This is a genomic window from Kitasatospora sp. NPDC059646 (assembly GCF_042734615.1).
GTDB lineage: Bacteria > Actinomycetota > Actinomycetes > Streptomycetales > Streptomycetaceae > Kitasatospora.
In genome coordinates this window covers 1-55,159 of sequence record NZ_JBHWDS010000039.1, presented here as the reverse complement: position 1 = coordinate 55,159, position 55,159 = coordinate 1, and the positions used below count along the sequence as shown (strand labels likewise).

Sequence of the window (55,159 nt, the reverse complement as noted above, 5' to 3'; positions counted from 1 at the left end):
CCAGCAGGCCCTTGTCGAAGATCTGCTGGAGCGACCACCACACCGACTCGATGTACGACGGGTCCATGGTGCGGTAGGCCTGGTCGAGGTCGACCCAGTAGCCCATCCGCTCGGTCAGCTCGGCGAACGCGTCGGTGTGCCGGGTCACCGACTCGCGGCACTTGGCGTTGAACTCGGCGATGCCGTACTTCTCGATGTCCGGCTTGCCGGAGAAGCCCAGCTCCTTCTCCACCGCGAGCTCCACCGGCAGGCCGTGGCAGTCCCAGCCGGCCTTGCGGGCCACGTGGTAGCCCTTCATGGTGCGGAACCGCGGGAAGACGTCCTTGAAGACGCGGGCCTCGATGTGGTGCGCGCCGGGCATGCCGTTGGCGGTGGGCGGGCCCTCGTAGAACACCCACTCGGGGCGGCCCTCGGACTGCTCCAGGCTGCGCTGGAAGATCTTCTGGTCCTGCCAGAAGGAGAGGATCTGGTGCTCCAGGGCAGGCAGGTCGACCTGCGGCGGAACGAGGTTGTAGGTGGGCGACATGGGGTGCGTCTACCTCCGGCGGATGCGTGGACTGGCTCCGACGGAGGGACGAGACGGCGAGCCGCCCCGCGGTACCACCCTCCTTGACCGCGCGCGCTGCGGCCCTCTCTTTGGGTTTGCTGCCGGGTCTAGTAGGCCCTGGCCGGGCCGTTCTTCCGGCGGCTCCGGGGTGATCTTCCCGCCGCGCACACCCCCGGGCTCGCACCGTCCCCGGGTCGCTCGTGGCTGCGTACGTCGGTACTCGTCCCATCTGCGCCTTGCACGGCCCAGTGTATCGGCCCCCGCAAGCCGTTTCGCGCACCCGCGAGCCGGGGCCCGGGTGGTTAGCCCCGGGCGATCTGGGCACAACTTGTGCAGCGCCGGCACCGACGGCGGCTGGCCGGGTGGGATCGGAGAAACGCTTCGGTATGTCCCGTTGTAGGGGGATTCGATGGGGTTTATCGTTCCGGGACCGGCAAGATCGTCGGGAACCGACGCTTCTGATCATTCGTGAATGAGGTCGAAAGCCATGGCTGAGAAGGCGACAGGAACCGTGACCGCCAGGTCGCGCAAGGCCGTGGCGGGCGACCCAGGGGAGGGGACCGTGAGTACTGCGCGGCGAAAGACCGGCACCACCGGACACACCGCGGCCAGCAGCCGCAACCACGTGCCGGCCGGCTCCGGCGCGCGCGGCGGCGCCGAGGCGGTCGACCCGGCCGACCTGCCGGTCCGCCCCGGCGAAGAGCCGTGGACGGCCGCCGAGGTCGCCGAACTCCACGACGAACTGGCCGCCGACCTGGTCCGGCTGCGCTCCGAGATCGAGGCCTCCGAGGCCGCCATCGCCGGCCTGATGCGGGACTCCAACGACGGCGCGGGCGACGACCAGGTCGACGCCGGCACCAAGAACATCAACCGGGAGAGCGAGCTCTCGCTCGCCAACAACGCCCGCGACAGCCTCGCCCAGACCGAACGCGCCCTGGCCCGCCTCGAAGGCACCGGCTTCGGCATCTGCGAGTCCTGCGGCCAGCCCGTCGGCAAGGCCCGCCTGCAGGCCTTCCCGCGCGCCACCCTGTGCGTCAGCTGCAAGGCCAAGCAGGAGCGCCGCTGACCCCGGTCCGCACCCCGGCCGCCCCGTACCCCGCGCATTGTCGTACGGGGCGGCCGACGGGCCCACGGGTGTCGTACTCTCGTCCCCGTAACGACGACCGGCTTTTCCCACGGCAGCGGAGCGGATCATCAGCACGCCAGGTTCCCACCAGACCCAGGACGACGCCGTCCCCAGCGCCCCCTCCACCGAGGCGGGTGACCGGGTGAGCCCCGCCGCGCCCGAGGAACGCCCGGCCCAGGGCGGCGCCACCGCCGCGGACGGCGCCCGCGCGGTGGTCCGCCGCCGCCGGATCAGCGTCCTGCTGGTCGTCGCGCTGCTCGCCTACCTGATCGACCTCGGCTCCAAGCTGCTGGTCGTCGCCGACCTGGAGAACCGCACCGCGCCGATCCGGGTGATCGGCGACTGGATGACCCTCCAGGTGATCCGCAACGGCGGCGCCGCGTTCGGCATGGGCCAGGCGATGACCATCCTGTTCACCGCCATCGCCACCGGCGTCATCGTGGTGATCTGGCGGATCGCCCGCCGCCTGTACAGCCTGCCCTGGGCGATCGCCCTCGGCCTGCTGCTCGGCGGCGCCCTCGGCAACCTCACCGACCGGCTGTTCCGCTCCCCCTCCGCGTTCCGCGGCCACGTGGTCGACTTCATCTCGGTCCAGCACTTCGCCGTCTTCAACCTGGCCGACTCGGCGATCGTCTGCGGCGGCATCCTGGTCGTCCTGCTGTCCTTCCGCGGCTCCAACCCGGACGGCACCGTCCACGGGGCGCCGGCCGCCAAGGCCGAGGAGAAGCCCGCCGCCGACGGCGGGGACGGGCAGCCCAAGGCCTGACCGGCCCGCTGGCGTGAAGGGGGCGGGTACGGGTCGGGCATACTCGGGTGGGTGAGTATCGCAGCGCAGACCCGTAGCCTCCCCGTACCCGACGGCCTGGAGGGTGAGCGGCTGGACGCCGCCCTGGCCCGGATGTTCGGGTTCTCCCGCACCAAGGCCGCCGAGCTCGCCGCCGAGGGCAAGGTCACCCTGGACGGCGCGGTCGCCGGGAAGTCGGACCGGGTCACCGCCGGATCCTGGCTGGAGGTCGAGATCCCCGCCCCCGCCGCCCCGGTGCAGATCGTGGCCGAGGCCGTCGAAGGCATGCGGATCATCCACGACGACGACCACGTGGTCGTCATCGACAAGCCCGTCGGCGTCGCAGCGCACCCCAGCCCCGGCTGGACCGGCCCCACCGTCATCGGCGGCCTCGCCGCCGCCGGCTACCGGATCTCCACCTCCGGCGCCGCCGAGCGCCAGGGCGTCGTGCACCGCCTCGACGTCGGCACCTCCGGCATCATGGTGGTCGCCAAGTCCGAGCGCGCCTACACCGACCTGAAGCGGCAGTTCCACGACCGGGTCACCGAGAAGAAGTACAACGCGCTGGTCCAGGGCCACCCCGACCCGCTCTCCGGCACCGTCGACGCGCCGATCGGCCGCCACCCCAGCAGCGACTGGAAGTGGGCGGTCACCCGTGACGGGAAGCCCTCGGTGACGCACTACGACCTGATCGAGGCGTACCGCGCGGCGTCGCTGCTCGACATCAAGCTGGAGACCGGCCGCACCCACCAGATCCGGGTGCACATGTCCGCGCTGCGCCACCCCTGCGTCGGCGACCTCACCTACGGCGCCGACCCGACGCTGGCCAAGCGGCTCGGCCTGACCCGGCAGTGGCTGCACGCCGTCTCGCTCGGCTTCGAACACCCCGAGGACGGGCGCTGGGTGGAGTTCACCTCCGCCTACCCCGACGACCTGCAGCACGCGCTCGACGTCATCGCGGCGGAGAGCTGAGATGGCCGCGACCATCCGGCTCGCCGAGAGTGAGGACGACCTCGCCCGGGTCTGGGCGGTGCGGCGCGCGGTGTTCGTCGAGGAGCAGGAGATCCCCGCCGAGCTGGAGTACGACGAGTACGACCCGACCTCGGCGCACCTGCTCGCCGTCGGCGAGGACGGCGCCCCGCTTGGCACCGCCCGGCTGATCTCCGGCCCGCAGGCCCTCGCCCTCACCGGCGGCGTCGCGGACCGGGTGCTGCTCGGCCGGCTCGCCGTCGTCCCCGCCGCCCGCGGCACCGGCCTGGGCGCCCGACTGGTGCGGGCCGTCGAGGACCTCGGGCGCGAGCGCGGGGCGAAGGAGCTCGAACTGCACGCGCAGGTCCACGCCCTGGGCTTCTACGAGCGGCTCGGGTACGCGGCCGAGGGGCCCGAGTACGAGGACGCGGGGATCCCGCACCGGACGATGACGCGGGTGCTGTAGCCGTTCCGCACGGGAGGGCGCGGGCCGACGGGGTGTCGGCCCGCGCCCTCTGCGTCGGGCGGTGAGCCGGTCGGCGCGTCGGCGGGTGAGTCTGCCGGTGCGTCAGTCGGTGCGGACCCGGGGGAGGGACTCGGGGTGACGGTCCCTCAGATAGGCGACCAGGTGTTCCCGGGCGGCCAGTTTGAGGGCGGCGGCGTCGTCCGGGTTGCGGGCCGTCATCAGGGCGCGGACCACGATGGTGGAGGGCGTCGTGTCGGTGACGGTCAGGGACCACTCCTCGCCGTCCCACAGGTCGGTGGCGGCGAGGAAGCGCTCCAGCTCCGCGCGCAGGGCCCCGACCGGAGTGCGGTGGTCGACGTGGAGCAGCACCCAGCCGAGCAGGCCCGGGTCACGGCGGGTCCAGTTCTCGAACGGCCTGGAGACGAAGTACGACACCGGGACGACCAGGCGGCGGTAGTCCCACAGGCGCAGCACCAGGTAGGAGAGGGTGATCTCCTCGACCGTCCCCTGCTGCCCCTCCAGCACGACGGTGTCGCCGATCCGGACCGTGTCGGAGAACGCGATCTGCAGGCCCGCGAAGAAGTTGCCGAGGGTGGACTGCGCGGCGATGCCCGCGACGATGCCGATCAGGCCCGCGGAGGCGAGCAGGCTGGCGCCGACGGTGCGCATCGCGCCGAACGTCAGCAGCATCGCGCCGACCGTCACCACCCACACCAGGGCCGAACCGACCCGGCGGACCAGACCGAGCTGGGTCCGGACCCGGCCGACCCGGGAGGCGTCCTCGGTGACCGTCTCGTAGCGGGCGAGGACCGCTTCCAGCGTGGCGGCCAGGACTCTGACGGTGAGCCAGCCGAGCGAGGCGATCAGCGCGAGGAGCACCGCGTGGCGGACGGCCGCGTCGTCGTGGTGCGGGAAGAAGCGGCGGGTGGGGTGGAAGAGCAGCAGCAGCGCGGTGAGCAGCGCCAGCTGGAACGGGATCCGGCAGCGGCGCAGCGGCTCCCAGAGCGGGGAGTCGGGGCGGCGGGCGGCGAGCCGTTGAAGGATCTGGTCGAGCAGCCAGCCGGCGAAGAAGGTCGCGAAGATCGCGGAGAGCAGGCTGGCGAGCGGCCACAGCACGGAGCACCTCGGGGCGTGCGCGAGGGGTGGGGAATTGCACGATAGCGTGCGGCTTGGGGGCGATTTGGGACCTTTGCGCCCATCCGCCTGCCCGCGGCCCGTCTGCGGGAAGGGGAAGGGACGGGCGTAGGGGGAGTCCGCCCTCGGGAGGGGCGGGCGGGGGCGGGGCGCGGGTGGTCGGGAATCTGCGCCCGCCCGTTGCTCGCCGGCGGGGAAGCGAGGGCGGCGGTGAGAGGGGCCGGGGTGGCCGGGCGGGGGCGGGGGGCGTTAACGGGAGTCCTACTCGGGGCGTGGTTAGGATCGGCGACTATGGGGTTCGCTGAGGCGTGGCGCGGGTGGGTGATGCGTCGGCGGGTGGTGGTGGCCGGGGGCGCGGTGGTGGCGCTGTTGGCCGGTGGGGGTGCGGTGGCGGCCGTGGCGGGGGAGCCGGCGGCGGTGCACCGGGAGGACCGGTTCCTGGAGGTGTCGGAGGGCGTCCGGATCGACACGTCGTTCTTCACGGCGGGTGGCTCGGGACGGCGTCCGGCGGTGCTGTTGGCGCACGGGTTCGGCGGGTCGAAGGACGGGGAGCGGCAGCGGGCCGAGGAGCTGGCCCGGGCCGGGTACGCGGTGTTGACGTGGTCGGCGCGCGGGTTCGGCGCGTCGTCGGGGCAGATCGGGCTGAACCAGCCGGAGCGCGAGGTCGCGGACGTGTCGCGGCTGGTGGACTGGCTGGCGCAGCGTCCCGAGGTGCAGTTGGACGGGGCGGGGGATCCGCGGGTCGGGGTGACGGGCGCGTCGTACGGCGGGGCGGTGTCGCTGCTCGCGGCGGGGTACGACCGGCGGATCGATGCGATCGCCCCGCAGATCACCTGGTGGAACCTGGCGGATGCGCTGTTCCCGCAGGCGGCGCAGGGGAGTTCGGCCGCGGACGGGGTGTTCAAGAAGCTCTGGGCGGGGATCTTCTTCACCACCGGTTCGGCGTCGGCGCCGGTCGGTGCGGAGCAGGACGGGCAGCAGGGTCCGGTGGGGTGCGGGCGGTTCCGGGACGAGCTGTGCGCGATGTACAACCGGGTCGCGGCGGCCGGCCGGCCGGACGCGGACGCCGTGCAGGTGCTGGAGCGGTCGAGCCCGTCCTCGGTGGCGGACCGGATCAAGGTGCCGACGCTGGTGGTCCAGGGGCAGCAGGACTCGCTGTTCCCGCTGGACCAGGGCGACCGGATCGCCAGGGCGGTGGCCGCGAACGGTGCGCCGGTGGCGGTGGACTGGTTCGGCGCGGGCCACGACGGCGGGCAGGAGAGCAGCACCCGGGTCGACGACCGGGTGACGGCCTGGTTCGACCACTGGTTGAAGGGCGGCGGCGGTTCGACCGGCCCCGCGTTCCGGGTCACCCGCACGGGTGGCGTCGACTCGACGGGCTTCCAGGCGGTGCTGCGCGGCGCGGACGCCGACAGCTACCCGGGGCTGGGCGGGACGGCGGTGCGCAGCGTGGAGCTGACGGGCCGTGAGCAGCGGATCGCGAACCCGCCGGGCGGGTCGCCGCCGAACATCTCGACGCTGCCGGGCATCGGGGCGCTGTCGCAGCTCTCCTCGGTGGGGGCGGGCCTGTCGATCGACTTCCCCGGCCAGTTCGCGTCCTTCGACTCCGCGCCGCTCGGCGGCGCGCTGCACCTGACGGGTGCGCCGACGGTGGCCGTGCACGTGGCGGCGGACGTCCCGGAGGCGGTGCTGTTCGCGAAGCTGTACGACGTCGCGCCGGACGGGAAGCAGTCGCTGCCGCAGCAGTTGGCGGCCCCGCTGCGGGTGACCGGGGCGGACGCGCCGGGCGGGCGGACGGTGCAGGTGACGCTGCCGGCGGTGGACCACGAGTTCCCGGCCGGGCACCGGCTTCGGCTGGTGCTGGCGTCCACCGACCTGGCGTACGCCTCGCCGGCGCAGGCCGCGACGTACACGGTGGCCGCGGCCGGGCCGTTGGGCGTGCCGACGGTGGAGGGGCTGCGGACCGAAGCCGCGCCGGTGCCCGACCGGACGTGGGTGCTGCCGCTGGTGGCGCTGGCGGTCGGCGCGCTGCTGGTGTTCGCGCGCCGGCGGCGGGTGGCGCCGCCCGCGCCGGACCCGGAGCTGGCCGGGGTGCCGTTGCAGATCACCGGCCTGTCGAAGAAGTACAAGGGCTCGGTGGACCGGTACGCGGTGCGGGAGTTGTCGTTCCGGGTGGAGGCCGGGCAGGTGCTCGGCCTGCTCGGGCCGAACGGTGCGGGCAAGACCACCACGCTGCGGATGCTGATGGGCCTGATCCGCCCCGACGAGGGCGAGATCCGGGTGTTCGGGCACGCGATCCGGCCGGGTGCGCCGGTGCTGTCCCGGGTCGGGGCGTTCGTCGAGGGCGCGGGTTTCCTGCCGCACCTGAGCGGGCGGGCCAACCTGGAGTCGTACTGGGCGGCGACCGGGCGTCCGGTCGAGGACGCGCACTTCGCGGAGGCGCTGGAGATCGCCGGGCTCGGCGAGGCGCTGGAGCGCGCGGTGCGGACGTACTCGCAGGGCATGCGGCAGCGGCTGGCGATCGCCCAGGCCATGCTGGGGCTGCCGGACCTGCTGATCCTGGACGAGCCGACCAACGGGCTGGACCCGCCGCAGATCCGCGAGATGCGGGAGGTGATGGTCCGTTACGCCGCCGCCGGGCGCACGGTCATCGTCTCCAGCCACCTGCTCGCCGAGGTCGAGCAGTCCTGCACCCACCTGGTGGTGATGGAGCGCGGCCGGCTGGTGGTGGCGGGGCCGACCGCCGGGATCACCGGTGCGGGCGAGCAGTTGCTGGTGAGCGTCGAGGCCGGGTTCGCGGAGACGGCCGCGGTCGCGGAGAAGCTGGCCGCGACGGACGGCGTCGAGTCGGCGCAGGCCGTGGACGGCGGGCTGCTGGTCCGCCTGGACGGCCTGCCGGTGAGCCGGCTGACCGCCGAACTGGTGCGCCTGGGCGTGCCGGTGGCGGGCATCGGCCCGCAGCGACGGCTGGAGGACGCCTTCCTGTCCCTGATCCGAGGAGCGGCATGAGCAGCACGGTGGTGGAGACGGCGGCGCCCGGGTACCGGCCGGGGCGGACGCTGCCGCTCCGGGTGGAGGCGATGCGTCAGCTGCGCCGGCGCCGGACGCTGGTGATCGGCGGGGTGCTCGCGCTGCTGCCGTTCGTCGTGCTGGCGGCCTTCCGGATCGGCGGCACGCCGGGCCGGGAGAACCGCACCACGTTCATCGAGCTGGCCACCGCGTCCGGGGCGAACTTCGCCGCCACGCTGCTGTTCATGGGCACCGGCTTCCTGCTGGTGATCCCGGTGGCGCTGTTCTGCGGCGACACGGTGGCCTCCGAGGCGAGCTGGTCCTCGCTGCGGTACCTGCTGGCGGCACCGGTGCCGCGGGCACGGCTGCTGGCGCGGAAGTTCCTGGTGGCGATGGCGTTCTCGGCCGCGGCGATCGTGCTGCTGCCCGGCGTCGGCCTGGTGGTCGGCACCGCCGCGTACGGCTGGGGCGACCTGAAGCTGCCGACCGGGGCGACGCTGTCCGCGACGGAGGCGCTGCCCCGGCTGGCGCTCGCGGTGCTGTTCGTCTTCCTGGCCGAGATCGTGGTGGGCGCGCTGGCGTTCTGGCTCTCCACCGCGACGGACGCGCCGCTGGGCGCGGTCGGCGGCGCGGTGTTCGCGTCCATCATCACGGGCGTGCTGGACGCCGTCACCGCGCTCGGCTCGCTGCGCGAGTGGTTCCCCGCGCACTGGCAGTACGCCTGGGCGGACGCGCTGCAGCCGCAGTTGGAGTGGGGCGGGATGGTCCAGGGCGTGGTGCTGTCGCTGTCGTACTCGGTGATCCTGCTGGCGCTGGCGTTCCGGGGCTTCGCGACGAAGGACGTGGTGTCCTGACGGCCGGTCAGAAGCCGCGGAAGACGCCGTCGGGGCCGGCGGCGCGGACGAAGTCGGCGTAGTCCAGGTTGGCGAGCGACAGGTTGTTCTCGATGCTCCACAGCGCGGCGGCGGCGACCCGGACGGTCGGGGCCGCCGGCTCGCGCAGGTGGGCGGCCAGCAGGGGGAGTTCGGGGTCCGACAGGGCCCGGCGGTCGGCCAGTACGAGCAGCGGACGGCCGTGGTCGGGCGGCAGGCAGGCGGTCAGGGCGGCGACTGCGAGGCCGGCGAGGACGGGGTCGTCGACTTCGGTGACGACGGGGAGGAAGCCGTCGGCGGTCGGGGCGGCGACCGTCCGGCGCAGGCGGCGCCAGGCGGCCGGGTCGGTGAAGTCGGTGCGCACCAGCAGGGCGGCGCCCCGGGCCGGCGGCAGCCGAGGGGTCACCGGGCGCCGTCGCGGAGCAGCAGCAGGTCGAGGGCCTGCGTGTGGGCGTGGGAGGCCCAGGTGGGGAGGTGCTCGGAGAGGAACCAGGCGGCGTCCTCGAGGTCCTCGTCCTCCAGGTGGTCGGTGGGGTGGTCGGGGAGCGCCCCGGGGTCGAGGGCGTCGAGGTCGGCGAGCACGGCGGGGAGCGCGGCGTGCGGGGTGAGGGTGGGGCAGGGCCAGGGCCCGTCGTCGGTGGCGCCGTCGGGCCAGGGCCAGCGGCGGGACCAGAGCGTGGCGAGGGCCGGCAGGCGCAGGGCGCGGAAGACGCCGGTGAGTTCGTCCCAGTGGCGGCCGGGGAGGACCACCTCGCCGAGCGGGGTGCCGAGGGTGCCCGCGAGGGCCGGGAGCAGCGCGGTGTAGCGGGAGTCCGCGCCGGCCCGCAGGCGGCCGGAGAGCAGTTCGGTCAGGGCAGCGGACGGTGGGACGCCCGGCAGCCCCGGCCCGCCCGAGCCGGGCAGGCGCAGCAGCAGCGCGGCGTCCACCGCGAACGCGGTGACGTACTGTTCGGCCATGTCCGGCACTCTTCCCGAGGGGTGTGACAACTCCGTTGCGGCGCGCGGGGGGCCGGGTCAGGAGAACCGGAAGAGCTGGGACGTGGAGCCGGGCGAGCAGTTGGTGACGGCGAGGGTGCTGCCGTTCCCGGCATCGGTGAGGCAACTCTGCACGCCGTAGCCGAACTTCAGCTGGAAGGTGCCGGAACCGGCGTCCGTGAGGTACCAGTTGGTCAGGTCGCCGTAGGAGCCCGCCCCCGCCAGTTCGGCGATGTTCGGACTGCCCGCGTAGCGGGCGCCCAGGCTGACGCCGCTGCCGCTCTTGCAGGCGGTGAAGGTGGTGACGCCGCTGCCGCTGTCGGTGCTCCTGATCCAGCCGTAGGACGTGTTGCTGCCCGACACCACGGGGACGCCCGCGGACAGGGCGGCCGAGCCGAGGCCCGCGGCCTGGCCGGTGCCGACGTTGACCAGCCGGCCCCAGCCGCTGCCGCCGCAGCCCGCGGCCGGGCCGTTGGCGGTGGGCTTGCTGGTGGTCGGGGCGGGCGGGGTCGGGTTGGTGTTGCCGCCTCCGCCGCCACCGCTGTTCGAGCCGCCGCCGGAGCTGCCCGTGCCGCCGCCGGAGGTCCCGGTGCCGCCGCCGGTGCCGGTGCCGGTGCCGGTGCTGCCCGAACCGCCGTTGCCCGCACCACCGTTGTCGGGGTTCGTGCCGGGGGCCGGGGCGCCGCCGGGCGGGACGGGGTTGCCGGCCTGGTCGGTGGCGGGCGGGCCGGAGGACGGGGGCGGGGTGGGGCTGCCCTGGGCGGTGCCGGACGCCTGGCCGGTCGGCGCGGAGCCGGACGCGGACGGGGGACCGGCCTGCGGCTCCTGCGACTTGGCGGAGCTGCTGCTCTCCGCCCGGTGCTGCCAGGGCAGCAGGTCGAACTGCTGGGCCGTCACCCCGCCGCCGGTGACCAGGACCAGCGGCAGCACCACGGTGACCAGCCGCCGCCGGCCGTCGCGCCCGGTTCGTGCGGGCGCGGTGGCGGCGTCGGCGGCGGCCGGGGCGGGGACGGCGGCCGGGGCGGGGAGGGCCGGCGGGGTCTCCTCCGGCCCGGCGAGGGCGAGGACGGCGCCCAGTCCGGCGGGGGTGGACATCGCCTGACGGGCGGCGGCGGCCATCGCCGCGGCGTCCGGGTAACGGTCGCCGGGCTGCTTGGCGAGCGACCTGGCGACCACCGCGCGCACCGGGGCGGGCACCGTGCCCGGCAGCTCCGGCACCGGCTCGCGGACGTGCTTGAGCACCACCTCCAGCGGGGTCTCCCCGGTGAACGGCGGCTTCCCGGCGAGCAGTTCGTACAGGACCACGCCGACCGAGTACAGGTCGGACGCCGCCGAGGCGTCCTTGCCCTCGGCGCGTTCCGGGGCCATGTACAGGGCGGTGCCGATCACCGCGTGGGCGGTGGTGATCCGGGTGTCGGCCAGGGTGCGGGCGATGCCGAAGTCGGTGACGGTGACCCGGCCGTCCTGATCGATCATCAGGTTGGACGGCTTGATGTCGCGGTGCACGATGCCCTGCTGGTGGGCGGCGTGCAGGGCGTCCAGCATCTGCGCCGTGATGTCCAGCGCCCGGTCCGGCGGGAAGGCGCCGCGGCCCTTGGCCTTGTCCAGCGGACGGCCGGACAGCAGCTCCATCACGATGTACGCGATCTTCGCGGACGGGTCGGAGACGTCCTCGCCGTAGTCGTGGATGTGCACCACGCCGCGGTGGCTCATCGCGGCCAGCACGGTCGCCTCGCGGCGGAAGCGGGCCGCGAAGACCTCGTCCTCCATCAGTGCCGGAAGCACGATCTTCACCGCGACCTGGCGGCCCAGCACCTGGTCCTCGGCCCGCCAGACCTCGCCCATGGCACCGCTGCCGAGCCGCTCGGTGAGGGCGTAGCGGCCCCCGAGCACGGTCCCCCGACCCCACATGTCCCGCATCCCCCGAGCATGGTGTACGACGTGTCAACAGAGAGTCTGGCTGCCCGGACGCCCGATGGGAAGTCGGCCCGGTCCGCGCACCCCGCCCCGCCGCGGCGACTCTACACGGCGCTGCGGCACAACTGTTCGTACCGAGCACCGTCGCTGACGTACGGTCAGACCCGCGAACCTGCCCCACCCAGACCGGCGGAGGAACCCGCAGTGCCCGACCACCCGATCGACTTCAGCACCGGACGGCCCGGGACCCGGCCGCTGGACGTCACCTGGAACCACGGCTCGCCGTCGGCCAAGCACAACACCGACCCGGACCTCCAGGTGTACGCGCACGACGAGCACACCGTCATCCTGCGGCAGAACATGGCCGTCAACTACGAAGCGCCGTTCCTGTACCTGCTGTTCGGCAACGAACGGGCCGTGCTGATCGACACCGGGGCCACCGCCGAAGCCGCGTACCTGCCGCTGCGGCGGACCGTCGACGAGCTGATCGACGGCTGGCTCGCCCGCCACCCCCGCGAGGACTACCGGCTGCTGGTGGTGCACACCCACGCGCACGGCGACCACGTCGCCGGGGACGGGCAGTTCGCCGACCGGCCGGGAACCGAACTCGTCCCGGCCGGGAAGGACACCGCCTGGCCGTGGTTCGGCTTCGACGCCGACCCGGAGGCCGTCGCCCGGATCGACCTCGGCGGGCGGGTGCTGGAGTGCCTCGCCACCCCCGGACACCACGCCGCCTCGGTCACCTACTACGACCCGTGGAGCGGCTTCCTGCTCACCGGCGACACCGTCTACCCCGGCCGGCTCTACATCGAGGACTGGCCCGCGTTCGCCCGCAGCATCGACCGGATGATCGACCTCGCCGAACGCCGGCCCGTCAGCCACGTCCTCGGCTGCCACATCGAGATGTCGGTCGAGCCCGGCGTCGACTACCCCATCCGCTACACCCACCAGCCGCACGAGGCGCCGCTCGAACTCGCCGTCGCCCACCTGTACGAGATCCGCGGGGCGCTCGCCGCGACCGGAGGAGAACCGCGACGGGTGGTGCTGCCGCGGTTCGTCCTCTGGCCCAGCGAGTGACCTGACGGCCCGTCTGCCGAGCGGACCGCGCGGACGAGCGGTCCGCGCGGTCCGGGCGGTCCGGGCGGTCCGGAGGGTGGTCAGCGGCGCAGGCGGGCGTCCTCGGCGAGGGACTCCACCAGGGCCTCCACCCGGTCGGCCGGCAGGCCGCGGGAGACGAACCAGGCGCCGACGTTGCGGACGTCCCGCTCCAGGAACGACAGGCCGCGCGGGTTCGCCACCACGTCGACGATCTGCGGGACGTCGATGATCACCAGACGGCCCCGGTGCACCAGGATGTTGTACGCCGAGAGGTCGCCGTGCGCGTAGCCGTCGTACGCCAGCAGGGACAGGCTCCGGCCCAGCTGCGCCCAGAGGTCCTCGACGTCGGCCTCCTCGGCGCGCAGCTGGGCCAGCCGCGGGGCGGCCGCGCCCGACTCGTCGCCGACGAACTCCATCAGGATCTCGGTACCGGTGATCTGCACCGGGTACGGCACCGCCACACCCGCCGACCACAGGCGGCACAGCGCGGTGAACTCGGCCGCCGCCCACTGGCCGGCGATCGCCTCCTTGCCGAACGCGGTGCGCTTCGCCATCGCGCGGGTCACCCGGGACTCCTTGTGCTGGCGGCCCTCCAGGTAGCCGGAATCGCGGTGGAACATGCGGTGCTGGGCATCCCGGTAGCGCTTGGCCGCCATCAGCGTGCGACGGTCCGTGCCAGGGACGGCGCGCTCCAGCAGGAAGACGTCGGCCTCCTTGCCGGTCTTCACGATGCCCAACTCGGTGTCGACGGCCGCGAGTTCGGTGACCACCCAGTCCGGGCGCGGCTCGGGGCCCTTCTCGGTGGGGGTGGACTGGTCCCACGTCGACCAGCGGTCGCCGACGGCCGGGCCGTCGGAGACGCTCGGGGTCTCGTCGTCCCACGAATCCGAGTCGAACTCGGACTCGAACTCGGAGCCGGAGTCGGACTCGTGGGTGGGGAAGTAGAGGTACTCGGGCTCGGCGTCGTCGAAACGGTCGGCCTTGCGGCCGCGACGGGAAGTGCCCTTGGGGCGGATACGGGAGAAGGACTCGCTGTCGGCAAAGCGCTCGCGCACTGCGGTGGCTCCTGGGGAGTGGCCCACCGGGGCGCGGTATGACGCGCTGTCAGCCGGTGGGAAGAAGACGAGGGGAGGATTCGTATGGCGCGCAGGCGAAAGCGCGCCGCGACACGGCGGCAACCATCCTGGCCACACCTCCTCTCGACTCACTCCCGCACGAACGCGTGCGGAAGGACGGGGACAACCCTAGCGGGAGCTCCGACGGATGCAAGGGATTTTTTCGGGAGCGCCCTGCGGAGCGGTGGTTGGGTGGCGGGGTGGGGCGCGAGGCGGGGCGGGGGTGCGGGGAAGGTGCGCGATCTGGCGGCCGGTGGTGGGTTGTTCGCGCAGTTCCTCGCGCCCCTGGCGGGGCGGAGGGCGGTTTCGCGTGGTTGCTTGCGGAGCGGTGGCGGGGTGGCGCGAGGCGGGAGGGGGTGCGGGTGAGGTGCGCGATCTGGCGGCCGGTGGTGGGTTGTTCGCACAGTTCCCCGCGCCCCTGGCGGAGCGGCGGGCGAGAGTTCGTCGCGTCCCCTGGCGGGGCGGAGGGCGGGCAGTTCGTCGCGCCCCCGGCGGTGGTGCAGGGGGCGGGCGGGAAGGGCTTTAATGTTCCCTATTTGTGGCGTGGTGCGGAGTAATAGGGAAGGATGCGGCGTGCAGCAGGAGTACTACTCCGTTGAGGATGTGGCCGGCTTGTTGGGGCTGCACGTGAAGACCGTTCGGGGTTATGTGCGGGACGGGAAGTTGAAGGCGACGCGGATCGGGAAGCAGTACCGGATCGCGCGGGCGGACGTGGAGGCGTTCACCGGGGGAGGGGGTGGGGCGGCGAGCCCCTCGCGGGTGGAGGTGTCGGCGGTGGTGCAGGTGGAGGGGGTGGGGCGGGGGGATGCGGATCGGCTGGTGACGGCGGTGCTCGCGGCGGCCGGGGCGTGGTCGGGGGAGTCGCGGCCGTTGTGGGTGCAGGCGGTGCGGGACGAGTCGCGGAGCGCCCTGCGGTTCGTGGTGCTGGGTCCGCCGCGGCGGGTCGGGGACGTGCTGGGGATGATCGAGGAGCTGACGGGAGAGGTGCGGTGACGGCGGTTCAGGAGCTGGGCGGAGTCCAGGTGATGGTGTGCGCGGCGGAGGGGGAGCCGGTCGCGGGGGAGCAGGACGCGGTGGACCTGCTGGGGAACGCGTACTACCAGGGGGCGTCCTGGGTGGCGGTGCCGGTGGAGCGGCTGGGGGAGGAGTTCTTCCGGCTGCGCAGCGGTGTCGCGGGCGGGGTGGTGCAGAAGTTCGCGCAGTACCGGATGGGTCTCGCGGTGGTGGGGGACGTCTCGCCGCACGTGGAGCGGTCGGACGCGCTGCGGGACTTCGTGCGGGAGAGCAATCGCGGTCTGCAGCTGTGGTTCGTCGCGGACCTGGCGGAGCTGGCCGGCCGGTTCGCCGGCTGAGGGGCAACACGGAGGTTATGCGGGCCAGTTGATCCGGGCACGAGGGGTTCCAGCGTGAGGTGACATGTGCAATTGTACATGTCACCGGCCGACGAGCAGTGCCCCGTCGGCCTCCCACCCCTCCGCCGTGCCCCCCGAATGCGCGGCGTCATATCGGCCCGGAGGCCCCCACGTGCGAACCTTCCGGATACCGTTCGCGTCCCCCGCGCGAACGTTGAGTCTGCTGCTGTCCTTCTGTCTGGCCCTCGGATTCCTGGCCGTCTTCGTGCCGGGCGCCCGGGCGGCCGCCCCCGCCGGTCCCCAGTCGGCGAAGCCCTCGAAGGCGTCGAAGTCGGCGCCGCGCAGCTCCGCGGCGGCCGAGCGCCGCAAGGACGCCGACCGCGACGTGCGGGCGGACGCCTCCAAGAGCCCGCCGCTGCTGTCCGGCGGCGAGCCGGCCACCGCGCCGGCGGCCAACTCCCTGACGGCGGCCGCCGCCTGCACCGTCGCCGACTTCACCGGGAAGACCGGCAGCGCGCTGGTCACCCAGATCAAGTCCGCCACCTCGGACTGCGTCAACTCCCTGTTCCTGCTCAAGGGCAACGACGCGAAGCTGGCGTTCAACGAGTCGCAGATGGTGACGGTGGCCAACGCGCTGCGCGACGTCTCCGCCGACTACCCCGGCGACAACTCCACTTCGGCGCTCCAGATCGTGCTGTACCTGCGGGCCGGCTACTACGTGCAGTGGTACAACCCGGACGTGGTGGGCTCCTACGGCAGCAACCTCAAGTACGCGATCGAGGGCGGCCTGGACCGGTTCTTCGCCGCCGCGCACTCGCAGGACGTCACCGACGCCAACGGCAGCACGCTGGGCGAGGCGGTCACCCTGATCGACAGCGCGGCCGAGAACGCCCGCTACCTGTCGGTGGTGAAGCGGCTGCTGAACGCCTACAACAGCGCCTACGACGCCAGCTGGAACATGCGCAACGCCGTCAACAACGTCTACACGGTGCTCTGGCGCGGCCACCAGAACAGCGACTTCCTGCCCGCCGTGCAGGCCGACCCGAGCGTGCTGGACGCCCTGCAGGCGTTCGCCACCCGCAACAACGCGCTGCTGGGCGGTGACAGCGACTTCATCGTCGTCAACGCGGGCCGCGAGCTCGGACGCTTCCTCCAGTACCCGGCGATGCAGGCCAAGGTCCGGCCGCTGGTCAAGAGCCTGCTGGACCAGAGCTCGATCACCGGGCGCACCGCCACCATGTGGGCGGTCTCCGCCGAGATGACCGACGCCTACGACAAGGCCAACTGCGCCTACTACGGCACCTGCGACCTGGCGAGCCGCCTGAAGGCCGCGGTGCTGACGGTCAACTACACCTGCAGCCCCAGCATCAGGATCGTCGCCCAGGCGCTGACGGCCGATCAGCTGAACACCGCCTGCACCAGCCTGAAGGGCCAGGACGCGTTCTTCCACGGTGTGGCCCGGGACAGCGGCGCGGTGGCGAACGACAACAACTCCACCATCGAGGTGGTGGTGTTCCACTCCAGCAACGACTACAAGCTGTACGCCGGCACCATCTTCGACATCTCCACCGACAACGGCGGCATGTACCTGGAGGGCAAGCCGGACGCGGCCGGCAACCAGCCGCGGTTCATCGCCCACGAGGCCGAGTGGCTCCGTCCGGACTTCCAGATCTGGAACCTCAACCACGAGTACACCCACTACCTCGACGGCCGGTTCGACATGTACGGCGACTTCGACGCCGGCATGACCACCCCGACCGTGTGGTGGGTCGAGGGCTTCGCCGAGTACGTCTCCTACGCCTACCGGGGCGTCGAGTACACCAACGCGATCGCCCAGGCAGGGCAGCACACCTACGCGCTGTCCACCCTGTTCGACACCACCTACGACAACGCCGACTCGACCCGGGTCTACAACTGGGGCTACCTGGCGGTCCGCTACATGCTCCAGTCGCACCGCGCCGACATGGACGCCGTGCTCGCCAAGTACCGCGCCGGCGACTGGGACGGCGCCCGCAGCATCCTGAAGACCACCATCGGCACCCGCTACGACGCCGACTTCAACGCCTGGCTGACCGCCTGCAACGGCGGCAACTGCGGCACCGCGACGGTGCCCACCGCCCCCGAGTGCACCGGCGCCGACACCCGTCAGCTCGGCCAGAACTGCGGCCGCTCCAACGTCGCCGCCACCGTCCAGAACTACGCGTACTTCTACCTGTGGGTCCCGGCCGGCACCACCAGCCTGACCGTCACCGCCACCGGCGGCACCGGCAACGCCGACCTGTACTACAACGGCAGCAACTGGGCCACCACCGGCTCGTACAACGCCAAGTCCGCCAACAGCGGCAACAGCGAGACCCTGACCATCAGCAACCCGCCCGCGGGCTACAACTACATCAGCCTGTACGCCCAGCAGGGCTTCGGCGGAGTGTCCGTCAGCACCTCGTACTGACCCCGCCGAACCGAACGGCCCGGCCCACCCACCGGTGGGCCGGGCCCCGGCGCGTTCCGGGATGGGAGATCATGGAGGGTCGAGCACCCAGCACCGAGGAGCCCCCGTGGCCGAGATCGTCCTGTTCCACTCCGCGTACGGCCTGCGCCCCGCCGTGCACCGGGCCGCCGACCGGCTGCGCGCCGCCGGCCACACCGTGCACACCCCCGACCTGTACGAGGGCCGCACCTTCGACGAGTCGGAGGAGGCCATGGCGTACCGCGACGAGGTCGGCAACGACGAACTGCTGCGCCGCGCCGTCACCGCCGTCGCCCCGCTGCTGCCCGCGAAGAACGGCCTGGTGTACGCCGGGTTCTCGCTCGGCGGCTCGCTCGCGCAGAACCTGGCCCTCGCCGACGAGCAGGCCCGCGGGCTGCTGCTCCTGCACGGCACCTCCGACCTGCGCGAGGACGCCGCCACCGGCATCCCGGTGCAGCTGCACGTGGCCGAGCCGGACGCGTTCGAGTCCGAGGACTGGCTGAACACCTGGTACCTGCTGATGACCCGGGCCGGGGCCGACGTCGAGGTGCACCGCTACCGCGGCGCCGGACACCTGTACACCGACCCCGAGCTGCCCGACCACGACGCCGAGGCGACCGAGCGGACCTGGGCCGCCGCGCTGGACTTCCTCGCCGAACTGGACCGGCAGCAGGACTGACGCCCGGTCAGGACGCGAAGGCCACCGTCCGGGCGGTCGCGGCCGGCTCCAGGAACGCCAGCAGCCGCTCCCCCTCCGCGACCAGCTCGGGCCGGGCGCCGTGCTCCACCAGCGGGCTCAGGGTGAGCTGCGCGGCGCCCCGGGCGCAGCTGTGGCTCCACGTCCCGGCGACCCGGCCGTCCACCAGGTAGGTCGCCAGCAGCGTGCCGTTCACCGCCCGGTAGACCTGCGGCAGCAGCTCGGCGGACAGCATCCGGGTGCGGTCGGCGTGCGACAGCAGTGCGGCGTCCCACTTCGGCAGGAACCGCACCGGCAGGGTGCGGTCCGGGTCTCCGGGCGGCGGGGCGTCGGGCAGGTCGAGGAGTTCCCGGCCGTCCTCCGCCCGGTGGGCCGCGAGCCCGCCCAGTTCGGCCAGCGCCGGGTCGATCCGGCGCAGCGGCAGGCCGGTGAAGTGCGCGATGTCGGCGCGCGAGGCGGGCCCGAACGCGCCCAGGTAGCGGCGCACCAGCCGGGCGGTGGCGGCCGGCTCGGTCGGCAACTCGCCCGGCCACAGCACCAGTCGCGGCTTCCCGTGGGAGCGCCAGTGCCCGGACGGGGCGACGTGCACCAGCGGCAGCAGCGCCCGCGCCCAGTGCAGCAGGTCGTCGGTGCGGACCCGGCCGCCGGACAGCTCCGCAACCCGCTCGCGCAGCTCCTGCGCGCTGCGCGGCACGACGGCGAACTCCCGCAGCCCGGCGGCGAGCCGCTCCTCGTCCAGCCCGGCGGTGCGGTACCGGCCGCGCAGCGAGGCCAGCCACTGGCTGCGCCAGGCGGCGGCCAGGTGGCCGTAGTCCTCGCCCGGCACCAGGTGCAGGGTGCCGCGCATCAGCGTCGACTTCACCACGCTGCCGTCCCGCAGCGCCGCGTCCAGCTCGCCGGTGGTGAAGCCCGGCAGCCGCGACCAGAGCGCCAGGTGCGGCGACGGCGAGTACTGCGCCTGCAGCGCGGCCAGGCGGCGCACCCCGGCGGCGGCCGGCATCGGCGTGCTCCGGTCCAGCAGTTGCCGCTCGAAGTACCGGACCGTCAACTCCCGGGCGGACAGCGTGCGTACGGCGGGCATCGCCGGATCCCCTCTCGTCCCCGCCGGCCCCCGGACGCGGGGGCCGACGGCGGGCACTGTAGCAACCCGTCAGGACAGCCCGGGCGGGGCCGCGGGCGGGGCGGGCGGGGCGGGCGGCGGCGGGGGATAGGCGTACGCGGCGCCGGGCCCGGCGGCGGGCGGCTGCGGCGGCGCCGGGGTGTGCGGCGGCTGCCCGTGGTGCTGCACCGGCGGCTGCTGGTACCCGGCCGTCGCCGGGGCGGGCGGCTGCGGGGGCACGCCCCAGCCGAGCGGCGCCGGCGGCCGGTTCCCGAACGGGACGGCCGCCGGGGTCGACGGCTCCCGGCCGACGGCCGCCACCAGCGCCACGACCAGCGCGATCAGCACGTCCACCAGCATGGTCGCCGACAGCAGCGCCCAGGCGATGCCCTGGTGCAGGAGGATGTCCGAGTTGCGGATCACCATGGTGATCAGCCCGGTCGCCGCGGCGTAGCCGTTGAGGCCGCAGGCGACGACCGCGCCGGCCCGGGCCCACGGCCGGCGGCCGAACGCGGCGAAGGCCAGCACCAGCGAGGCGAGCACCACCGAGGTGTCGAAGCCGGTGAAGGAGACCGGGGCGGGCACGTAGTACTGGGCGTCGAGCGGCACGCCGAGCGCGATCGGCAGGTAGTTCAGGCCGGCCTGGCTCAGGTCGTAGCCGAGGACCGCGAGCTCCACGACGACCTGGATCAGCAGCAGCACGCCGATCCCGGGCAGTCCGCGGGCCCCGGCGCGCGGCGCCGGCGGCGGTGGTTGGACGAAGGCCATGGCGGGTCCCCTCCCGTAGTCGTGCGGTGGTCGGAGGTTAGCGCCTCCACGCCCGGAGGGGGACTAGACTCGGACCCGCGATCCCGGAACCCGTGGTCCGAGCCCAGGTCATGGCGCTCGGACCATACGTGTTTCAGGCCCGACGCGTCCCAGCCCCTCTCAGGACCCCGGAGGCCCCGCCTTGAGCGACCAGCCGTACGCGCACCTGCACGTCCACACCGAGTACTCGATGCTGGACGGTGCCGCCCGGCTGAAGCAGCTGTTCAAGGAGGTCGAACGGCTGGGCCAGAGCCACGTCGCGATGACCGACCACGGGAACATGTACGGCGCGGCCGAGTTCCACAAGCAGGCCACCGCCGCCGGCATCACCCCGGTGATCGGCATCGAGGCGTACGTCGCGCCGGACTCCCGGACCAACACCAAGCGCGTCCTGTGGGGCCAGCCGCACCAGAAGAAGGACGACGTCTCGGCGTCCGGCGCGTACACCCACAAGACCATCTGGGCCCGGAACAAGGAGGGCCTGCACAACCTCTTCAAGCTGACCTCCCGCTCCTACGCGGAGGGCTGGCTGGTGAAGTGGCCCCGGATGGACAAGGAGATCATCGCCGAGCACGCGGCCGGCCTGATGGCCACCACCGGCTGCCCGTCCGGCGAGGTGCAGACCCGGCTGCGGCTCGGCCAGTTCGACGAGGCGGTCCGCTCGGCCGCCGAGTACCAGGAGATCTTCGGCAAGGAGAACTACTTCCTGGAGCTGATGGACCACGGCCTCGACATCGAGAAGCGGGTCCGCGACGGCCTGGTCGAGATCAGCCGGAAACTGGGCATCCCGCCGGTGGTCACCAACGACTCGCACTACACCACCGAGGCCGACGCCGGCGCCCACGACCTGCTGCTGTGCGTGCAGACCGGCAAGAACCTCTCCGACCCGGACCGCTTCCGGTTCGACGGCACCGGCTACTACATCAAGTCGGCCGCCGAGATGTACGGCCTGGACTCCTCCGACATCTGGCAGGAGGGCTGCCGCAACAGCCAACTGCTGGTCGCCGAGCGGGTCGACACCACCGGCATGTTCGAGTTCAAGAACCTGATGCCGCGCTTCCCCATCCCGGAGGGCTTCGAGTCCGAGGCGGACTTCTTCCGGTCCAAGGTCTGGGAGGGCATGGACTGGCGGTTCCCGAACGGCTACGACGACGAGCACCGGAAGCTCGCCGAGTACGAGATGGACACCATCGTGCAGATGGGGTTCCCGGCGTACTTCCTGGTGGTCGCCGACTTCATCATGTGGGCCAAGAGCCAGGGCATCGCGGTCGGCCCCGGCCGCGGCTCCGCGGCCGGCTCGCTGGTCGCCTACGCGATGGGCATCACCGACCTCGACCCGATCCCGCACGGCCTGATCTTCGAGCGCTTCCTCAACCCCGAGCGCATCTCCATGCCCGACGTCGACATCGACTTCGACGAGCGCCGGCGCGGCGACGTGATCCGCTACGTGACGGAGAAGTGGGGCTCCGACAAGGTCGCCATGATCGTCACGTACGGCACCATCAAGGCGAAGGCCGCCATCAAGGACTCCTCGCGGGTCCTCGGCTACCCGTACGCGATGGGCGACCGGATCACCAAGGCGATGCCGCCGGACGTGATGGGCAAGGGCATCCCGCTGTCCGGCATCACCGATCCCACCCACCCGCGCTACGGCGAGGCCGGCGAGATCCGCGGCCTGTACGAGAGCGACCCCGACGTCCGCAAGGTGATCGACACCGCGCGCGGCATCGAGGGCCTGATCCGCCAGCCCGGCGTGCACGCGGCCGGCGTCATCATGTCCGCCGAGCCGCTCACCGACCACATCCCGGTGTGGACCCGGCACACCGACGGCGTGACGATCACTCAGTTCGACTACCCCACCTGCGAGGGCCTCGGCCTCCTCAAGATGGACTTCCTCGGACTGCGCAACCTGACGATCATGGACGACGCGGTCAAGGCGATCGAGAAGAACAAGGGCGTCAAGATCGAGCTGCTCAAGCTGCCGCTGGACGACAAGCCCGCCTACGAACTCCTCGCCCGCGGCGACACGCTCGGCGTCTTCCAGCTCGACGGCGGCCCGATGCGCTCGCTGCTGCGCCTGATGAAGCCCGACAACTTCGAGGACATCTCCGCCGTCCTGGCGCTGTACCGGCCGGGCCCGATGGGCGTCAACTCGCACACCAACTACGCGCTGCGCAAGAACGGCCAGCAGGAGATCACCCCGATCCACCCGGAGCTGGAGGAGCCGCTGCGGGAGATCCTGGAGCCGACCTACGGCCTGATCGTCTACCAGGAGCAGGTGCAGAAGGCGGCGCAGATCCTGGCCGGCTACTCGCTCGGCCAGGCCGACCTGCTGCGCCGCGCCATGGGCAAGAAGAAGAAGGAGATCCTGGAGGCCGAGTTCGTCCCCTTCCAGAAGGGCTGCCGCGAACGCGGCTACTCGGACGCCGCGATCCAGGCGGTGTGGGACGTGCTGGTGCCGTTCTCCGGCTACGCCTTCAACAAGGCGCACACCGCCGGCTACGGACTGGTCTCCTACTGGACCGCCTACCTCAAGGCCAACTACCCGGCCGAGTACATGTCGGCGCTCCTCACCTCCGTCAAGGACGACAAGGACAAGTCCGCGGTCTACCTCAACGAGTGCCGCAAGATGGGCATCCAGGTGCTCCCGCCGGACGTCAACGAGTCGGACGCCGACTTCACCCCGCACGGCAGCGACACCGTCCGGTTCGGTCTGACCGCGATCCGCAACGTCGGCGGTCCGGTGGTGGAGTCGATGATCCGCACCCGCAAGGCGAAGGGGAAGTACGCCTCGTTCCCCGACTTCCTCGACAAGGTCGAGGCCGTGGTCTGCAACAAGCGCACCGTCGAATCCCTCATCAAGGCCGGCGCGTTCGACTCGCTCGGCCACACCCGCAAGGGCCTGACCGCCCAGTTCGAGCCGATGATCGACAACGTGGTCAGCATCAAGCGCAAGGAGGCGGAGGGCCAGTTCGACCTCTTCGGCGGCGACAGCGTCTCCGACGAGCCGAGCTTCGGCCTGGACGTGGTGTTCTCCGAGGAGGAGTGGGAGAAGTCCTTCCTGCTCACCCAGGAGCGCGAGATGCTCGGCCTGTACGTCTCCTCGCACCCGCTGCACGGCATCGAGCACGTGCTCGCCGACAAGGCGGACTGCGCGGTCGCCGACCTCGCCGAACGGCCCGACGGCGCCATCGTCACCATCGGCGGCATCATCTCCGGCCTGCAGCGCAAGATGACCAAGCAGGGCAACGCCTGGGCGATCGCCACCGTCGAGGACCTGGCGGGCTCCATCGACTGCATGTTCTTCCCCGCGAGCTACCAGCTGGTCTCCTCCCAACTGGTCGAGGACGCCGTGGTGTTCGTCCGCGGCAAGCTCGACAAGCGGGAGGACGTGCCGCGGCTGATGGGCATGGAACTCTCGGTGCCCGACCTGTCCAACGTCGGCGCGCAGCTGCCGATCGTGATCACCGTGCCGGAGAACAAGCTCACCTCGCCGATCGTCGGCCGGCTCGGCGAGGTGCTCACCCACCACAGGGGCAGCACCGAGGTGCACGTCCATCTGCGCGGGCCGTCCAGGACCGTGGTGCTGCGCCTGGACCGGCACCGGGTGAAGTCCGACCCCGCGCTGTTCGGCGACCTCAAGCAGCTGCTCGGCCCGAGCTGCCTGGCCGGCTGACGCACGGGCCCCCGCCGCGGTGCGGCGGGGGCCCGCTCCTGCACTGACTCCCGGTCAGTTCTCCTTGACCACCACGGTCTTGCCGACCTTGTCGTGCAGCGCCTGCTGCAGCGGCTTGTCCCACAGCTGCCACAGGCCGTTCAGCAGCGCGCACAGGCCGCCGACGACCGGGACCAGGATCGGGCCGCCCCAGACCGCGGCGCGGGTCCAGATCTCGTTGTCGGTCGGACGGCCGCCGTGGGCCTGGCTGACCACCCGGAGCTTCATGACCTTCTTGCCGACGGTCTGGCCGTGCTGGGTGAGCATCATCGCCGCGTCGTAGCCGGCGTAGATCACCGCGATCAGCAGGTAGTAGACGAACAGGCTCGGTGCGATCGAGTACACCACGGCGATCGGGATCAGCAGCACCGCCCAGTCGATCAGCCGCGCCAGGAAGCGGTCGCCGAACGAGGCCAGCACCCGGGTGCCCGGCGCCGGCGGCATGCCGGGCGGCGGGGTCGGGCTGAGCCAGCCGGGCCACTGGGCCTGCGGGGCGCCGGCGCCGTAGCCCGGCTGCCCGTAGCCGGACGGGGCGCCGTACCCCGGCTGCGGCTCGCCGTAGCCCGGCGGCGGGGGCGGCGGCGTCGGAGCGCCGTAGCCGCCGCTCGCCGGCGGCTGCTGACCGTACGGGTTCTGGCCGTACGGGTCCTGAGGCCCGTAGCCAGGAGGGGTGTTGCTGCTCATGCGTCCGACTCCAGGTCAACTGTTGGGGATGCTGGAGCCGTTGTACCCGGTTGAGGGCAGACTGTGTAAGACGATCTGACAATCGTTACTCAGTGCCAGCCGTAACGGTGCCTCAACGAGTCGACGACCAGCTGGAAACGGGCCCGGTCGAGGGCGCAGGCCTCGCGCCGCATCCCGCCGTCGTGCACCCGGAAGACCCGGTCCAGGGCGACCCAGGAGTCCCGGCCGCTGCGGTCCCACGGGCCGGCGCCGAGCGGCACCCAGTCCGGATCGCGGTCGTGGCCCTTGCTGGAGAGCATCACGGTCAGCAGCGTGCCGGCCCGCTCCCGGGCCACCACCAGCACCGGGCGGTCCTTGCCGCGGCCGTCGTTCTCCTCGAACGGCACCCAGGTCCAGACGATCTCGCCCGGGTCCGGGTCGCCGTCGTGGTCCGGCGCGTACTCGGTGCGCACGCCGCGGACCCGCTCGGCCTCGATCTCCACCGTGGCAGCCGCGCCGAACCGGCCGGGCTGCTCCGTCTGCTCGTTCAACTCATGCATGCCGGAAGGCTATCGACCGGTTCAAGCCCCCCGGCCGGGGCCTGCCAGCTGGGCGTCGTAGAGGCGCTGGAGCAGCCGGTTCAGGCGCGTCCGCTCGGCGGGCGGCAGGGCGGCCAGGAAGCGGTCCTGCTCGGCCGCGGCCGCGGCGGCCAGGCCGTCGACCAGGGCGCGCCCGTCGGCGGTCAGCGCCACCACCCGGCGGCGGCCGTCGGTGTCGTGCGTGCGGCGCTCCAGCAGCCGGCGGTCCGTCAGGCCGTCCAGCACCGCCACCAGGTTGCGGGCGTCCACGGCCACCAGCTCGGCCAGCCGGCCCTGGCCGACCGGCCCGTGCCGCCCGAGCGCGACCAGCACCGCGTACTGGGCCTGGGTCAGCCGGTGCTCGCCGAGGAAGGCCGTCCAGGACCGGGCGGTGAGCGAGCCGAGCCGGGCCAGCAGGAAGCCGGTGCCGCGCTCCCAGTCCGGGCGGTCGTCAGTCATGCCGCCAGCCTAGACGACCGGTGATCGACATGATCCATGTCTTTTGGTAGACATGTCGCATGTCGATCGAACTGAGGCGGCGTCAGGTCCCCGTCGGTGAACTCTCCCTGCACGTCGTGGAATCCGGCGATCCCGACGGCCCGCCCGTCCTGCTGCTGCACGGCTGGCCCGAGTCCTCCCGCACCTGGCAGCCCCTGATGGCCGCGGCCGGCCGGGACGCCCGCCTGCTGGCCGTCGACCTCCCCGGCATCGGCCGCTCCACCGGCTCCACCGGCGGCTCCAAGCGCCGGATCGCCGCCGCCGTGCACGCCCTGATCGGCGAACTCGGCCTCACCGGCACCACCTTGGTCGGCCACGACGCCGGCGGCATGGCCGCCTACGCCTACCTGCGCCGCCACGACGCCGTCGACCGGGTGGTGGTGATGAACACCGTGCTGCCCGGCGTCGCCCCCTGGGAGCAGGTACTGCGCAACCCGCACATCTGGCACTTCGGCCTGCACGCCGTCCCCGACCTGCCCGAGATGCTGGTCGACGGACGGCAGGAGGCCTACTTCTCCTACTTCTACCGGGCGCTGTCCGCCGACCCCGACCGGATCACCCCCGAGTCCCGCGCCGAACAGGCCGCCGCCCACCGCGGACCCGGCCGGCTCACCGCCGGCTTCGACCTCTACCGGGCCCTTCCGCAGGACGCCCGCGACAACGCCGAGTCGGCCGCCGCCGGCCCCGTCGACACCCCGCTGCTCTACCTACGCGGCACCCGCGAACCCGTCGACCTCGACGCCTACGCGGCCGGCCTGCGGGAGGCCGGGGTGCGGGCGCTCCGCACCGGCCTGGTCGACGGCGGCGGGCACTTCATGCAGGAGGAGCGGCCCGCCGAAGTCTGGCGGGCACTGCGGCGGTTCGCCGGCATCTGACCGGCCGTCAGGCGGCGCGCAGCTCGGCCGGGACCGCCGCGTGGAGGGCCGCCGCGAAGGCCGCCACCGCCGGGTGCGCCGCGGCGCCGGCGCGGAACGCGGTGCGGGTGCGCCGGTAGATCGGCAGCCGGGTCAGGGAGACGCCGGGCGGGCAGTGGCCGGTGCCCAGGTGCGGCACCAGGGCCACGCCCTGGCCGGCCGCGACCAGGGCCAGCTGGGCCGCGAAGTCGTCCACCCGGTGCCGGATCCGGGGGCTGAACCCGGCGGTCTGGCAGGCCCGCTGGGTCATCTCGTGGCAGAGCGTGCCGACCGGGGCGGTGATCCACGGGCTGCCCCGGTGGTCGGCGAGCGTGCCGGTGGCGCGGGCCGCCAGGTACAGCGGCTCGGCGAACACCGGGCCGGTCAGCGCGATGCCCTCCTCCGGCTCGCCCGGCACCAGGTCGTACTCGTGCACCAGCGCCAGGTCCAGCTCGCCCGCGCGCAGCGCCGCCGCCACCCCCGCCGGGTCCACCTCGCTCACCATCGCCTCCAGCTCGGGATGCCGGGAGGCCAGTTCGGCCAGCGCGGCGGGCACCAGGGCGCGCACGGCGGACGGGTACGCGCCGATCCGCAGCGGGCCGGCCAGGCCGCGGCGGGCGTGCGCCAGCTCGGCGTCCGCCCGCTCCAGCAGCTCCAGCACCGCCTCGGTGTGCCGCACCAGGTTCCGGCCCGCCGGGGTCAGCGCCACCCGCCGCCCGGTCCGCTCCAGCAGTGGCACCCCCGCCTCCCGCTCCAGCACCGACAGCTGCTGGGACACCGCCGAAGGACTGAACGCCAGGGCGTCCGCCACCGCCGCGATCGTCCCCAGGTGGGCCAGTTCGCGCAGCAGCCGCAGTCGTCGCACATCGAGCATCGGCTCAGCTTACGAGAACCATCGGAAATGTGAACTGGACCCGCACGGTCGGTGCCCGGCACGCTTCCCCCATGGAACTCCACGGCATCCACGTCCCGCTGGTCACTCCCTTCGCCGCCGACGGCACGCTCGCCCTCGACGCCCTGGAGCAGCTGGCCCGCGACAGCCTGGACGCCGGCGCCGCCGGACTGGTCGCCCTCGGCACCACCGGCGAACCCGGCTCCCTCACCGACGCCGAACAGGACGCGGTCGTCGAACTCTGCCGCCGCGTCACCGCCGAGTACGGGGCCGTGCTCACCGTCGGCGCCGGACACGGCGGCACCGCCCGGACCGCCGAGGCGCTGCGCCGCCTGGACGGCCGGGCCGACGCCGCCCTGGTCGCCGTCCCGGCGTTCGTCCGGCCCGGCGAGGCCGGGGTGCTCGCGCACTTCCGCGAACTGGCCGCCGCCACCCCCGTGCCGCTGGTGATCTACCACATCCCGTACCGCACCGGGCAGCCGCTGGGCGCCGCCGCCCTGCTGGAGCTGCTGGCGCTGCCGCAGGTCGCGGGCCTCAAGTACGCGCCCGGCGGCCTCGACGAGCAGACGATCGCGCTGCTCGCCGCCGAACCGCGCGGCGTCCTGGCGGGCGACGACCTGTTCCTGTCCCCGCTGCTCGCGCTCGGCGCCGACGGCGGCATCCTCGCCTCCGCGCACCTGGAGACCGCCCGCTTCGTCGCCCTGCACCGGGCCTGGGCGGACGGCGACGTGCCGCTGGCCCGCAAGCTCGGCGCCGAGCTGGCCGAGGTCTCCCGGGCCGCGTTCGCCGGACCGAACCCGACCGCGCTCAAGGCCCTGCTGCACCGCGCCGGCCGCATCCCCACCCCCGCGGTGCGGCTGCCGCTGCTCGCGCACGGCTGACCGCTCCGCGAAGAATTTCCGGTCCCGACGGGGCCGGACCGGAGGGATTGCCGAGCTGGACGGCAGGCGTTCACGCCTTGGGACGGCTCCGCGAAAACCCCCTCTGACAAGGCATGATGGCTGGGAACACATAGGAGGAGGAGACGGATGAGGATCGGCATCGTAGGGGCCACCGGTCAGGTCGGCGGCGTGGTCCGCGAGATCCTGGCGGAGCGGGACTTCCCGGTCGAGGAGCTGCGGCTGTTCGCCTCGGCCCGCTCGGCGGGGCGCACCCTGCCGTGGAAGGACACCGAAGTCACCGTCGAGGACGCCGCCACGGCCGACTACCGCGGCCTCGACATCGTGATCTTCTCCGCCGGCGGGAGCACCTCCAAGGCCCTCGCCCCGAAGGTCGCCGAGGCCGGAGCGGTCGTCATCGACAACTCCTCCGCGTGGCGCCGCGACCCGGACGTGCCGCTGGTCGTCGCGGAGGTCAACCCGGCGGCGATCGCCGAGCGCCCCAAGGGCATCATCGCCAACCCGAACTGCACCACCATGGCCGCGATGCCCGTGCTGCGGCCGCTGCACGACGAGGCCGAGCTGGTCTCGCTGGTGGTCTCCACCTACCAGGCGGTCTCCGGCTCCGGCCTGGCCGGCGTCTCCGAGCTGCACGAGCAGGCCCGCAAGGTCGTCGACGGCGCCACCGCGCTGGTGCACGACGGCGCGGCCGTCGAGTTCCCCGCGCCGGGCGTCTACAAGCGGCCGATCGCGTTCAACGTGCTGCCGTTCGCCGGCGCGCTGGTCGACGACGGCAGCAACGAGACCGACGAGGAGCAGAAGCTCCGCCACGAGAGCCGCAAGATCCTCGGCATCCCCGGGCTCAAGGTCTCCGGCACCTGCGTGCGCGTCCCGGTCTTCACCGGCCACTCGCTCCAGGTCAACGCCCGCTTCGCCCGCCCGATCGGCCCCGAGCGCGCCACCGAACTGCTGGCCGACGCCCCCGGCGTCGTCCTCACCGACATCCCCACCCCGCTGCAGGCCGCCGGCCAGGACCCGAGCTACGTCGGCCGGATCCGGGTGGACGAGACCGTCGACAACGGCCTGTCGCTGTTCCTCTCCAACGACAACCTGCGCAAGGGCGCCGCCCTCAACGCGGTGCAGATCGCCGAACTGGTCGCCGCCGAACTGCGCGGCTGACGTCCACCGCGGCCGGGCCGCCGGGGCAACTCCCCGGCGACCCCGTCGCGTTCACTGCCCCGGGTGCACCGGCACCGCGTCGACCTCGACCGGGAGCTCGGCGGAGACGGCCGCCCCCGTCCACTTGTCGCCCGGCGCGAACCACTGGTACGCGCCCGACAGCCGGGCCGGCATCTGCATCGACACCCGGCCCTCGCCGTCCGTGCCCGCCGCCGCCAGCGTGGTCCAGGTGTCCGAACCGGCCGGCCGGAACTGCAGGTACACCGGCGTGCCCGGCTGCGGCACCCAGTCGTGCTCGTCCCACATCGCCCGCCGCAGCCGCGCCTGCACCTGGACGGCCTCGCCGGAGGACGCCCGCGCCGGGCCGGACACCTCGTCGAACTGCGCCGTCCGCTTCAGCGAGAAGCCGCCCGCCGACTTCGACACGTAGCGGTCGCCGTCGCCGGCCCGGATCCGCAGATCCACGAACCAGGTGCCGGCCTGGTCGTCGAACAGCACCCGGGAGGTCGCCGCGGCCGTCGCCTCGCCCGTGCAGCGGCTCACCGTGCCGGTGGCGTCCAGCGGCACGCACGTCATCGGGCCGACCTTGAGCGTCGCGTAGTTCGGACCCCACAGGCCGATCGGGTCGACCGCGCGGATGCCCGACCGGTCCGTCGCCGTCACCTCGACCGGGAAGGTCCGGGTCTCGGTCGGGCCCAGCTCCACCGTGCGGCCGCCGTTGACCACCACCGACACCAGCGCCGTGTCGCCGCGCGAGGTCTCCGGAACCGTCGCGGGCACCAGGACGAGAGCGACCGCGCCGACCGCCGCCACTCCGCACAAAGCCACCGCACTCTTCCGCACGATGTCCCAGTATCCAGGGTCGCGGCGCAACCCCCGGGCGCGGTTCGCGGAGCGAACGACGGGTAAAGGAGTGCGCAACGGTGGCCGGACCGCCGCGCGGCGTCCCCACCGCCGCGGCGCCGGGCCGAGGAGGAGGTGCCGGAGATGGACCGCTGCGTCGTCCTGGTCGACGCGGGCTACCTGCTGGGCGCCGCCGCCAGCCTGCTCGCGGGAGAACCCGGCCGGTCACGGATCGCCGTCGACCACCCGGTGCTGATCGGCGCCCTGCGCGAACGCGCCGAGGAGGAGACCGGGCTGCCGCTGCTGCGGATCTACTGGTTCGACGCCGCCATCGACCGCAGACCGGCGCCCGAGCACCGCCGCCTGCGGGTGCTGCCCCGGGTCACCGTCCGGCTCGGCGCCCTCACCCGCGCCGAGGGCCGCTGGGTGCAGAAGGGCGTGGACGCCGCCATGCACGCCGAACTCAGCGAACTCGCCCGCAACCACGCCTGCGCCGACGTGGTGCTGGTCACCGGCGACGGCGACCTGCTGCCCGGCGTCGCCTCCGCCAAGGAGCACGGCGTCGCCGTCCACCTGTGGGCCCTGGAGGCCGCCGACGGCGACTTCAACCAGTCCGAGGAACTCGTCGGCGAGGCCGACGAACGCCGGGTGCTCGACCGCGCCTGGATCGAACGCTGGGCCCGCCCCCGGGAGAGCGCCCCCGAACCCGTCGCCCCCGTCGCCCCGGTCGCCGTCCTGCCCGCCCCGCCGCGCCCCCGCGCCGCCGCCCCGGCCGCGGCGGCCGCCGCGCCCGCCCCGTTACGGGTCATCCCCACCCCCAAGGACCTGGCCGGACGCACCCCCGCACCCGTCCCCCCGGCCGCCGCGCTCGGCGGGCCGGTGCTGCGCTGGTCCTCCGACCGCGGCTGGCTGGACCGCGCCGACACCGCCACCGCCGCCGACGCGCTGCCCACCCTGGACCGGCTCACCACCGCCGCCCAGCGCTGGGCCGACCGCGAGGAGGACATCACCAGCGTCGGCGGAGACCCGCAGGAGGTCGGCCAGGTCTTCGCCCGCCGCTGGCTCGACCGCCTCGCCCCCACCGACCGCCCCGCCCTGCTGTGGACCGACCATCCGCGCATCCCGCACCGCCTCGACGGCGAACTGCTGCGCTACGCCGCCCGGTTCGGCCTGCTCGCCCACAAGGAGGACCAGATCGACGAGCAGGACCGGTACGCCATCCGCGAGGGCTTCTGGAAGGAACTGGCCGCCCGGGTCCCCGACACCCGCCAGCCCCAGGGGGTGCTGGAGGACAGCTGACCGCACGACCCGCGTGCCCGGAACGCCCGGTACGGCGCGTAGAGTCTTCCGTCGTGAGCAAGGCACCTCAGGGCTGCTGCACCGTCAGCGGCCTGGTCAAGACCTACCGGGCGGGCGGCACCGAGGTCCGGGCCAACGACGGCATCGACCTCGCCGTCCGGCGCGGCGAGATCTTCGGGCTGCTCGGGCCCAACGGCGCCGGCAAGTCCACCCTGGTCCGCCAGCTCACCGGCCTGCTCCGCCCCGACGCCGGCACCATCGACCTGCTCGGCCACGACATCGTCCGCCACCCCGAACGGGCCGCCCGGCTGCTCGGCTACCTCGGCCAGGAGTCCACCGCCCTCGACGAGCTCACCGTCGCCCTCGCCGCCGAGACCACCGGGCGCCTCCGCGGCCTCGGCCGCCGCGAAGCCCGCACCAGGACCGCCGACGTGATCACCGAACTCGGCCTGGAACCGCTCGCCCACCGGCCGCTCGCCGAACTCTCCGGCGGGCAGCGCCGCCTCGCCTGCTTCGCCGCCACCCTGGTCGGCGACCGCCCGCTGCTGGTCCTCGACGAACCCACCACCGGCATGGACCCGGTCGCCCGCCGCGCCGTGTGGAGCGCCGTCGACCGCCGCCGCGCCGACCGCGGCACCACCGTCCTGCTGGTCACGCACAACGTCATCGAGGCAGAGACCGTGCTCGACCGGGTCGCCGTCGTCGACGGCGGCAAGATCATCGCCTGCGACACCCCCGGTGGCCTCAAGGCCCTGGTCGACGGCCACGTCCGGCTCGACCTGGTCTGGCGGCACGACGCCCCCACCGACGTGCCGGCCGTCGCCGCGCTCGCCGACCGTGCGGAGCGCACCGGCCGCCGCTGGACCCTGCGCACCACCCCCGACGAGGCCCGCGAACTGGTCGCCGCCGTCACCACCGGCCCCGCCTTCGCCGCCCTCGACGACTTCACCCTCGCCACCCCCACCCTGGAAGACGCCTACCTCCGGCTCGGCGGCCGGCACGGAGGACTCGCCCGATGACCCTGCTCGACGCCCCCGCCGCCGCCGGCACCGCGCAGGCCGCCCCGCTGGCCCCCGCCGCCCGGCTGCTGCCCGCGCTCGCCGCCGTCTACCGCGCCCAGCTGGCCCGCGCCAAGGTGTCCCGGATCCCGCTGCTGTTCGTGGCCACCTTCCAGTCCATCGGCATCCTGGTGATGATGCGCGGCGTCGTCGACCCCGGCGACAACCCGTCCGCGCACGCCGTGGTGTCCGGCTCCGCCGTCCTGGTGGTCGCCTTCGTCGCGCTCAACCTGCTCGCCCAGTACTTCGGGAAGCTCCGGCACACCGGCGGCCTCGACCACTACGCGACGCTGCCCGTGCCGCCCGCCTCCGTGGTCCTCGGCACCGCCGCCGCGTACGCCTCCTTCACGGTGCCCGGCGTGTTCGTCACCGCCGCCGCCGGCAGCTGGATGTTCGACCTGCCGATGGGCCGGCTGTGGATCCTGCTCGCCGTGGTCCCGCTGGCCGGTGCCGCGCTCGCCGGACTCGGCGCGGCCCTCGGGCTGCTCGCCCCGCGGCAGGAACTCGCCACCCTCGCCGGACAGCTGGGCATGTCCGCGGCGCTGCTGCTGGGCGTCCTGCCGGCCTCCCGGCTGCCCGTCCCCGTGCAGTGGCTGCGCGACCTGCTGCCCTCCAGCTACGGCGTCGACGCCCTCGCCCTCACCTTCGCCCCGCAGCCCGACTGGGCCCGGGTCCTGCTCGACCTCGGCGTCTGCGGCGCCGTCGGCCTCGGCTCGCTGGCGCTCGCCACCTGGGCGTACCGGCGCGCCGCCCGCTGACCGGCCCCGCCGGGCAACCCGCACCGTCGGGAGATCGACATCGGCGGGGGCGGCCATGAAACGATGGGGACGTGACCGTACCGAACACACCTGCGGGTGACACGCCGCCGCCCGGGTCGGACCCGTTCGCCCCGCCCCACCCGCACCCGTCGCCCGCCCCCGTCGAGCGGCCGCCGGTCGGCCCCGAACTGCGGATCGGCGCGATCATCACCCTCGCCGGAGCGGTCCTCGGCATCGTCCTCGGACTGCTCTGGCTCTGGCTCGCCCCCCGGATCGGCTTCGAGGTCCAGGACAACCGGATCCTCTACCGCGACCCCGAGGGCGAACAGCAGATCGCCGCCGTCGGCGTCTTCTCCGTCCTCGCCCTCGCCCTCGGCGTCCTCACCGCCCTCGGCGCCTTCCTCTGGACCCGCGCCCGCGGCGGCGGCATCGCCGTCGCCGTCGGCCTCGCCCTCGGCGGCCTCCTCGGCTCCGTCATCGGCTGGCAGCTCGGCACCCGCCTCGGACCCACCACCGACCTCCGCGCGCACGCCCTCGCGGTCGGCAACGGCGGCACGTTCGACGGGCCGCTGGAGCTCACGGCACACGGCGCGCTCCTGGTCTGGCCGATGACGGCCACCGTCGTGCTCCTCGCCCTCTCCGCGACCTTCGGCAAGCGGGAGCCGGACCGCCCGCCGTACTGGGCGCAGTAGGGGCCTCGAAGCAGGCGGGTGCGAGAACAGGGGTGCCTACCGGCCCGCCAGGGCCGGGGAGAACTGCGCGAGGCAAGCGCAGAGCACGTCCGTGACGTCGCGGTCACGTGCAGGTCATTGCCCTGCGGCGCGACCTCACGGTCGGGTGCGTTCCCCCTCGCGCAGTTCCTCGCGCCCCTGGCTCCTGCCGATCGCCCACGTCTTCGCGTTCGTCAGCCGGACCAGGTCCGCCGGGGCGAGTTCGATCTCCATGCCGCGCCTGCCGGCGGAGACGTAGATCGTCGGGTGGCCCAGGGCCGTGGCGTCGACGACGGTGCGGAGCTTCCTGCGCTGGCCGAGCGGGGAGATGCCGCCCAGGACGTAGCCGGTGGAGCGTTCGGCGGCGGCGGGTTCGGCCATCGCGGCGCGCTTCGTGCCGAGCGCGGCGGCGAGGGCCTTGAGGTCGAGTTGCCCGGAGACGGGGACGACGGCGACGGCGAGGGTGCCGTCGGTCTCGGCGACGAGGGTCTTGAAGACGCGCTCCGGCGGGATGCCGAGGACTTCGGCGGCCTCCGCCCCGTAGGAGCCCGCGGCCGGGTCGTGGACGTACTCGTGGACGGTGAACGGGACCGCGGCGGCGTCCAGGGCGACGGTGGCGGGGGTGCCGCCGGCGGTCTTCTTCTTGGGCATGGGCGGGGGAGTCCTCAGTTCGGGCTGAAGGCCTGGCGGGTCAGGTCGACGGCGGGCAGGGACGGGAGCCTGGCGATCACCGCGCTCTCGTGGCGGAGCAGTTCGAGCTCGCGGGTGAGGCGCTGCGCGGTGTCGGGGCAGGCGAGCAGTTCGTGCTTGACGGCCACCGGCAGGGCGGTCGCGGCGGCGACCAGGTAGGAGAGCACCTGCGGGTCGTCGGGGAGTTCGGGTTCGCCGCTGAGGGTGGCCTCGCGGGCACTGGCCAGCCGCTTCTGGTAGGTGCGGAAGGCCCGGTCGACGCCGGCGGCGAGCGCGCCGGAGCCTTCGCCGGGCTGCTCGGGCAGCACCGAGACGTCGCCGACCAGGTAGGGGCCGGTGGCGTCGATCGCGCGCAGCCGGAACCGGGTGGTGCCGGTGACGAGGAGTTCGTAGCGGCCCTCCGGCTGCTCCCGGACGGAGGCGACGTCGGCGACGCAGCCGACCGGGTGGAGGGCGTCCAGCGGATCGCCGCCGGGGGCGCCGATCCCGTCCAACGGGCCTGCGGGGTCGTCGGATTCACGGACCGGCGCGGTCTCCCGGCCGTCCCGGATCGCGACCACGCCGAAGCGGCGCGGCTCCTCCTCGGGCAGCTTCTGCAGGTCGGCGACCAAGCGGCGGTAGCGCTCCTCGAAGACGTGCAGGGGCAGCACCAGGCCCGGGTACAGGACCGTGTTCAACGGGAAGAGCGGGAGCCGATCAGTCACGGCGGACAGCGTAGTTCCCGCAGGGCCGCCCCCGCTCCGGACTTACCGCCGGGCCCCGGCCTAGCCGCGCTGGAGGAGGCGGGTGACGCCCGCGACGGCGGTGGTGGCGAGGACCCAGCCGGTCAGGACCAGGGCGGTGGCGACCCACTGCCCGGCGTGGTCGGGGTTCCAGCCGGACTGGCCGAGGTCGATCAGCGGGAGGACCTTGCCGGCCGCGTACAGGGCCGGGTTCCAGACCACCTTCTCGTCGGGCTTGAGCGCCGCCGGCGGGTGGTGCTGGAAGTAGACGGTGCCGAGCGCCCAGGCCAGCACCAGCCAGGCGGCGGCGCGGCCGGGGCGGTAGCCGTAGCCGACGGCGGCGTCCTGGAGGTGGCCCCAGATCCGGCCGGGCAGCGGCAGGGTGGCGCGGCGGCGGCGCTGCTTGGCGAGCAGGACGGTGCGGGCGTCCTCGTCGGCGCCGTCGCGGCGCAGCGCTGCGGCGAGCTGCTCGTACGCCTCGGGGCGGAACTCGGCGCCGGATTCGAGCCATGCGACGCGGCGCTCCAGCGGGAACGGGACGGCGGGGCGGAGCGATTCGTAGCTGAAGCCGGTGAGGGAGATGTGCTGGTCGGTGGGCCAGGCGTCGGGGGAGTCGACCAGGTTGCCGATCCGGGCGCGGTTGAGGCTGACGGTGCCGGTGGGCGGCGTGCAGCAGGTGAAGCGCAGTTCGGGGGTCTGGATCCGGTTGAGGGAGAGCTCCTGGCCGGGGCCGAGGTGGAACTCGGCGGCGGTGATCAGGCAGGCGTTGTCGAATCGGGCGTCGGAGAGCCGGATCCGGCCCCAGGAGCGGAACGGGGTGTGCCGGGTGGCGCGGCGTTCGAGGGTGTCGCCGGACTCGCCGTAGCCGGAGCCGTACACGGTGCGCGAGCCGGTCCAGGTGTTGTCGTCGGAGCCGGACAGGTACAGGGTGTGGCCGATGGTGATGCGCGGGGCGTTCAGCGCGTTCGGGTTGTCGGGGGCGGCCCGCAGCGCCGCGCCGCGCAGCGAGAGCCGGCCGCCGATGCGGGCCGAGCGGAGGCTGAGTTCGCCGAGCAGGTCGAGGCGTTCGGCCTCGCAGTCCTGGTTGACGGTGAGGCCGTCGGCGGAGATGGCGCGCCCGAAGGAGTCGGGGCCGACGGCGGACTGGTTGAGCAGCAGGTCGGTGCCGATCCGGGCGTCGGTGAGGCGGATGCCGCCGGGTATGCCGCAGCGGGCGAGGTGGACGTCGCCGTCGGTGGCGAGCCGGGAGGCCTCCAGCCGGGGGAGGGTGCAGGAGACCAGCCGCAGGGTGCCGGCGTCGGCCTCGGAGATCAGCAGCTTGCGCTCGAAGCGGCAGAGCTGGAACTCGACGTAGCCGCCGATGGTGCCGCCGGCCAGGCGGAGGTCGCCGGTGATCCGGGCGCCGGTGAGCTTCAGCGCGGTGACCCGGCCGGGGACGGGGTCCGGTCCGTGCAGCAGCAGCCGGGCGACCACTTCGGCGCGGACGGTCCGCTCGGGGCCCCACTCCTCGGCGGTGAACGGGTCGTCGGGGCCGTGGCTCTCCCGGTCGGGGCGGACGGCCGCGCCGGCGGGGGCGGGCAGGACCAGGTCGGTGCGCTGCCCGGCGCGCCGGGCCCGCAGGTCGTACACCTCGCCGTGGCGGAACGCCTCCCACAGGCCGCGTTCGGTGTCGGTCCAGTCGTCCGGTGCCTGTTCCACCGCGTCCCCCGATGATCTTGTCGTCGTCTCACCCTTCGTATCACGGACTGAAATGCCCGGATGTCGTTTTTCGTCACTCCTTACACTTGGCCCTGTGATCTCTCGAATCGACCTCCGCGGCTCCGACCAGGACCCCCGCGACGTGCTGCCCCGTGCCGAGTTCGACGTGGCGGCCGCCCTTGAGAAGGTGCGGCCGATCGCGGAGGACGTACGCCATCGCGGCGTGGCGGCGTTGATCGACATCACCGAGCGCTTCGACGGGGTGCGGCTGACGTCGACCCGGGTCCCGGCCGAGCAGATCGCCGAGGCGCTGGAGCAGCTCGACCCGAAGGTCCGGGCCGCGCTGGAGGAGTCGATCCGCCGGGCCCGCGCCGTCCACGGCGACCAGCGGCGCGCCGGGCACACCACGCAGGTGGTGCCGGGCGGCACGGTGACCCAGCGCTGGGTGCCGGTGGACCGGGTCGGCCTGTACGTGCCGGGCGGTCTGGCGGTCTACCCGTCCTCCGTCGTGATGAACGTGGTGCCGGCGCAGGAGGCCGGGGTGCGCGGCATCGCGGTGTCCTCGCCGCCGCAGAAGGCGTTCGGCGGCCGGGTGCACCCGGCGATCCTGGCGGCGTGCGCGCTGCTCGGCGTCGACGAGGTGTACGCGGTGGGCGGCGCCCAGGCGGTGGCGATGTTCGCCCTCGGCACCGAGGAGTGCGCGCCGGTCAACCTGGTCACCGGCCCGGGAAACATCTACGTGGCGGCCGCGAAGCGGCTGTTCGCCGGCCGGATCGGCATCGACTCGGAGGCCGGCCCGACCGAGATCATGGTGCTCGCGGACGACACGGCGGACGCCGCCGAGGTCGCCGCCGACCTGATCAGCCAGGCCGAGCACGGCCCGACGTCCGGTTCGGTGCTGGTCACCGCCTCGGTGGAGCTGGCCGACGCGGTGGAGGCCGAGCTGAAGGCCCAGGTCGCCCGCACCCGGCACTCCGAGCGGGTGGCCGAGGCGCTGGGCGGCCCGCAGTCCGGGATCATCCTGGTCGACGGCCTCGACCAGGGCCTGGCCGTGGTCAACGCGTACGCCGCCGAGCACCTGGAGATCCAGACCGCCGACCCGCACGCCGTCTCCGAGCGGGTGCGCAACGCCGGCGCGATCTTCCTCGGCCGCTACACCCCGGTCTCGCTGGGCGACTACGCGGCCGGCTCCAACCACGTGCTGCCGACCGGCGGCTGCGCCTGCCACTCGTCGGGCCTGTCCGTGCAGACCTTCCTGCGCGGCGTCCAGGTCGTCGAGTACGACCGGGAGGCGCTGGCGGGGATCGCCGCGCACGTGGTCAACCTGTCCGAGGCCGAGGACCTGCCCGGCCACGGCGACGCCGTGAAGGCCCGATTCGACTGGACGGTTCCCGGCTCGTGACGAAGATCGACGACCTCCCCGTCCGGGACGAGCTGCGCGGCCAGTCCCCCTACGGCGCGCCGCAGTTGGACGTGCCCGTCCAGCTGAACACCAACGAGAACCCGTACCCGCTGCCGGAGCCCCTGGTGGCCCGGATCGCCGAGCGGGTGGCTGACGCCGCCCGGCACCTCAACCGCTACCCGGACCGGGACGCGGTCGAACTGCGCACCGGCCTGGCGCAGTACCTGACCGACACCACCGGGTACCCGGTGACCACCGGGCAGGTGTGGGCCGCCAACGGCTCCAACGAGGTGCTGCAGCAGCTGCTGCAGACCTTCGGCGGGCCCGGCCGCACCGCGATCGGCTTCGAGCCCTCGTACTCGATGCACGCGCTGATCGCCCGCGGCACCGGCACCGGCTGGGTCTCCGGCCCGCGCAACGCCGACTTCACCATCGACCTGGACGCGGCCCGCGCGGCGATCGCCGAGCTGCGCCCGAACGTGGTGTTCGTCTGCTCGCCGAACAACCCGACCGGCACCGCCGTGGACGCCGACACCGTGCTCGCGCTGTACGAGGCCGCGCAGGCGGCCGGGCCGAGCATGGTGATCGTGGACGAGGCGTACGTCGAGTTCTCGCACCGCGCCTCGCTGCTGCCGCTGCTGGAGGGCCGGCCGAACCTGGTGGTCTCCCGCACCATGTCGAAGGCGTTCGGCGCGGCCGGGCTGCGGCTCGGCTACCTGGCCGCCGACCCGGCGGTGGTGGACGCGGTGCAGCTGGTCCGGCTGCCGTACCACCTGTCGGCCGTCACCCAGGCCACCGCGCTGGCCTGCCTGGAGCACACCGGCACGCTGCTCGGCTACGTGGAGCAGCTGAAGTCCGAGCGCGACCGGGTGGTGGCCGCGCTGCGCGGCCTCGGGCTCGACGTGACCGAGTCGGACGCCAACTTCATCCAGTTCGGCCGCTTCGCCGACACCCACGCGGTGTGGCGGGCGATCCTCGACCGGGGCGTGCTGGTCCGCGACAACGGCGTGCCCGGGTGGCTGCGCGTCACCGCCGGCACCCCCGCCGAGAACGACGCCTTCCTGAGCGCCGTCTCCACAGTGATCAAGGAGCTGTAAACCCGCAATGTCCCGTATCGGCCGCGTCGAACGCACCACCAAGGAGACCACCGTCCTGGTCGAGATCGACCTCGACGGCACCGGCAGGACGGACGTCTCCACGGGCGTCGGGTTCTACGACCACATGCTCGACCAGCTCGGCCGCCACGGCCTCTTCGACCTCACCGTGAAGACCGAGGGCGACCTGCACATCGACACCCACCACACCATCGAGGACACCGCCCTCGCCCTCGGCGCCGCCTTCAAGCAGGCGCTGGGCGACAAGGTCGGCATCTACCGGTTCGGCAACTGCACCGTCCCGCTGGACGAGTCGCTGGCGCAGGTCACGGTCGACCTGTCGGGCCGCCCGTACCTGGTGCACTCCGAGCCCGAGGGCATGGCCCCGATGATCGGCTCGTACGACACCACGATGACCCGGCACATCCTGGAGTCCTTCGTGGCGCAGGCGCAGATCGCCCTGCACGTGCACGTGCCGTACGGCCGCAACGCCCACCACATCGTCGAGTGCCAGTTCAAGGCGCTCGCCCGGGCGCTGCGCTACGCCTCGGAGCGGGACCCGCGCGCCGAGGGCATCCTCCCGTCCACGAAGGGCGCCCTCTGATGGCGACGGTACTGATCTTCCTCGGCATCTTCTTCGCCACCGGCGTCTGGTCGTTCTGGAAGCAGGACAAGCCGAAGAGCGTGATCCTCGTCCTCGCCTTCGCCTCGGCCATGTGCCTGGCCGCAGGCATCCTGCGCTTCTAGGAGTTTCCGCGACATGAGCAAGAACGTGGTGGTGCTGGACTACGGCTCCGGCAACCTGCGCTCCGCGCAGCGCGCCCTGGAGCGGACCGGCGCCGAGGTCACCGTCACCTCGAACTTCCAGCAGGCGCTGGACGCGGACGGCCTGCTGGTGCCGGGCGTCGGTGCCTTCGAGGCGTGCATGCGCGGCCTGAAGGCGGTCCGCGGCGAGCAGGTGATCGGCCGCCGGCTGGCCGGCGGCCGCCCGGTGCTGGGCATCTGCGTCGGCATGCAGATCCTGTTCGAGAAGGGCGTCGAGCACGGCGTCGAGTCGGCGGGCTGCGACGAGTGGCCCGGCGTGGTCGAGCCGCTGGACGCGCCGGTCGTCCCGCACATGGGCTGGAACACCGTGGACGCCCCCGAGGGCACCCGGATGTTCGCCGGCCTGGACGCCGACACCCGGTTCTACTTCGTGCACTCCTACGGCGTGCGGCACTGGGTGCTGGAGACCCACTCGGAGAAGATCCGCGCCCCCAAGGTGACCTGGGCCACCCACGGGCAGCCGTTCGTCGCCGCGGTGGAGAACGGCCCGCTGTGGGCCACCCAGTTCCACCCCGAGAAGTCCGGCGACGCCGGCGCCGCCCTGCTGACCAACTGGGTCGACACCCTCTGACGACTGAGAGCGCATCAGAAATGACCAACCGCCTCGAACTGCTGCCCGCCGTCGACGTCCGCGACGGGCAGGCCGTCCGCCTGGTCAAGGGCGCCTCCGGCACCGAGACCTCGTTCGGCGAGCCGCTCGCCGCCGCCCTGGCCTGGCAGAACGCCGGCGCCGAGTGGCTGCACCTGGTCGACCTGGACGCCGCGTTCGGCACCGGCAGCAACCGCGACCTGCTCCGCGAGGTCACCGGCCGGCTCGACATCAAGGTCGAGCTGTCCGGCGGCATCCGCGACGACGAGTCGCTGGCCGCCGCGCTCGCCACCGGCTGCACCCGGGTCAACCTCGGCACCGCCGCGCTGGAGAGCCCCGAGTGGGTCGCCAAGGTGATCGCCGAGCACGGCGACAAGATCGCCGTCGGCCTGGACGTGGTCGGCACCACGCTGCGCGGCCGCGGCTGGACCCGCGACGGCGGCCAGCTGTTCGACGTCCTGGCCCGCCTGGACTCCGAGGGCTGCGCCCGCTACGTGGTCACCGACGTCAACCGCGACGGCACCCTGACCGGCCCCAACCTGCAGCTGCTGCGCGACGTCTGCGCCGCCACCGACCGCCCGGTGGTCGCCTCCGGCGGCGTGTCGTCGCTGGACGACCTGCGCGCGATCGCCACCCTGGTGCCGGAGGGCGTCGAGGGATCGATCGTCGGCAAGGCCCTCTACGAGCAGAAGTTCACCCTCGAAGAGGCCCTGGAGGCTGTGTCCCGATGACCGACGAAACCCCGGCCGCCGCCGCCCGCCACTCCGCGGAGTCCCCGTCCGAGGACGCTCACGGATCCTCCCGGGCGGTGGCAGCCGGGGACTTCGTGCTGGTCTCGGGCTGCACCGCCCTCGACGACGCGGCCGCCTCCGTCGAGGGCGGCCCGTACGAGCAGACGCTCGCCGCCTTCAAGGCGGCCTTCGCCGCGCTCGACCGCTACGGACTGGGCGTCGCCGACGTGGTCCGCACCCGGACGTACCTCACCCACGTCCGGGACTGCGACGAGGTCGGCCGCGCCCACAAGGAACTCTTCGACACCGTCCGCCCGGTCACCACGATGGTGGTGGTCCAGGGCCTGACCGACTCCCGGATGATGGTCGAGGTCGAGGTGGAGGCCCACCGGCCCGGCCTGGCCCGCACTTTGGAAGGCAAGCAGCCGTGACACTCGCAGTACGCGTCATCCCCTGTCTGGACGTGGACGCCGGCCGCGTCGTCAAGGGCGTCAACTTCCAGAACCTGCGCGACGCCGGCGACCCGGTCGAACTCGCCAAGCTCTACGACGCCCAGGGCGCCGACGAGCTGACCTTCCTCGACATCACCGCCTCGTCCGGCTCCCGGGAGACCACCTACGACGTGGTCCGCCGCACCGCCGAGCAGGTGTTCATCCCGCTGACCGTCGGCGGCGGCGTGCGCACCGTCGAGGACGTCGACCGGCTGCTGCGGGCCGGCGCCGACAAGGTCGGCGTCAACACCGCGGCGATCGCCCGCCCCGAGCTGATCCGGGAGATCGCGCAGCGCTTCGGCCGCCAGGTGCTGGTGCTGTCGGTCGACGCCCGCCGCTGCCCCGAGGGCACCGAGACCGCGTCCGGCTTCGAGGTCACCACCCACGGCGGCCGCCGGGGCACCGGGCTGGACGCGATCGAGTGGACGGTCCGGGCCGCCGAACTCGGCGCCGGCGAGATCCTGCTGAACTCGATGGACGCCGACGGCACCAAGGACGGCTACGACCTGGAGATGATCCGCGCCGCCCGCAAGGCCGTCTCGGTGCCCGTGATCGCCTCCGGCGGCGCCGGCAAGCTCGCCGACTTCGCTCCCGCGGTCGACGCCGGCGCGGACGCGGTGCTCGCCGCCAGTGTCTTCCACTTCGGCGACCTGACGATCGGCCAGGTCAAGGACGAGCTCCGGGCCACCGGGCACCCCGTCCGCTGAGCCCCGGCCGGAGCCGCGCCTACCGGCGGGGCTCCGGCTCCAGGATCGCGAACTGGGCGCCGAACGGGTCCGCCAGCACCGCGATCCGCCCCACCGTCGGCACCCGCTCCGGCGGCACCAGGATCGACCCGCCGGCCGTGCGGACCTGATCGGTGGTCAGCAGCGCGTCCGCCACCGCGAAGTGCACCAGCCAGCCGACGTTCACCCGCGGATGGACGCCCGCCACCCCGCCGAACGAGGACTCGACGAGGTCCTCGCCCTCGGCGGTGGACAGCACCGTGTACTCGACGCCCGGCACCCCGCCGTCCCGCGCCCGCCAGTCGAACAGGCCCTGGTAGAAGCGCAGCGCGCCCGCGGCGTCCGGGGTGTGCAGCTCCGCCCAGCACAGCGCGTCGGTCTCCCCGACGGCCTCCAGGCCGGGCGTCCGGCCGGCCTGCCAGACCGCGAAGTCGCCGCCCGTCGGGTCGGTGAGCTGGGCGAACCGGCCCTCCTCGCCCACGTCGGACGGCGGGACGCGGACCGTGCCGCCGGACTGCCCGACCGCCGCCGCGGTGGTGTCGGCGTCCGCCGTGCGGAAGTACACCGTCCAGGAGGGCAGCGCCTCCGCCTCGGTCAGCGGTCCGGCCGCCGCCACCGTGCGGCCCTTGCTGCGGAAGAAGCCGTAGCCGTCCGCGCCCGGGCCGGACGGCTCGAAGGCCCAGCCGAACACCGAGCCGTAGAACAGTTCGGACTCGGCGAGGTCCGGGCTTCCGAGGTCGATCCAGTTCGGCGATCCGATCCGGAAGTCGGTGCTGACCATGGGCGCTCCTGGGAGGACGGGTTTGCGGGCCACCGCCAGGCTGGCACCTCCGGCCGGACGGGGGCGGGCCGACGCGCCGTCAGTCCTCCGGCAGCGCCAGCACCCCGGCCAGCTCGGCGACCGCCGACGGCTCGCCGTCCACCGCCACCGAGGCCCGCGCCCCGCGCCCGTACAGGAACAGCACCAGCTCGCCCGGCTCCCCGGTCACCGTCACCACCGGGCGGCCCCTGCGACGGACCGCCACCTCCCGGCCGTCGGGGCGCACCAGCCGCAGCGACACCGGCGAGCTCGCGTCGCCGAACCGGGCCACCATCGGCACCCGCTTCCACAGCGCCTCCGCCAACTCCGGTGCCACCGGCTCCGGTTCGAACGGCACGGCGCGGCGGACGTCCTCCGCGTGGACGAAGTACTCGACCAGGTTCGCCGCCTCGTCCACGCCCGGCAGGTTGAACGGCGAGAAGGCCGGCGGCCCCGAGCGGAACGACTTCACCAGCTCCCCGTAGGGGCGGGCCGCCGCGCGGTCCTGCACCCGCCGGGTCCAGCCCGCGAGCGGCCGCACCCGGATGCCGGCCGCCGCGTCCGGCCGGCCCTCCCGCACCACCAGGTGGGCGGCCAGGTCCCTGGTCAGCCACCCCGCACACAGGGTCGGCCCCTCCGGGCCGGCCGACGACAGCAATCCGGACAGGCGGGCGCGCTCGCCCTGCGCAAGGCTCGACATGCCGCACAGCCTACGCAGCGCCGGCCGTCCCGGCGTCAGGCCTTGAAGGTGAGGGCGCAGGTGACGCCGCGCAGGCCCTGCCGGTAGAACTCCAGCGGCAGGCCGACGGAGGTGGCGTGCCGCGGGCCGTCGGGCCGCTGCTGGAGGGCCTGCGCGGTCGGCGCCTTGCACAGCTCGGTCATGGTGCGGAAGATCGCCGGCAGGTCGGCCAGGCCGTCCGGCAGGTCCGCGTTGGCGATCGCCTCGGCGTCGTGCGGCTGGTCGCACGGGACGGCGGTGGGCTCGTGGACGTTGCTCAGCCGCGGCACCCGGAAGCACGTCCCCGGCGTGAAGTACGGGTACGGAACCGCCGTGGTCGGACTCGGTGAAGGGGACGGGGAGGCGCTGTGGGGAGGCGGCGGGGCCGCCGTCCGGCGGGGCGGGTCCGGCCACAGCAGGACGGCGGCGAGGGCGGCCAGCAGGACCGCCAACACCGCTGCCAGGACCGCCTTCTGTCGTCCGCTCATGCCAACCCCCTCGTTCCCCCGTCATTCTGACGTCCGGTGGGTGGCCGCGTCAGTCCTTCCCGGACATCTGTTTGCGAAGCCTTTGCGTGCTGATCAGTAGGATGACCGGCCTAATTGAACGGTCGCCGAAGAAGGGCAACTGCCATGGGGGACAGCGGGTTTCGGGTGGAAACCGGAGCACTCGACCGGTATGCGTCACTGCTCGCCGAGCAGTCCGAACAGCTGAGCAGGATCGCGTCGGCCACCGCCGCGATCACCATCTCGTCCGATGCCTTCGGACACCTGCCGAACGCCCAGCACCTGGCGTCGGCCTACCAGGAGCACGCGGGAGCCAGCCGGGAGAACCTCGGCGACCTCGGACACGCCGTCAACGGCACCTCCGAGGGACTGGCGAGCGTCTCGCGGAACTACTCCGACCACGAGGAGCACCTGAGCCGCACGATGGGCGGTGGTCGGTGATGGCACGGTCCTCCGGGCACTCCCACGGCTCCTCCGCCGCCGGCCACGGCCAGTCCGGCTCGCACCCGACCCAGCCGTCCCACCCCGCGCAGCCGGCGCACCCGGCACCGCAGCCGGCGCACCCCGTGCAGCAGCAGCCGTCCCACCCCGCCCAGCCGGCGCACCCGGCACCGCAGCAGCCGGCGCAGCCGTCCGGGGACGGCGGGGACGACCCGGCCGGCGGCGGGGACGCGCCGGCCGACCCCCGCGAGGGCTGGTTCCGGGGCAAGCTGAAGGACGCCGGCTCGAACGTCGTCGACGGCGTCAGCGGACGCGCCGGCGAATGGCTGGGCGACCAGCTGTTCGGCCCGTCCGACCCGGAGCACCCGGAGCCGGGCGGCGGCACCGCGCCGTCCACCGAACCGGGCGGCGCGGGCGGCGAGGGCGGGGCCGGCGGCCTCGGCGGCGCGCTCGGCCGGGCCGCGGGCGCGGCGGCCGGACAGGTCGGCGCCGAGGGCACGGGCGGCTGGGGCGGCACCGGCACCGGACTGGTCGGCGCGGGGGTGATGCAGCCCGGCCTGATGCCGCTGGAGGGCGGCAGCGACGCCTACGCGTGGGCGCACGCCCGGATCGAGCGGGCGATGGAGGCCCTCGACCCGGCCGAGCACCCCAACCGGGACGGCCTCGGCGGGATGCTCGACGAGGCGGTCGAGTGGGCGCTCCAGCAGTCCGGCCTGCTCGACATGCTGGAGAAGGTCACCGGCAACCTGGTGGAGCTGAACGCGGCGTCCGAGGAGTGGCAGGCGCAGGCGCACGCCGTCCAGTCGGTCGCGGCCGAGGTGCGCAGCGGCGCGGTGCCGCTGTCCCAGGAGTGGGTGGGCAGCGCCAGCGACGCGTTCGGCGGCCACATGGGCGAGGTCGCGGACGCGCTCGACCAGACCGCGCAGGGCATGCTGCAGACCGCGCAGATCATCAACTCGGCGGCGCAGGAGTGCGCGACGGCCGAGGGCATGGTGATCCAGATCATCAGCGAGGCGATCGAGGCGCTGATCGTGTCGCTGGCCGCCGAGGCGGTGATCGCGGTGGTCACCGCGGGCGTCGGCCTGATCGCGGACGCACTGCTCACCGAGGCGGAGATCGCCGTCTACGTGGCCCGGGTGGCGAAGGTGTCCACCGAGCTGGCGCAGAAGCTGGAGGAGCTGCTGAAGGCGCTCAAGGAGCTGGGCAGCGCGGTCAAGGCGGTGCGCAACATCCAGACCGCCCGCAAGGCGCTGACCGAGGTCAAGAACGTGAAGACCGCCGTCGAGGGCCTGCGGGCGCTGGAGGAGGGCGACAGCTTCGCGGCGAAGGCGGCCAAGTTCGCGGACGGGAAGATCACCGACCAGGTGCAGCAGGGCTTCGACCGGGCGCTGGGCATCGACGGCGACGACAACCTGCAGCGCGGCGACGGCACCGTGAAGGGCGGCTTCAAGGCGGCCGGGCAGTCGGCCTGGGCGGTCGCCAAGGAGGGCCTGACCGGCGACACCAACAAGGAAGCGCTGAAGCAGGAGTTCCTGCACGACGTGGGCCTGGCCCACGACCCGGCCCCGTACCGGGTGGACGAGTCGAAGATCGCGACCGCGTTCGGCTGACCGGCCCCGCGGCGGCGGGGCCCGGCCGGCCTCCGGTCAGCGCCCCGCCGCCGCGGCGCGGAACGCCTCCCGCTCGTCCGGGTCCTGGAAGTCCAGGGCGATCCAGGAGCCGTCCGCGAACAGCAGGTCCTGGCGGGCGGCCCAGACGTCGTTCGGGGTGTCCGGGCGCAGCCACCAGCTGCCCACCGGCAGTTCGAACAGCGGGACGGCCCGGTAGTGCTCGTGGTACTGCTGTGCGGTCCAGCGGCTGAGGACCAGCAGCCGGCGGTCGGTCAGCAGCACCGTGAACAGGTCGTGGTCGGCCGTCAGCTTCTCGCCGGGCGTGGTCCGCACCGCCCGCCAGAACCCCCACGCGGCGGAGCCCTTCTCGCCGCTCAGCGACCCGCCGTGCAGCGGCCGGCGCAGCGCCCGGTAGGCGCGCCGGGTCAGCGACAGGCCGTACGGGCGGCGCAGGTGCAGGTCCGGTACGAACAGCACCACGAACCAGCGCGGCAGGAAGTACGTCCAGAAGCCGCGCCAGAGCGCGGCGAAGAAGTTGTACGTCCGGGCCAGCGGGGCGTGGCCCGCTGCGCGGACGGTGTCCCGGTCCCACCACAGCGGCGCCAGGCGGTCCAGCTTCATCGCCCAGGCGCCGATCATCGGCTCACCGGGGTGCAGGTGCTCGCCCGCCGTCCGCTGGAGCAGGTAGTGGCCGAACGCGGCCGTCGGCAACGGCTGTGACTGGTACTGACTCACCCGGCAAATCCCCCATCGAGCAACGCACTTCGGTCTTCGTCGGGGGTCAAACTACCGGCCCGGCCCGCGGCCGGGGGCGGCACGCCGCAGTCCGGATGCCGAACACCGCAGCCGGGGACGGGCACGCGGCCTGCGAGAATGGACGGCATGTCGACCAACCCCGCCGCCCCCGGCAGCACCGCCCTGGACCCGGCGATCGCCGCCCGCCTCAAGCGCACTCCGGACGGCCTGCTGCCCGCCGTCGCCCAGCAGTTCGACACCGGCGAGGTGCTGATGCTCGGCTGGATGGACGACGAGGCGCTGCACCGCACCCTGACCACCGGCCGCTGCACCTACTGGAGCCGCAGCCGCAACGAGTACTGGGTGAAGGGCGACACCTCCGGCCACGTCCAGCACGTCAAGCAGGTCGCGCTGGACTGCGACGGAGACACCCTGCTGGTCAAGGTCGACCAGGTCGGCGCCGCCTGCCACACCGGCGACCGGACCTGCTTCGACGCCGACGTCCTGCCGCTCTCCCGCTAGCCTTCTCCCGACCACTCCGTCCTCTCAACCGATCGGTGCCCCATGGAACTTGAGGCTTTCCGCACGCTCGCCGCAGACACCCGGGTCATTCCCGTCACCCGCCGGCTCCTCGCGGACGGCCTCACCCCGATCGGCGTGTACCGCAGCCTGGCCGGGGAACGGCCCGGCACCTTCCTGCTGGAGTCCGCCGAGCAGGGCCGCAGCTGGGCCCGGTACTCGTTCGTCGGGGTGCGCTCCGGCGCGGTCCTGACGGCCGGTCAGGACGGCGACGCGCGCTGGCTGGGCGAGCCGCCGGTGGGCATCCCCACCTCCGGCGACCCGCTGGAGGTGCTGCGCGCCACGCTGGCCGCCCTGCACACCCCCCGGCACCCCGACGACGGCCTGCCGCCGCTCACCGGCGGCCTGGTCGGCTACCTCGGCTACGACATCGTCCGCCGCCTGGAGAAGCTGCCGAACCTCACCCCCGACGACCTGAAGCTCCCCGAGCTGACCCTGCTGCTGGCCACCGACCTGGCGGTGCTCGACCACGCCGACGGCACCGTGCTGCTGATCGCCAACGCCGTCAACCACAACGACCTGGCCACCGGTGTGGACGAGGCGCACGCCGACGCGGTGGCCCGGCTGGACGCCATGGAGGCCGACCTGCGCCGCCCGGTCGACCCGGGCCTGGCGACCTGGACGCCGACCGAGGTGAACGCGCACTCGCCGTTCGGCGGCGAGCCGTACCGCAAGGCGGTCGAGGTGGTGAAGGAGCGGATCCGGGCCGGCGAGGCCTTCCAGGTCGTCCCCTCGCAGCGCTTCGAGGCCCCGTGCGAGGCGTCCGCGCTGGACGTCTACCGCGTGCTGCGCACCACCAACCCCAGCCCGTACATGTACCTGTTCCGCTTCCCCGGCCCGGACGGCGGCCCGGAGGGCGGCTTCGACGTGGTCGGCTCCAGCCCGGAGGCGCTGGTCAAGGTGGCCGGCGGCGAGGCCATGGTGCACCCGATCGCCGGCACCCGGCACCGCGGCGCGACCCCGACCGAGGACGCCGAGCTGGCCGCCGAGCTGCTCGCCGACCCCAAGGAGCGGGCCGAGCACCTGATGCTGGTCGACCTGGGCCGCAACGACCTGGGCCGGGTCTGCGCACCCGGCTCCGTCGAGGTGGTGGAGTTCATGACGGTCGAGCGCTACAGCCACGTCATGCACATCGTGTCCACCGTCACCGGCCGGGTCGCCGAGGGCCGCAGCGCGCTCGACGTGCTCACCGCCTGCTTCCCGGCCGGCACCCTGTCCGGCGCGCCCAAGCCCCGCGCCATGCAGATCATCGAGGAGCTGGAGCCGACCCGGCGCGGCCTGTACGGCGGCTGCGTCGGCTACCTGGACTTCGCCGGCGACTCGGACACCGCGATCGCGATCCGCACCGCGGTGGTCCGCGACGGCACGGCGTACGTCCAGGCCGGCGCGGGCGTGGTCGCCGACTCCGACCCGCACGCCGAGGACACCGAGTGCCGCAACAAGGCGACCGCGGTGCTGCGGGCGGTCGCCGCCGCCAACACGCTGCGCTGAAACGCCCGCCCCAGGGGCGGTGGCGGGCGGCGCCGTACGGTCGGGGACACTGGACGGGTGAGTGAGACCCCCGCTGCCCCCACGTCCCGCGGCACCCTCGCGCTGATGCTGCTGCTGACCGCGCTCGGCGCCGTGCTGGTGCTGACCGCCGTCGGCCGCACCTGGGCGGAGGGGGTGGCGCCCGGCACGGCCGGCGGCCGGATCGCGGTGCACGCCACCGGCAGCCGGCTGACCGGCCTGCCCACCGGCATGGCGCTGGCGGCGCTGGCCGCCGCCGTCGCGGTGTTCGCGGTGCGCGGCCGGGCCCGGCTGCTGGTGGGCCTGCTGACCGTGCTCGCGGGCGCCGGCACGGTCGCCGGGGCGCTGCTGGGCCGCGCCGACACCGGCACCATGAACGCCGTCGCGGCCGGGCAGCTCGGGCTGACCAGCGCCCACGCCGAGGAGATCACCCGCACCGGCTGGCCGTGGGTGGCGCTGGCGGGCGGCCTGCTGCTGCTCGCGGCGGGCGCGCTGACCGTCCGCTTCGGCCGGAACTGGCCCGCCATGGGCTCCCGCTACGACGCCCCGACCGCCCGGCGCCAGGCCGGCCCGGCCGGCCACACCCCCGCCGACCTGTGGAAGGCGCTGGACCGCGGCGAGGACCCCACCGGCTGAGTGTGCGCGGGACCACGGACGCCCCCGCTTGGGAACGCCGTGTTCGGCCCGGCACAATGGACAGCGTCAACCCGTCGAGCGTCGCCCAGGACCGCCCGACCGGGGCCCCGGAAACACAAGGAGCAGCATCAAGATGGCTTCAGCAGCGCACGGCCACACTCCCGCCGCGTGGACCGGCGTGGTCATTTCGTTCGTCGGTTTCTGCGTGGCCGGCGTGGCCATGATCATGCCGAGCGTCGTGCTGACCATCGCGGGCCTCGCCGTGGTCCTGATCGGCGGCGTCGTCGGCAAGGCGATGTCGATGGCAGGCATGGGCAAGCAGCCCAGCAAGCACTTCGCCCCGGCGTCCTCCGAGGAGCGGGCCGCGGTCACCGCGGCCTGACCCCGGGCGACGGCGGCACGGACGGCGGGCGGCGCGCCCGCCGTTCGGCGTTTCCGGGGCCTGCGGCATTTCCCGGACCGACCGGGGCAGAATCGTGCCCGTGAACGCTCCCGCCGCCCCCGAACCCGTCACCGGCTCCGTGCCGCGGCGCCTGGTCCGCCCGCTGGCGGCGCTGCTCGCGGTGGCGATGCCCACCGCCTTCGTCGCGGCCGTCGACCCGAACACGCCCGGCCACTACCCGGTCTGCCCGGTGCTGGAGGCGACCGGCTGGTTCTGCCCCGGCTGCGGCGGCCTGCGCAGCGTGCACGCGCTGACCAGGGGGGACCTGCTGACCGCGGGGCACGACAACCTGATGGTCACGCTGCTGGCGCTGACCGCGCTCGCCCTGTGGGTGCGCTGGACGGTCCGGGCGGTGCGCGGCCGCCCCGCCGGGGTCCGGCTGACCGGCCGGCAGACCGCCGTCCTGCTGGTCGCCCTGGTGCTGTTCGCGGTGCTGCGCAACCTCCCGGTCGGGGCCGGGCTCGCGCCGCCTGCGGTGTGAACGGGCGCCCGGCGGTCCGCCGATCGAGACGCACGCCGGACGGATGCGGAGTGCGCCCCCCGGGCCCGATACCATCGAATGGCCGGGGCTGTGCACCTGCATCCCCGGCCTCACCAGCGAAACACGATGGGGGCGCACGCGTGACTGTGCTCGACGAGATCATCGACGGGGTCCGGCAGGACCTTGCCGAGCGACAGGCCCGGACCTCCCTGGACGAGCTCAAGGAGCTCGCGGCGAAGGCGCCCGAGGCGAAGGACGGCGTGGCCGCCCTGCGCGGCGACGGCGTCCGGGTGATCTGCGAGGTCAAGCGCTCCAGCCCGTCCAAGGGCGCGCTCGCGGCGATCGCCGACCCGGCCGCGCTGGCGGTCGACTACGCGGCGGGCGGGGCCGCCGCGATCAGCGTGCTCACCGAGCAGCGCCGCTTCGGCGGCTCGCTGGCCGACCTCGACGCGGTGCGCGCCGCGGTCGACACCCCGGTCCTCCGCAAGGACTTCATCGTCACCGCCTACCAGCTGTGGGAGGCCCGCGCGCACGGCGCGGACCTGGCGCTGCTGATCGTCGCCGCGCTGGAGCAGCCGGCCCTGGTCTCGCTCATCGAGCGGGCCGAGTCGATCGGGCTGACCCCGCTGGTCGAGGTGCACGACGAGGAGGAGATCGCCCGTGCGGTGGACGCCGGCGCGAAGATCATCGGCGTCAACGCCCGCAACCTGAAGACCCTCGAGGTCGACCGGAACACCTTCGGCAACGTGGTGGACGCCATCCCGGCGCACATCGTCAAGGTCGCCGAGTCCGGGGTCCGCGGCCCGCACGACCTGATCACCTACGCCAACCAGGGCGCCGACGCGGTGCTGGTCGGCGAGTCCCTGGTGACCGGCCGCGACCCGCGCACCGCGGTCGCCGACCTGGTCGCCGCCGGCGCCCACCCGGCGCTGCGCAACAACGGGCGGGGCTGACCCGCCGCCATGTCGATCGCCACCCGTCTCGCCCCCGGCTGCCGCCCGCGCGGCTGCCGCGCGCCCGCACGCCGGGTGCTGGGGCGGCGGGTGCGGTACGTGATCGGCTGCGAGCCCGGACAGGTCCCCGGACGCCGATGGCGCGGAACCCGCGGCTGACGATTCGCCGCCCGTTCCACCTTTCACGCCGTCAACTTCCAGACAGAGGACGATCCATGTCCGAGCTCCACGTTCCGGGTACCCAAGTCCCGGACGCCCGCGGCTACTTCGGCGCCTACGGCGGCCGCTTCATCCCGGAGGCGCTGGTCGCCGCCGTCGAGCAGGTCGCCGAGGAGTACGAGAAGGCCAAGGCCGACCCGGCGTTCGCCGCCGAACTCGACGCCCTGCTGAAGGACTACACCGGCCGGCCCAGCCCGCTGACCGACGTCCGCCGGTTCTCCGCCGAGGCCGGCGGGGCGCGGGTCCTGCTCAAGCGCGAGGACCTGAACCACACCGGCTCGCACAAGATCAACAACGTGCTGGGGCAGGCCCTGCTGACCCGCCGGATGGGCAAGACCCGGATCATCGCCGAGACCGGCGCCGGCCAGCACGGCGTGGCCACCGCCACCGCCTGCGCCCTGTTCGGCTTCGACTGCACCATCTACATGGGCGAGGTCGACACCCAGCGGCAGGCCCTGAACGTCGCCCGGATGCGCATGCTGGGCGCCGAGGTGGTCCCGGTGAAGTCCGGCAGCCGCACCCTGAAGGACGCCATCAACGAGGCGTTCCGGGACTGGGTCGCCAACGTCGACTCCACGCACTACCTGTTCGGCACCGTCGCCGGCCCGCACCCGTTCCCGATGATGGTGCGCGACTTCCACCGCGTCATCGGCGTCGAGGCCCGGCAGCAGGTGCTGGACCGCACCGGGCGGCTGCCCGACGCGGTGGTCGCCTGCGTCGGCGGCGGCTCCAACGCGATGGGCATCTTCCACGAGTTCATCCCGGACGCCGGCGTGCGCCTGATCGGCTGCGAGGCGGCCGGCGACGGCGCCGACACCCCCAAGCACGCCGCCACCCTGACCAAGGGTGACCCGGGCGTGCTGCACGGCTCCCGCACCTACGTGCTGCAGGACGAGGACGGCCAGACCATCGAGTCGCACTCGATCTCGGCCGGCCTGGACTACCCGGGCGTCGGCCCCGAGCACGCCTGGCTGAAGGACACCGGCCGGGCCGAGTACCGCCCGGTCACCGACCGCGCCGCGATGGAGGCGCTGCGGCTGCTGTCCCGCACCGAAGGCATCATCCCGGCCATCGAGTCCGCGCACGCCCTGGCCGGCGCGCTCGAACTCGGCCGCGAGCTGGGCCCGGAGGCGACCGTCCTGGTCTCGCTCTCCGGCCGCGGCGACAAGGACATGCACACCGCCGCCGAGTACTTCGGCCTCTACGACGACGCCGAGGGGACCAACTGACCATGGCCGACACCAAGCTCACCACCGCCCTCGCCGCCGCCAAGGACGAGGGACGCGCGGCCCTGATCGGCTACCTGCCGGCCGGCTTCCCGACCGTCGACGGCGGCATCGCCGCGATCAACGCGCTGATCGAGGGCGGCTGCGACGCCGTCGAGGTCGGCCTGCCGCACTCCGACCCGGTGCTCGACGGCGCGGTCATCCAGACCGCCGACGACATCGCGCTGCGCGGCGGCGTGAAGATCAAGGACGTGCTGCGCACCGTCGCCGAGGTCGCGGCCGCCCACCCGGCGGTCCCGGTCCTGGTGATGACGTACTGGAACCCGGTCGACCGCTACGGGGTCGCCCGGTTCGCCGCCGACCTGGCCGCGGCCGGGGGAGCGGGCTGCATCCTGCCGGACCTGCCGGTCGAGGAGTCCGCGGAGTGGCGCAAGGCCGCCGCGGAGCACGGCCTGGACACCGTGTTCGTGGTCGCGCCGTCCTCCCAGGACGCGCGGCTGGCCGAGGTCACCGCGGCCGGCTCCGGCTTCGTCTACGCCGCCGCCGTGATGGGCGTCACCGGCACCCGCGCGGCCGTCGGCAACCTGGCCGAGGACCTGGTGGCCCGCACCCGCGCCACCACGCCGCTGCCGGTCTGCGTCGGCCTGGGCGTCTCCAACGCCGACCAGGCCGCCGAGGTCGCCGCCTTCGCGGACGGCGTGATCGTCGGCTCCGCGTTCGTCAAGCGGCTGCTGGACGCCGCCGACCAGGACGCCGGCGTGGCCGCCGTCCGGGAGCTGGCCGCCGACCTGGCGTCGGGCGTGCGCCGCAAGTAGTACCGCTGGGCGGAGGGCCGCCCCGGGGCCGCCCGGGGCCCCCGCGGGCCCCCCGGCGGTTTCGGGGGCCCCCCCAAAGGGGGTAATTGACCCGCCCGGGCGGGGTGGCCCCCCCGGCCCCGGCC

The 55,159-nt window shown here is 73.7% G+C and carries 58 protein-coding genes (1 of these 58 cut by a window edge); 38 read left to right on the top strand and 20 right to left on the bottom strand.

What is annotated here, in order from left to right:
• Positions 1–526, bottom strand: the start of a protein-coding gene (gene ileS / locus ACFV1L_RS25015) for an isoleucine--tRNA ligase (protein ID WP_380369486.1). Its footprint begins 2,606 nt before the window's first position; 526 of the gene's 3,132 nt are visible here — the first part of the coding sequence; the start codon lies at positions 524–526; its stop codon lies off the left edge, out of view.
• Positions 527–1,109: 583 nt separating this feature from the next.
• Here ileS and ACFV1L_RS25010 point away from each other — a divergent pair.
• The 4 genes from ACFV1L_RS25010 (at position 1,110) to ACFV1L_RS24995 (ending at position 3,892) form a co-directional block, all read left to right on the top strand.
• The gene (locus ACFV1L_RS25010) at positions 1,110–1,613 is read left to right on the top strand and encodes a TraR/DksA family transcriptional regulator (protein WP_380369485.1); all 504 of its coding nucleotides are present in this window, start codon (positions 1,110–1,112) and stop codon (positions 1,611–1,613) included.
• Between the two features lie 124 nt (positions 1,614–1,737).
• The gene (gene lspA, locus ACFV1L_RS25005) at positions 1,738–2,439 is read left to right on the top strand and encodes a signal peptidase II (protein ID WP_380369505.1); all 702 of its coding nucleotides are present in this window, start codon (positions 1,738–1,740) and stop codon (positions 2,437–2,439) included.
• 51 nt (positions 2,440–2,490) lie between these two features.
• Positions 2,491–3,429 carry an RluA family pseudouridine synthase gene (locus ACFV1L_RS25000; protein ID WP_380369483.1) on the top strand — a complete coding sequence of 313 codons (939 nt, stop codon included), beginning with the start codon at positions 2,491–2,493 and terminating at the stop codon, positions 3,427–3,429.
• A gap of 1 nt (position 3,430) precedes the next feature.
• On the top strand, positions 3,431–3,892 hold the full coding sequence (locus ACFV1L_RS24995; protein WP_380369482.1) for a GNAT family N-acetyltransferase: 462 nt from the start codon (positions 3,431–3,433) through the stop codon (positions 3,890–3,892).
• Positions 3,893–3,994: 102 nt separating this feature from the next.
• Here the strand turns inward: ACFV1L_RS24995 and ACFV1L_RS24990 are convergent, their stop codons facing one another.
• The gene (locus tag ACFV1L_RS24990) at positions 3,995–5,008 is read right to left on the bottom strand and encodes a mechanosensitive ion channel family protein (RefSeq protein WP_380369481.1); all 1,014 of its coding nucleotides are present in this window, start codon (positions 5,006–5,008) and stop codon (positions 3,995–3,997) included.
• Between the two features lie 309 nt (positions 5,009–5,317).
• On the opposite strand from ACFV1L_RS24990, the gene ACFV1L_RS24985 reads away from it, so the two are divergent.
• Together ACFV1L_RS24985 and ACFV1L_RS24980 are read left to right on the top strand one after the other, a co-directional pair.
• Complete coding sequence (locus ACFV1L_RS24985) at positions 5,318–8,035, top strand: alpha/beta fold hydrolase (RefSeq protein ID WP_380369480.1); 2,718 nt, start codon at positions 5,318–5,320, stop codon at positions 8,033–8,035.
• Complete coding sequence (locus ACFV1L_RS24980) at positions 8,032–8,889, top strand: ABC transporter permease (RefSeq protein WP_380369478.1); 858 nt, start codon at positions 8,032–8,034, stop codon at positions 8,887–8,889. Before ACFV1L_RS24985 ends, ACFV1L_RS24980 begins: the two co-directional genes overlap by 4 nt.
• A 7-nt stretch (positions 8,890–8,896) precedes the next feature.
• On the opposite strand, the gene ACFV1L_RS24975 is transcribed toward ACFV1L_RS24980, so the two are convergent.
• From ACFV1L_RS24975 to ACFV1L_RS24965, 3 genes are read right to left on the bottom strand one after another with little or no spacing between them, the layout of a single operon-like run.
• A complete protein-coding gene (locus ACFV1L_RS24975) occupies positions 8,897–9,313 on the bottom strand; it encodes a DUF6924 domain-containing protein (protein ID WP_380369475.1) in 417 nt (138 codons plus the stop codon).
• On the bottom strand, positions 9,310–9,864 hold the full coding sequence (locus ACFV1L_RS24970; RefSeq protein ID WP_380369473.1) for a hypothetical protein: 555 nt from the start codon (positions 9,862–9,864) through the stop codon (positions 9,310–9,312). Before ACFV1L_RS24970 ends, ACFV1L_RS24975 begins: the two co-directional genes overlap by 4 nt.
• 57 nt (positions 9,865–9,921) lie before the next feature.
• Complete coding sequence (locus ACFV1L_RS24965; protein ID WP_380369470.1) at positions 9,922–11,802, bottom strand: serine/threonine protein kinase; 1,881 nt, start codon at positions 11,800–11,802, stop codon at positions 9,922–9,924.
• 201 nt (positions 11,803–12,003) lie between these two features.
• Between ACFV1L_RS24965 and ACFV1L_RS24960 the strand changes: the two genes are divergently transcribed.
• On the top strand, positions 12,004–12,876 hold the full coding sequence (locus tag ACFV1L_RS24960) for an MBL fold metallo-hydrolase (RefSeq protein ID WP_380369467.1): 873 nt from the start codon (positions 12,004–12,006) through the stop codon (positions 12,874–12,876).
• An 80-nt stretch (positions 12,877–12,956) separates the two neighbouring features.
• Here the strand turns inward: ACFV1L_RS24960 and ACFV1L_RS24955 are convergent, their stop codons facing one another.
• Positions 12,957–13,952, bottom strand: a complete 996-nt coding sequence (locus ACFV1L_RS24955; protein WP_380369465.1) for a serine protein kinase RIO — start codon at positions 13,950–13,952, stop codon at positions 12,957–12,959.
• Positions 13,953–14,585: 633 nt separating this feature from the next.
• Between ACFV1L_RS24955 and ACFV1L_RS24950 the strand changes: the two genes are divergently transcribed.
• The 4 genes from ACFV1L_RS24950 to ACFV1L_RS24935 all read left to right on the top strand — a co-directional run bounded on the left by ACFV1L_RS24950 (position 14,586) and on the right by ACFV1L_RS24935 (position 18,510).
• Positions 14,586–15,005: a helix-turn-helix domain-containing protein gene (locus ACFV1L_RS24950; protein WP_380369462.1), complete on the top strand. Its 420-nt coding sequence runs from the start codon at positions 14,586–14,588 to the stop codon at positions 15,003–15,005.
• A 32-nt stretch (positions 15,006–15,037) separates the two neighbouring features.
• Complete coding sequence (locus ACFV1L_RS24945; protein WP_380369504.1) at positions 15,038–15,364, top strand: DUF4180 domain-containing protein; 327 nt, start codon at positions 15,038–15,040, stop codon at positions 15,362–15,364.
• Between the two features lie 214 nt (positions 15,365–15,578).
• Positions 15,579–17,813, top strand: coding sequence for a M9 family metallopeptidase (locus ACFV1L_RS24940; RefSeq protein ID WP_380369459.1), 2,235 nt, complete (start codon positions 15,579–15,581; stop codon positions 17,811–17,813).
• 61 nt (positions 17,814–17,874) lie between these two features.
• Positions 17,875–18,510 carry a dienelactone hydrolase family protein gene (locus ACFV1L_RS24935; RefSeq protein ID WP_380369456.1) on the top strand — a complete coding sequence of 212 codons (636 nt, stop codon included), beginning with the start codon at positions 17,875–17,877 and terminating at the stop codon, positions 18,508–18,510.
• A 7-nt stretch (positions 18,511–18,517) separates the two neighbouring features.
• Here ACFV1L_RS24935 and ACFV1L_RS24930 read toward each other — a convergent pair whose 3' ends face one another.
• A complete protein-coding gene (locus ACFV1L_RS24930; protein ID WP_380369454.1) occupies positions 18,518–19,609 on the bottom strand; it encodes a winged helix DNA-binding domain-containing protein in 1,092 nt (363 codons plus the stop codon).
• Positions 19,610–19,678: 69 nt separating this feature from the next.
• A complete protein-coding gene (locus ACFV1L_RS24925; protein WP_380369451.1) occupies positions 19,679–20,395 on the bottom strand; it encodes a hypothetical protein in 717 nt (238 codons plus the stop codon).
• Positions 20,396–20,576: 181 nt separating this feature from the next.
• On the opposite strand from ACFV1L_RS24925, the gene dnaE reads away from it, so the two are divergent.
• The gene (gene dnaE / locus ACFV1L_RS24920) at positions 20,577–24,110 is read left to right on the top strand and encodes a DNA polymerase III subunit alpha (RefSeq protein ID WP_380369449.1); all 3,534 of its coding nucleotides are present in this window, start codon (positions 20,577–20,579) and stop codon (positions 24,108–24,110) included.
• Positions 24,111–24,164: 54 nt separating this feature from the next.
• Here the strand turns inward: dnaE and ACFV1L_RS24915 are convergent, their stop codons facing one another.
• From ACFV1L_RS24915 to ACFV1L_RS24905, 3 genes are all read right to left on the bottom strand, one after another.
• The gene (locus ACFV1L_RS24915) at positions 24,165–24,833 is read right to left on the bottom strand and encodes an RDD family protein (RefSeq protein WP_380369446.1); all 669 of its coding nucleotides are present in this window, start codon (positions 24,831–24,833) and stop codon (positions 24,165–24,167) included.
• Positions 24,834–24,922: 89 nt separating this feature from the next.
• Positions 24,923–25,372 (bottom strand): type II toxin-antitoxin system PemK/MazF family toxin, encoded by a 450-nt coding sequence (locus ACFV1L_RS24910; protein WP_380369443.1) that lies wholly within the window; start codon positions 25,370–25,372, stop codon positions 24,923–24,925.
• 21 nt (positions 25,373–25,393) lie between these two features.
• A complete protein-coding gene (locus ACFV1L_RS24905) occupies positions 25,394–25,849 on the bottom strand; it encodes a MarR family winged helix-turn-helix transcriptional regulator (protein ID WP_380369440.1) in 456 nt (151 codons plus the stop codon).
• Positions 25,850–25,908: 59 nt separating this feature from the next.
• On the opposite strand from ACFV1L_RS24905, the gene ACFV1L_RS24900 reads away from it, so the two are divergent.
• Entirely contained in the window at positions 25,909–26,763 is an 855-nt protein-coding gene (locus ACFV1L_RS24900; RefSeq protein ID WP_380369437.1) for an alpha/beta fold hydrolase, read from the top strand.
• A gap of 7 nt (positions 26,764–26,770) precedes the next feature.
• Here ACFV1L_RS24900 and ACFV1L_RS24895 read toward each other — a convergent pair whose 3' ends face one another.
• Complete coding sequence (locus tag ACFV1L_RS24895; protein WP_380369434.1) at positions 26,771–27,655, bottom strand: LysR substrate-binding domain-containing protein; 885 nt, start codon at positions 27,653–27,655, stop codon at positions 26,771–26,773.
• A gap of 71 nt (positions 27,656–27,726) precedes the next feature.
• Between ACFV1L_RS24895 and ACFV1L_RS24890 the strand changes: the two genes are divergently transcribed.
• Entirely contained in the window at positions 27,727–28,554 is an 828-nt protein-coding gene (locus ACFV1L_RS24890; RefSeq protein WP_380369432.1) for a dihydrodipicolinate synthase family protein, read from the top strand.
• Between the two features lie 147 nt (positions 28,555–28,701).
• Positions 28,702–29,730, top strand: coding sequence for an aspartate-semialdehyde dehydrogenase (locus ACFV1L_RS24885; RefSeq protein WP_380369430.1), 1,029 nt, complete (start codon positions 28,702–28,704; stop codon positions 29,728–29,730).
• 51 nt (positions 29,731–29,781) lie between these two features.
• Here ACFV1L_RS24885 and ACFV1L_RS24880 read toward each other — a convergent pair whose 3' ends face one another.
• Positions 29,782–30,558 carry a hypothetical protein gene (locus ACFV1L_RS24880; RefSeq protein ID WP_380369428.1) on the bottom strand — a complete coding sequence of 259 codons (777 nt, stop codon included), beginning with the start codon at positions 30,556–30,558 and terminating at the stop codon, positions 29,782–29,784.
• 159 nt (positions 30,559–30,717) lie between these two features.
• Here ACFV1L_RS24880 and ACFV1L_RS24875 point away from each other — a divergent pair, with 159 nt between their 5' ends.
• The 4 genes from ACFV1L_RS24875 (at position 30,718) to ACFV1L_RS24860 (ending at position 34,380) form a co-directional block, all read left to right on the top strand.
• Positions 30,718–31,872, top strand: coding sequence for an NYN domain-containing protein (locus ACFV1L_RS24875; protein WP_380369425.1), 1,155 nt, complete (start codon positions 30,718–30,720; stop codon positions 31,870–31,872).
• Between the two features lie 53 nt (positions 31,873–31,925).
• Positions 31,926–32,891, top strand: coding sequence for an ABC transporter ATP-binding protein (locus ACFV1L_RS24870; RefSeq protein WP_380369422.1), 966 nt, complete (start codon positions 31,926–31,928; stop codon positions 32,889–32,891).
• On the top strand, positions 32,888–33,688 hold the full coding sequence (locus ACFV1L_RS24865; RefSeq protein WP_380369420.1) for an ABC transporter permease: 801 nt from the start codon (positions 32,888–32,890) through the stop codon (positions 33,686–33,688). Before ACFV1L_RS24870 ends, ACFV1L_RS24865 begins: the two co-directional genes overlap by 4 nt.
• Before the next feature lie 71 nt (positions 33,689–33,759).
• Positions 33,760–34,380, top strand: a complete 621-nt coding sequence (locus ACFV1L_RS24860; protein WP_380369417.1) for a DUF2567 domain-containing protein — start codon at positions 33,760–33,762, stop codon at positions 34,378–34,380.
• Positions 34,381–34,515: 135 nt separating this feature from the next.
• Here the strand turns inward: ACFV1L_RS24860 and ybaK are convergent, their stop codons facing one another.
• The 3 genes from ybaK to ACFV1L_RS24845 are packed head-to-tail and all read right to left on the bottom strand — an operon-like array spanning position 34,516 to position 37,508.
• Positions 34,516–35,049 carry a Cys-tRNA(Pro) deacylase gene (gene ybaK / locus ACFV1L_RS24855; RefSeq protein WP_380369415.1) on the bottom strand — a complete coding sequence of 178 codons (534 nt, stop codon included), beginning with the start codon at positions 35,047–35,049 and terminating at the stop codon, positions 34,516–34,518.
• Positions 35,050–35,063: 14 nt separating this feature from the next.
• Complete coding sequence (locus ACFV1L_RS24850; RefSeq protein ID WP_380369412.1) at positions 35,064–35,792, bottom strand: LON peptidase substrate-binding domain-containing protein; 729 nt, start codon at positions 35,790–35,792, stop codon at positions 35,064–35,066.
• Positions 35,793–35,852: 60 nt separating this feature from the next.
• Positions 35,853–37,508, bottom strand: coding sequence for an oxidoreductase (locus ACFV1L_RS24845; protein WP_380369409.1), 1,656 nt, complete (start codon positions 37,506–37,508; stop codon positions 35,853–35,855).
• 94 nt (positions 37,509–37,602) lie between these two features.
• Between ACFV1L_RS24845 and hisD the strand changes: the two genes are divergently transcribed.
• The 8 genes from hisD to hisF are packed head-to-tail and all read left to right on the top strand — an operon-like array spanning position 37,603 to position 43,347.
• On the top strand, positions 37,603–38,910 hold the full coding sequence (hisD, locus tag ACFV1L_RS24840) for a histidinol dehydrogenase (protein ID WP_380369406.1): 1,308 nt from the start codon (positions 37,603–37,605) through the stop codon (positions 38,908–38,910).
• On the top strand, positions 38,907–40,007 hold the full coding sequence (locus ACFV1L_RS24835) for a histidinol-phosphate transaminase (protein ID WP_380369404.1): 1,101 nt from the start codon (positions 38,907–38,909) through the stop codon (positions 40,005–40,007). Before hisD ends, ACFV1L_RS24835 begins: the two co-directional genes overlap by 4 nt.
• Before the next feature lie 7 nt (positions 40,008–40,014).
• Entirely contained in the window at positions 40,015–40,608 is a 594-nt protein-coding gene (gene hisB, locus ACFV1L_RS24830) for an imidazoleglycerol-phosphate dehydratase HisB (RefSeq protein ID WP_380369401.1), read from the top strand.
• Complete coding sequence (locus ACFV1L_RS24825; protein ID WP_035861557.1) at positions 40,608–40,751, top strand: hypothetical protein; 144 nt, start codon at positions 40,608–40,610, stop codon at positions 40,749–40,751. The genes hisB and ACFV1L_RS24825 overlap by 1 nt, the downstream gene beginning before the upstream one ends.
• A 13-nt stretch (positions 40,752–40,764) precedes the next feature.
• Entirely contained in the window at positions 40,765–41,400 is a 636-nt protein-coding gene (gene hisH / locus ACFV1L_RS24820) for an imidazole glycerol phosphate synthase subunit HisH (protein WP_380369398.1), read from the top strand.
• Between the two features lie 20 nt (positions 41,401–41,420).
• A complete protein-coding gene (gene priA, locus ACFV1L_RS24815) occupies positions 41,421–42,149 on the top strand; it encodes a bifunctional 1-(5-phosphoribosyl)-5-((5-phosphoribosylamino)methylideneamino)imidazole-4-carboxamide isomerase/phosphoribosylanthranilate isomerase PriA (protein WP_035861549.1) in 729 nt (242 codons plus the stop codon).
• Positions 42,146–42,580, top strand: coding sequence for a Rid family hydrolase (locus tag ACFV1L_RS24810; RefSeq protein WP_380369395.1), 435 nt, complete (start codon positions 42,146–42,148; stop codon positions 42,578–42,580). Before priA ends, ACFV1L_RS24810 begins: the two co-directional genes overlap by 4 nt.
• Positions 42,577–43,347: an imidazole glycerol phosphate synthase subunit HisF gene (gene hisF / locus ACFV1L_RS24805; RefSeq protein ID WP_380369392.1), complete on the top strand. Its 771-nt coding sequence runs from the start codon at positions 42,577–42,579 to the stop codon at positions 43,345–43,347. The genes ACFV1L_RS24810 and hisF overlap by 4 nt, the downstream gene beginning before the upstream one ends.
• Positions 43,348–43,366: 19 nt before the next feature.
• Here the strand turns inward: hisF and ACFV1L_RS24800 are convergent, their stop codons facing one another.
• The 3 genes from ACFV1L_RS24800 to ACFV1L_RS24790 all read right to left on the bottom strand — a co-directional run bounded on the left by ACFV1L_RS24800 (position 43,367) and on the right by ACFV1L_RS24790 (position 45,370).
• Entirely contained in the window at positions 43,367–44,146 is a 780-nt protein-coding gene (locus ACFV1L_RS24800) for a VOC family protein (RefSeq protein WP_380369389.1), read from the bottom strand.
• Between the two features lie 79 nt (positions 44,147–44,225).
• Entirely contained in the window at positions 44,226–44,864 is a 639-nt protein-coding gene (locus ACFV1L_RS24795) for a TIGR03085 family metal-binding protein (protein ID WP_380369386.1), read from the bottom strand.
• Positions 44,865–44,899: 35 nt separating this feature from the next.
• Complete coding sequence (locus ACFV1L_RS24790) at positions 44,900–45,370, bottom strand: septum formation family protein (protein ID WP_380369383.1); 471 nt, start codon at positions 45,368–45,370, stop codon at positions 44,900–44,902.
• 165 nt (positions 45,371–45,535) lie between these two features.
• Here ACFV1L_RS24790 and ACFV1L_RS24785 point away from each other — a divergent pair, with 165 nt between their 5' ends.
• Entirely contained in the window at positions 45,536–45,829 is a 294-nt protein-coding gene (locus ACFV1L_RS24785) for a hypothetical protein (RefSeq protein WP_380369380.1), read from the top strand.
• A complete protein-coding gene (locus ACFV1L_RS24780) occupies positions 45,829–47,439 on the top strand; it encodes a hypothetical protein (RefSeq protein ID WP_380369377.1) in 1,611 nt (536 codons plus the stop codon). Before ACFV1L_RS24785 ends, ACFV1L_RS24780 begins: the two co-directional genes overlap by 1 nt.
• Positions 47,440–47,475: 36 nt before the next feature.
• On the opposite strand, the gene ACFV1L_RS24775 is transcribed toward ACFV1L_RS24780, so the two are convergent.
• The gene (locus tag ACFV1L_RS24775) at positions 47,476–48,174 is read right to left on the bottom strand and encodes a hypothetical protein (RefSeq protein ID WP_380369374.1); all 699 of its coding nucleotides are present in this window, start codon (positions 48,172–48,174) and stop codon (positions 47,476–47,478) included.
• A 147-nt stretch (positions 48,175–48,321) separates the two neighbouring features.
• Here ACFV1L_RS24775 and hisI point away from each other — a divergent pair, with 147 nt between their 5' ends.
• The 9 genes from hisI to trpA all read left to right on the top strand — a co-directional run bounded on the left by hisI (position 48,322) and on the right by trpA (position 55,034).
• Positions 48,322–48,696: a phosphoribosyl-AMP cyclohydrolase gene (gene hisI / locus ACFV1L_RS24770; RefSeq protein ID WP_380369371.1), complete on the top strand. Its 375-nt coding sequence runs from the start codon at positions 48,322–48,324 to the stop codon at positions 48,694–48,696.
• Between the two features lie 42 nt (positions 48,697–48,738).
• Positions 48,739–50,244, top strand: coding sequence for an anthranilate synthase component I (locus tag ACFV1L_RS24765; RefSeq protein WP_380369368.1), 1,506 nt, complete (start codon positions 48,739–48,741; stop codon positions 50,242–50,244).
• A 105-nt stretch (positions 50,245–50,349) separates the two neighbouring features.
• Positions 50,350–50,898, top strand: a complete 549-nt coding sequence (locus ACFV1L_RS24760) for a TIGR02234 family membrane protein (RefSeq protein ID WP_380369502.1) — start codon at positions 50,350–50,352, stop codon at positions 50,896–50,898.
• Between the two features lie 133 nt (positions 50,899–51,031).
• Entirely contained in the window at positions 51,032–51,280 is a 249-nt protein-coding gene (locus ACFV1L_RS24755) for an HGxxPAAW family protein (protein ID WP_380369365.1), read from the top strand.
• Positions 51,281–51,380: 100 nt separating this feature from the next.
• Positions 51,381–51,821, top strand: coding sequence for a DUF2752 domain-containing protein (locus ACFV1L_RS24750; RefSeq protein WP_380369362.1), 441 nt, complete (start codon positions 51,381–51,383; stop codon positions 51,819–51,821).
• A gap of 140 nt (positions 51,822–51,961) precedes the next feature.
• Entirely contained in the window at positions 51,962–52,774 is an 813-nt protein-coding gene (trpC, locus tag ACFV1L_RS24745; RefSeq protein WP_380369359.1) for an indole-3-glycerol phosphate synthase TrpC, read from the top strand.
• Between the two features lie 9 nt (positions 52,775–52,783).
• The gene (gene trpM, locus ACFV1L_RS24740) at positions 52,784–52,933 is read left to right on the top strand and encodes a tryptophan biosynthesis modulator TrpM (protein WP_167349402.1); all 150 of its coding nucleotides are present in this window, start codon (positions 52,784–52,786) and stop codon (positions 52,931–52,933) included.
• A gap of 56 nt (positions 52,934–52,989) precedes the next feature.
• The gene (gene trpB / locus ACFV1L_RS24735; protein ID WP_380369356.1) at positions 52,990–54,222 is read left to right on the top strand and encodes a tryptophan synthase subunit beta; all 1,233 of its coding nucleotides are present in this window, start codon (positions 52,990–52,992) and stop codon (positions 54,220–54,222) included.
• Between the two features lie 2 nt (positions 54,223–54,224).
• A complete protein-coding gene (trpA, locus tag ACFV1L_RS24730; protein WP_380369353.1) occupies positions 54,225–55,034 on the top strand; it encodes a tryptophan synthase subunit alpha in 810 nt (269 codons plus the stop codon).
• The last annotated feature ends 125 nt before the right edge of the window (positions 55,035–55,159 follow it).

Excerpts from the sequence above, each read along its gene's own strand:
- ACFV1L_RS24995 (WP_380369482.1), top strand. The coding sequence starts at position 3,431 with ATGGCCGCGACCATCCGGCTCGCCGAGAGTGAGGACGACCTCGCCCGG.
- ACFV1L_RS24985 (WP_380369480.1), top strand. The coding sequence starts at position 5,318 with ATGGGGTTCGCTGAGGCGTGGCGCGGGTGGGTGATGCGTCGGCGGGTG.
- ACFV1L_RS24980 (WP_380369478.1), top strand. The coding sequence starts at position 8,032 with ATGAGCAGCACGGTGGTGGAGACGGCGGCGCCCGGGTACCGGCCGGGG.
- ACFV1L_RS24970 (WP_380369473.1), bottom strand. The coding sequence starts at position 9,864 with ATGGCCGAACAGTACGTCACCGCGTTCGCGGTGGACGCCGCGCTGCTG.
- ACFV1L_RS24965 (WP_380369470.1), bottom strand. The coding sequence starts at position 11,802 with ATGCGGGACATGTGGGGTCGGGGGACCGTGCTCGGGGGCCGCTACGCC.
- ACFV1L_RS24945 (WP_380369504.1), top strand. The coding sequence starts at position 15,038 with ATGGTGTGCGCGGCGGAGGGGGAGCCGGTCGCGGGGGAGCAGGACGCG.
- ACFV1L_RS24935 (WP_380369456.1), top strand. The coding sequence starts at position 17,875 with ATGGGAGATCATGGAGGGTCGAGCACCCAGCACCGAGGAGCCCCCGTG.
- ACFV1L_RS24930 (WP_380369454.1), bottom strand. The coding sequence starts at position 19,609 with ATGCCCGCCGTACGCACGCTGTCCGCCCGGGAGTTGACGGTCCGGTAC.
- ACFV1L_RS24925 (WP_380369451.1), bottom strand. The coding sequence starts at position 20,395 with ATGGCCTTCGTCCAACCACCGCCGCCGGCGCCGCGCGCCGGGGCCCGC.
- ACFV1L_RS24915 (WP_380369446.1), bottom strand. The coding sequence starts at position 24,833 with ATGAGCAGCAACACCCCTCCTGGCTACGGGCCTCAGGACCCGTACGGC.
- ACFV1L_RS24910 (WP_380369443.1), bottom strand. The coding sequence starts at position 25,372 with ATGCATGAGTTGAACGAGCAGACGGAGCAGCCCGGCCGGTTCGGCGCG.
- ACFV1L_RS24905 (WP_380369440.1), bottom strand. The coding sequence starts at position 25,849 with ATGACTGACGACCGCCCGGACTGGGAGCGCGGCACCGGCTTCCTGCTG.
- ACFV1L_RS24900 (WP_380369437.1), top strand. The coding sequence starts at position 25,909 with ATGTCGATCGAACTGAGGCGGCGTCAGGTCCCCGTCGGTGAACTCTCC.
- ACFV1L_RS24895 (WP_380369434.1), bottom strand. The coding sequence starts at position 27,655 with ATGCTCGATGTGCGACGACTGCGGCTGCTGCGCGAACTGGCCCACCTG.
- ACFV1L_RS24890 (WP_380369432.1), top strand. The coding sequence starts at position 27,727 with ATGGAACTCCACGGCATCCACGTCCCGCTGGTCACTCCCTTCGCCGCC.
- ACFV1L_RS24885 (WP_380369430.1), top strand. The coding sequence starts at position 28,702 with ATGAGGATCGGCATCGTAGGGGCCACCGGTCAGGTCGGCGGCGTGGTC.
- ACFV1L_RS24875 (WP_380369425.1), top strand. The coding sequence starts at position 30,718 with ATGGACCGCTGCGTCGTCCTGGTCGACGCGGGCTACCTGCTGGGCGCC.
- ACFV1L_RS24865 (WP_380369420.1), top strand. The coding sequence starts at position 32,888 with ATGACCCTGCTCGACGCCCCCGCCGCCGCCGGCACCGCGCAGGCCGCC.
- ybaK (WP_380369415.1), bottom strand. The coding sequence starts at position 35,049 with ATGCCCAAGAAGAAGACCGCCGGCGGCACCCCCGCCACCGTCGCCCTG.
- hisB (WP_380369401.1), top strand. The coding sequence starts at position 40,015 with ATGTCCCGTATCGGCCGCGTCGAACGCACCACCAAGGAGACCACCGTC.
- ACFV1L_RS24825 (WP_035861557.1), top strand. The coding sequence starts at position 40,608 with ATGGCGACGGTACTGATCTTCCTCGGCATCTTCTTCGCCACCGGCGTC.
- hisH (WP_380369398.1), top strand. The coding sequence starts at position 40,765 with ATGAGCAAGAACGTGGTGGTGCTGGACTACGGCTCCGGCAACCTGCGC.
- priA (WP_035861549.1), top strand. The coding sequence starts at position 41,421 with ATGACCAACCGCCTCGAACTGCTGCCCGCCGTCGACGTCCGCGACGGG.
- ACFV1L_RS24810 (WP_380369395.1), top strand. The coding sequence starts at position 42,146 with ATGACCGACGAAACCCCGGCCGCCGCCGCCCGCCACTCCGCGGAGTCC.
- ACFV1L_RS24800 (WP_380369389.1), bottom strand. The coding sequence starts at position 44,146 with ATGGTCAGCACCGACTTCCGGATCGGATCGCCGAACTGGATCGACCTC.
- ACFV1L_RS24795 (WP_380369386.1), bottom strand. The coding sequence starts at position 44,864 with ATGTCGAGCCTTGCGCAGGGCGAGCGCGCCCGCCTGTCCGGATTGCTG.
- ACFV1L_RS24790 (WP_380369383.1), bottom strand. The coding sequence starts at position 45,370 with ATGAGCGGACGACAGAAGGCGGTCCTGGCAGCGGTGTTGGCGGTCCTG.
- ACFV1L_RS24780 (WP_380369377.1), top strand. The coding sequence starts at position 45,829 with ATGGCACGGTCCTCCGGGCACTCCCACGGCTCCTCCGCCGCCGGCCAC.
- hisI (WP_380369371.1), top strand. The coding sequence starts at position 48,322 with ATGTCGACCAACCCCGCCGCCCCCGGCAGCACCGCCCTGGACCCGGCG.
- ACFV1L_RS24765 (WP_380369368.1), top strand. The coding sequence starts at position 48,739 with ATGGAACTTGAGGCTTTCCGCACGCTCGCCGCAGACACCCGGGTCATT.
- ACFV1L_RS24760 (WP_380369502.1), top strand. The coding sequence starts at position 50,350 with ATGCTGCTGCTGACCGCGCTCGGCGCCGTGCTGGTGCTGACCGCCGTC.
- ACFV1L_RS24755 (WP_380369365.1), top strand. The coding sequence starts at position 51,032 with ATGGCTTCAGCAGCGCACGGCCACACTCCCGCCGCGTGGACCGGCGTG.
- trpM (WP_167349402.1), top strand. The coding sequence starts at position 52,784 with ATGTCGATCGCCACCCGTCTCGCCCCCGGCTGCCGCCCGCGCGGCTGC.
- trpB (WP_380369356.1), top strand. The coding sequence starts at position 52,990 with ATGTCCGAGCTCCACGTTCCGGGTACCCAAGTCCCGGACGCCCGCGGC.
- trpA (WP_380369353.1), top strand. The coding sequence starts at position 54,225 with ATGGCCGACACCAAGCTCACCACCGCCCTCGCCGCCGCCAAGGACGAG.